Genomic DNA, 57,671 nt, shown 5'->3' with positions numbered 1-57,671 from the left:
TTACGGATAATGGAAAAGGTCTAGAAAAGAATAAACTTAACTTGATTTTTGAAGAATTTTACAGGGAAGATGATACACGTCAACAAGTAGAAGGACATGGTTTAGGTTTAGCTATCGTAAAAAACATTATTGAGAGATTGGGTGGTCGTGTGTCTGTTGAGGCAACTCCGGGGCTTCGATTTACCTTTAGACTACCGAGAAAGGATATGACATGACACGGATTTTAATTGCGGAAGATGATCTAGAAATTGCTTATTTGGAGCGAGATTATCTGGAAATGCAGGGCTATCAAGTGGACTTGGTCCATGATGGAGGACTTGTTGAGGAACAACTCAAAAAAGAGGACTATGCTCTGCTGATGCTAGATGTCATGCTTCCAAACAAAACTGGCTATGATTTATGTCGAGATTTACGGGATAAGGTAGATTTTCCTATCTTGATGGTCACGTCTAAACAAGAAACCATGGATGTGGTGAGAGGCTTGGGCTTGGGAGCGGATGATTATATCAGCAAACCCTTTGATCCTATGGAGCTGGTGGCGCGTGTCAAGGCCCACTTGGCTCGCTATCAACGTTTCCAAAAGGATGATAGCAGTAATGAATTGATGGTTGGAAATATGACTATTTTCTTGGATAATTGGAAGGTGACTTTGGATAATCAGGAAATCAAATTACCCAACCGAGAATTTGAGTTGCTTGTTTATCTGGCAAAGCATCCCAATCGTGTCTTCTCTAAAGACCATCTGTTTGAAACCATTTGGGGCTATGATTATGTTGGAGATAGTGCCACAGTGGCTGTCCATATCAATCGTCTGCGAGATAAGCTGGGAGCCGATTTAATTGAAACGGTATGGGGAGCAGGCTACCGACTTAACGCTTAATTTAAAAGTGTTTAAGATTTGTTTAGAAAGTTTCCCTAAAGTGTTCAAGATTGTCCTCTATAATAGACTTATCAGCAGGAGCTGAGAAATAAATTGAATCAGAGGAATACCAAATGGAAAACAAACATCAACAACAAGAAATTATTGAAGTGACAGAAAATAAGAAAACAGGTGCATGGGAATCTGTGAAAAATAAGGTTGCAGGCATGAGCAAGAAATCGATTATCTTATTATCAGTTGGTGCCTTGGCACTTACTACGATTGGCTTTGTCGCTGCAGAGGTGTATGAAAACAAACTTGAGGCTTTGGAAAACCAAATTGAGCAACAGGTTGGAATAGTTGATTATGATGACGATAACCAGCAAGTAGTAGCAACCGCAAGCTCATCATCTACAGTAAGTTCATCAACAGCTACAACAAACGCTGCGACAGCTGTAACAAATGCAGCTTCAGCAAGTCAACTTGCGTCAAGTTACGGTGTAAAGTTGGTTGACACTTCTGAATTAGATGGCACTTATACAGCAATATCTGGCAATGATACCTACACATTGACTGTAAAAGGAAACCAAGCTACATTGACAGAAGTTGACAATGATGGGGACCAGGATATTGAACAAGTGATTTTCGACTTAGATAAAAAACTTGCCTATATTGACGGGGAAGCAGATACATATGCCCTGAATGGTACTACTCTAACCTTGACAGAAATTGATGCCAATGATACAACTCTAGATAAACTCACTTTCACCAAACAATAAGAAAAGGACCAGACGGTCCTTTTCGTTTACAACCTTGTCAATTTTCACCGAAGATTTCTTGTGCCAGTCGGCGACCAGTTGGTGTGGCAGCTAGGCCTCCTTCGGCAGTTTCACGGAAGGCGGTTGGTAGGGCAGAACCCACTTGGTACATGGCATTGATGACTTCATCTACAGGGATTTTGGATTCAATTCCTGCCAGTGCCATATCAGCAGCTACCATGGCATAGCTTGCTCCCATTGCATTACGTTTGACACATGGGACTTCTACCAGACCTGCAACGGGATCACAGATGAGGCCTAACATATTTTTGATGACAAAGCAGATAGCTTGACTAGCCTGGTAGGGACTTCCTCCAGCAGCAAGGGTCAATGCCGCTGCGGACATAGCAGAGGCAGAGCCGACTTCTGCTTGACAACCTCCTTCTGCTCCAGAGATGGAGGCATTGTTGGCAATGACTAGACCAAAGGCCCCAGCTGTAAAGAGGAAGTCAAGTTGCTGTTCTTCTGTCAAGTTTAACTTGTCAATAGCAACACCGAGAACGGCAGGCAAGCAGCCAGCAGAGCCAGCAGTTGGGGTGGCACAGACCAAGCCCATTTTGGCGTTCAATTCGTTGACTGCCATGGCATTTCTTGCTGCGGATAGGATAGAGGAATCAGACAGTGTCTTGCCCTTTTTCAAATAAGCATCTAACTTGGCAGCATCACCACCTGTCAAACCTGACACTGATTTACTTTCTGTCAAGCCGTCGACAATCGACGCTTTCATAACTGTCAAGTTTCTTGACATGATTGTCAATATTTCTTCGCGGCTACGACCGGTCAACTCAATTTCAGTCGCAATCATGAGTTCAGCTACATTGCCAGAAAACTGTTCGGCTTGCTGAACTAATTCTTCGATAGTATAAAACATGTCTTTCTCTTTCTAGTTGAAGAAGGTAACATTGTGCAGATGGGGAATTTTTTCGATTTCTGCAATAGAATTTTCACACTGGCGAGCATCCACTTCGATAATCATAATAGCTTTTTCGCCAGCTTGTTCACGTGTCACGTTCATTTGGGCAATGTTGATATTGTATTTTGATAAGATGTCAGTTACCTTGGCAATCATACCTGGAACATCTTGGTGAACAATAATAATGGTCGGCGTGTTCATATTGAGGTTGACAGAAAAGCCGTTGAGCTCCGTTACTTGAATATTGCCTCCACCAATCGAAACGCCCGTTGCTGAGATGGACTTTTTGTCATTTTTAATGATGATTCGGGTAGTATTGGGATGGGGGGTATTGCTGTCCTTGTTGACACGCCAGTAAACCTTAATACCTCGTTCTCTTGCAATATCAAGAGAGTCAGGAATACGTGGGTCGTCTGTATCCATGCCTAAAATGCCTGCTACCAAGGCCACATCCGTACCGTGTCCACGATAGGTCTTGGCAAAAGAGTTGTAAAGTTGGAATTCGACCTCGGTTGGTTCATCACCAAAGATGGAAGAAACTATTTTCCCAATGCGGACTGCCCCAGCTGTATGGCTGGAAGAAGGTCCAATCATAACAGGCCCGATAATATCAAAGACCGATTGAAATTTTAAATTTGTCATAATTATCCTCACGTTTTTCTTAATACTATTATATCAAATTTTTGATTTGGATAGAATGCCTAGATGAATGGGGTTTCATGTCAAATTCCTGTTGCTTCTCCCTTTTGTGTGGTATAATACAAGTTGTTCAAAATCGACCTTCAAATCGTTTTTTGAAAAAATTTTTGGAATACGACCTTCAAATCGTTATTTCAACGAAAAGATGGGAGAAGATGATGTCAATAGACAATTCGAAAACCCGTGTTGTTGTCGGTATGAGTGGCGGTGTGGATTCATCGGTTACGGCTCTCTTGCTCAAGGAGCAGGGCTACGATGTGATCGGCATCTTCATGAAAAACTGGGATGACACGGATGAAAATGGTTTCTGTACAGCAACAGAAGATTACAAGGATGTGGCTGCGGTGGCAGACCAAATCGGCATTCCTTACTACTCTGTCAACTTTGAAAAAGAGTATTGGGATCGCGTATTTGAGTACTTCCTAGCAGAGTATCGGGCAGGACGCACACCCAATCCAGATGTCATGTGTAACAAGGAAATCAAGTTCAAGGCTTTCTTGGATTACGCTATGAATTTGGGTGCGGACTATGTGGCGACAGGGCACTACGCTCAGGTGTCACGCGACGAGGACGGCACTGTCCATATGCTACGTGGGGCAGACAATGGCAAGGACCAGACCTACTTCCTCAGCCAACTATCACAGGAACAGTTGCAGAAAACCATGTTTCCGCTCGGCCATTTACAAAAGCCTCAGGTTAGGGAAATAGCAGAGCGAGCAGGCTTGGCGACAGCTAAAAAGAAAGATTCGACAGGTATCTGCTTTATCGGTGAAAAGAACTTCAAAGAATTTTTAGGGCAGTATTTGCCAGCCCAGCCCGGTCGGATGATGACCGTTGACGGTCGTGACATGGGAGAACACACAGGCCTCATGTACTATACTATTGGTCAGCGGGGCGGGCTTGGTATCGGCGGACAAATTGGTGGGGACAATGAGCCTTGGTTTGTTGTCGGAAAAGACCTGTCTCAAAATATCCTTTATGTCGGTCAAGGCTTCTATCATGAGTCCTTGATGTCAACTTCTTTACAGGCTAGTCAAGTCCACTTTACACGGGATATGCCTGAAGAATTCACACTTGAGTGTACAGCTAAGTTCCGCTACCGTCAACCAGACAGTCAAGTAACTGTCAAGGTGAGAGGTGACAAGGCAGAAGTCATCTTTGCAGAGCCACAGCGAGCCATCACACCAGGACAAGCCGTTGTTTTCTACGATGGACAAGAATGCTTGGGCGGCGGTATGATTGACATGGCCTATAAAGACGGAGAGGCTTGTCAGTATATTTAGAACGAAAGGATTTTGCTTTTATGTCAGTAGAGGAAAAGTATAAAGTTTATAATAATTTAGCTAGTAAGTTTTATAATGAAGTATTTGAAATAATTAATAAAGAATTTCAGCAAGAAAAGTTTGATAAACATTCTAAGTCTTATTTTATTTTATCTTTTATAGCTATAATTCCATTCCTAGTTATTGTGGCTCAATTTCAAAAGTTTGTTTATGGTTCTATTACAAATACTTCACGACAACTCCCATTTTTTGATGGCTGGAAGAACGTTATTCCTATCGTATTTCTATTGGTAATTATATACATTATAAAAAGATTTACCCTAGATCCTTTGTGGAATATTCAAGATAGTAAATATAGTAAATTAGAGTACAAAAGGCATCTGTACAAAATTAAACGAAATATTTCGCAATGCGTTTATCCAGCAGATGTTCACCTACGATTGGAAAATTTACTCTGTGAAATCAATAGTAATGACGATGACTTTCACAAAAAAAGACAATTTGTTCTTTCTGGAATAATACAGGTAAATACAGTAGCAGTCTTATCTCCATTTTTTGCTATTATTTCAAGAGATGATATAAATATAGATAGTATTATTACAATAACTTCTTTAATTATCACCATCACTACGATAATATCTATAATTTCATACTATAGGTATTTTTTTAAAAATGTTGAACCGATGTTCGGAAAATCTTTGGGTGAAATCGAAACTAAAAATATTGTTCGAGATATTTTATATTATCGTGATGGACTTGATGATTATGCTAATGAAGCATCTCAAGAATTTAATAGTGAAGAAATGCTGACCATATTAAATACAATAAATCAACAAACTGAAAAATTTAAATTAAATTGAAGTTAATAAGAAGATTATGCTAGGCTAACTGGTCGCGTTATCATGATGGTCAAAGCTCATGGGAATTGTAGGCTTTTTTGTCCTACAATTTTCGAGAGTTTTGGCTGTTTTTTGTGAGATTAGGAGGAACCATGCCTGTCAAACTGATTGCCCATGTTTTACTGACTGTTGCAGACAGTTACTTGATCATTCAGCGTTCGCAAATTGAGCGTGGAGAACCGAACGTATTTCCGCAGCATTGGGATATTCTAGCGATTCTCCCTCTTCATATTAACTAGTATTCCTATCTCTATTATACTACTTTACATATGAAAAAGCCGTTAGAAATACAATTCTAACGACTTTGTCTTCAGTCTGAGCTTAGCACCCTCGTGCTGAGCTTTTTATCTTATCCCCAGAAAGCATCTTCGGCTTTTTGGTCGGCTGAGAAGAGCCAAACTTCCTTGATTTTGCCCTCTTCCATACGGAAAAGATCGATACCATTCATGTTTAGTTCTTCACCATCTGTTCGAGTACCGAGGAATGTTACATTAGCGGCAACAAGAGTATCATTATCTGACACCCAGTTTGTCACTACTTTGAAAGTTCCATTTGTTTTTTCGGCGAAAGTTGCTAGATGTGCTCCGAGTACTTCTTTACCAATTTTAGCACCAGATGTTGAATGATTTCCGGGTTGATGCCAGATAATGTCGTCAGCCATTGTTTCAAAAAGAGCTGCAAAATCACCAGCGATGAGAGCATTGTTATAGGCATTAAAAATTTCCAAGTTTGTTGACATTTGATGTCCTCCAATTTTTTTGATATAGTACAATTATAGTCCAATCAATCAATTATGCAAGTAGGTACTTTTGCATTTGTTGGTATCAAAAGTGATACTATTGTGATAAATAAAGGAGAAGTTTTTTGAAAAAAGTTAGTGAATATGGTATTTGCCCTTTTGCAACAACGCAAAAAGTCTTGACTGGTAAGTGGGGATTGGTGATTATCTACCAACTCAGTACAGGAACGAAACGCTTCAATGAATTACAGCGACTAATTCCAGGTATTACTCAAACCATGTTAACAAGGCACCTTAGACAATTGGAGGAGGATCGCATTATTAGTCGTACGGTCTATGCAGAAGTACCCCCTCGTGTAGAGTACAGTTTGACTGAAATGGGTGAAAAATTTCGGTCGGTGCTGGATGCTGTTGAGGCTTGGGGCTTAGAATATATTGAAACGTTAGCGTAACACCAGATTTGAAATTCTACAAATCTTTTGCTAAAATAAGAGTAACAATCATCATGATGGTCAAAGCTCATGGGAATTGTAGGCTTTTTTGTCCTGCAATTTTCGAGAGTTTTGGCTATTTTTTGCGATTGGGGAGAGAAGATGACCTTTTTGATATTACAAAAATTTCAGAATCAGAACTGAGTCAGTTTCCTAATCTAAAAGCGATTGATGGAACAGTGTTATTGATGACAGATGATGTAAAACTGTTCTTGAAATCGAAAGGTCTTCGATTTTTGATTAAGGAGTAGCTTGTCAATCTAATTGACAGATGTGTAAAGGAGGGGAAAATGCGTATTGTAGTTATTCAAGCTAGTACAAGAACTGAGATCAACCAGCTCTTGTTTGACACAGTTTGTGAGGTAGTGGACGGACACCATGATGTTGTTAATCTAGGCGTGTTTCCAGAAGAAATAGAAAACTACACCTATGTGGAAGTAGCTGTTATGATTAGTCTGTTGATTGAAACAAATACAGCTGATTTTATTGTAACGGGGTGTTCTTCTGGACAAGGAATGATGATGGCTTGCAATAGTTTGCCAGGTTTACGTTGTGGCTTTGTGCAAACCCCTCAGGATGCCTATCTATTTGGTCGGATTAACAACGGCAATGTGGTTTCTTTACCACTAGGCTTAAATTTTGGTTGGTCTGGCGAGTTGAATTTGCGTTATACCTTAGAAAAACTATTTGAAGGAGAATTTAATACAGGCTATCCAGTTCAAGATGCTGAACGTAAAAAGAAGGAAGCAACTGAATTAGTGCATCTTCATCAGTTGACAACACGCTCTTTTTTGGAAATTTTACCAAACTTTAATGAATATCTATTGACTAAAATTTTAAGAAGAAAAACGTTTGTCGATTATATTTATCAAAACGGGACGAATAAACTCCTTTTAGAAAAGTTAACGGCTTATAAGGTTTGAACTTTAGAAGCAGATTTGATACAATATTCCTAACAAGAACTATGATGGTCAAAGCTCATGGGAATTGTAGGCTTTTTTGTCCTGCAATTTTCGAGAGTTTTGGCTATTTTTTGTGAGATTAGGAGGAAACCATGCCTGTTAAATTGATTGCCCATGTCTTACTGACTGTTGAAGATAGCCATTTGATTATTCAGCGTTCGCAGATTAAGCGTGGCAAACTCAATGTCTTTCCTCGATATTGGGACATTTCAGGCGGTCGTGTTGAGGAGAATGAGTTGCCCCGTGATGCTGCAGTGAGAGAGTGTTTTGAAGAAACTGGCATTTTGATAACCAAGGAAAATCTGACCATTATCCATGAAGATAGTCAGTTTGATGAAGAGAAACAGACGGTATTTACGAGGCTAGTCTATGAAGTGAAACTTACTGAACAACCGAAAACCATTTTTCTTGACCCAGAAGAGCATACAGATTTTCTATGGTTAGCTCCTAGCGATAAAAATAAGAAAAACTTAGTTCCATATCTCGAAGAAATTTTAGAAAAGAGAAGGAAGAATGGATTTTAGGACCAGAATTGACAATCAGATTTTCGGTGTTCGGGCCACTGCATTGATTATAAAAGATGGGAAAATATTTCTCACGAAGGACTCTAAGGGCCGTTATTATACCATTGGCGGTGCGGTTGAGGTCAATGAGGTAGCAGCAGATGCGGCTGTTCGAGAAGTCAAAGAAGAATTAGGGATTGACAGCCGTGTCAATCAATTGGCTTTTGTTGTTGAAAATCAATTTACACATGAAGGTATAGACTTTCACAATATCGAGCTTCATTTTATCGTGGAGCCTATTGGAGAAATATCTGAGGAGATGATTGAAGGGAAGTTGAAGCAACCTTGTGAATGGATTGCACTTGACAACCTTGTCAACCTAGATGTCGTACCAGCTTTTCTGGCAGAGGAATTACCAAACTGGAGTGGACAAGTTAAACACATTATGAACATGAAGGAGAATACAACATGACACACACATTTGCAGAAAATTACGATGTCATCGTGATTGGAGCGGGGCACGCGGGTGTAGAAGCAGGCTTGGCAGCCAGTCGGATGGGCTGTAAGACCTTGCTTGCAACTATTAACTTGGATATGGTGGCCTTTATGCCTTGTAATCCCTCCATTGGTGGATCTGCCAAGGGGATTGTGGTAAGAGAAATTGATGCCCTGGGTGGCGAAATGGGCCGCAACATTGACAAGACCTACATTCAGATGAAAATGCTCAATATGGGCAAGGGGCCAGCTGTTCGTGCCTTGCGGGCTCAGGCAGATAAGGCAGAGTATGCAGCAGAGATGAAGCGGACGGTGGAGCGTCAGGAAAATCTGACCCTGCGTCAAACCATGATTGATGAGATTTTGGTGGAGGATGGCAAGGTGATTGGTGTCCGTACGGCTACCAACCAGAAATTCTCAGCCAAGACAGTTGTGGTGACGACGGGTACAGCCTTGCGTGGTGAGATTATCATCGGTGACCTCAAGTATTCGTCAGGGCCTAACAATAGCCTAGCTTCTATCACGCTGGCGGATAACCTAAAAGAATTGGGGCTTGAAATCGGTCGGTTCAAGACAGGAACGCCACCGCGTGTCAATGCCCGCACTATTAACTACGACGAAACCGAGATTCAACCAGGCGATGAAAAGCCAAATCACTTTTCATTCTTGTCCAAGGATGAGGATTATTTGCAGGATCAAATTCCTTGCTGGTTGACCTATACCAATGCGACCAGCCATGAGATTATCAACAGCAATCTTCACCGAGCACCCATGTTTTCAGGCATTGTCAAAGGGATTGGTCCCCGTTATTGTCCGTCCATTGAGGATAAGATTGTTCGTTTTGCGGATAAGGAACGCCACCAGCTTTTCCTAGAGCCAGAAGGTCGCAACACCGATGAAATTTATGTTCAAGGGCTGTCAACCAGTCTGCCAGAAGACGTGCAGCAGGACTTGATTCACTCCATTAAAGGCTTGGAAAATGCTCAGATGATGCGGACGGGTTATGCCATTGAGTACGATATGGTCATGCCGCACCAGTTGCGGGCGACGCTTGAAACCAAGAAGATTTCAGGGCTCTTTACTGCAGGTCAGACCAACGGAACATCAGGTTATGAAGAAGCAGCAGGTCAGGGAATTATCGCTGGTATCAATGCCGCCCTCAAGGTGCAGGGCAAGCCTGAGCTGATTTTGAAACGAAGTGACGGCTACATTGGTGTTATGATTGATGACCTGGTGACCAAGGGAACGGTGGAGCCTTACCGCCTCTTGACCAGTCGGGCAGAATACCGCTTGATTCTGCGTCATGACAATGCTGATATGCGACTGACGGAAATCGGTCGTCAGGTCGGCTTGGTGGATGATGAACGCTGGCAGGTCTTCCAGATTCACAAAAACCAGTTTGACAATGAAATGAAGCGCTTGGAGTCTATTAAACTCAAGCCAATCAAGGAAACCAACGAAAAAGTCGTAGCTATGGGCTTTAAGCCTCTGACGGATGCCCTTACCGCTAAGGAATTCATGCGTCGTCCAGATGTGACTTACGCAGATGCGGTAGCCTTTATCGGTCCAGCGGCAGAGGACTTGGATACCAAAACCATTGAATTGATTGAAACAGAGGTCAAGTACGAAGGTTACATTGCCAAGGCCTTGGACCAAGTAGAGAAGATGAAACGCATGGAAGAAAAACGTATTCCAGCCGACATTGACTGGGATGACATTGACTCCATTGCGACCGAGGCTCGTCAGAAATTCAAGCTGATTTCACCAGAAACCATCGGCCAGGCTAGTCGGATTTCCGGTGTCAATCCAGCAGATATCTCCATTCTCATGGTCTATTTGGAAGGACGCAGTCGTTCCATTTCTAAAAACAAATCAAAGGACAGTCACTAAGGCTGTTCTTTTCTTGTGCATGCTAGCGAAAACTAGCAATTTCTAATGGTTTGTGGTAAAATGGCAGGCAGAGGTTAGTGATGAAAAAATTTCGGTTTTCGACAATTCATTTTGTCATGATAGGCGTTATCTTGTTTGGATTGGTGGCACTGATCCATCAATTTTCTCCAACAAGAGCCTTTACTATCTTTGCTCTGTTAGTGAGCTTAAGCGTATTGGTTGCCTTATTTATCTATCAAAAACATTCTTACGAATTTAGTGAGTTAGAACAAATTGAATATCTCAATCATCAGGCCAATTCGGGCTTGATGATGCTTCTGGATAAGATGCCGGTCGGAGTGATTAAGGTTCGGCCAGATAGCAATCAAGTGGAGTGGTTTAATCCCTTTGCAGAGCTTATTTTTGCTCAGGAAAATGGTGAGTTTGACCAGAAGAAGCTGCGTGAAATTATTGATGTGGGTCTGGATGAGGATCGTGTCTATGCCAATTTTTCTGGGAAAAGATACCTGGTTAACGTTGATTTTGATCATGGTTTGTTTTATTTCTTTGATGCTTCATCAGAGTATTCAGCGACAAATAGCTTAATCGGTAGTCGACCGGTTATCGGAATTATTTCTGTTGATAATTATGATGAACTCGAGGATACGGTGACGGATTCCCAGATTAGTCAGGTCAATTCATTTTTGGCTCAGTTTGTTTCTGATTTTTGCCACGACTATGGTATTTACTACCGCCGTGGTACCATGGATCGTTTCTACTTTTTCACGGATTATGCAGTCTTGGAGATGCTGATTGAAAATAAGTTCTCCGTCATTGATAAGTTCCGTGAAGAAGCTAAAAAATTGGAGTTGGGTTTAACGCTTAGTATGGGTCTGGCCTACGGTGATGGCAACCATTATCAGATTGGTCAGGTGGCCCTTCAAAATCTCAACATGGCTGAGGTTCGTGGAGGAGATCAGGTGGTTGTCAAGGAAAATGATGAGAGCAAGCAACCGCTTTTCTTTGGAGGTGGCTCAGCTTCGTCAGTAAAACGTACTCGTACTCGAACGCGTGCTATGATGACAGCCGTATCTGATAAGCTAAAATCGGTGGATACGGTCTTTGTTGTTGGCCACCGTAATTTGGATATGGATGCTCTAGGTTCATCAGTCGGTATGCAATATTTTGCTCAAAATATCATGAACAATGCCTACACAGTTTATAATCCTGATGAGATGGCACCAGATATTGCACGGGCCATTAAAAAGTTGAGTGATGAAAATTGTTCGAATCTGATTACTGTTGAGGAAGCCAAGAAAATGGTCACTTTCCAATCCTTGTTAATCATGGTTGACCATTCCAAGATTGGTTTGACCTTGGACAAGGAACTCTATGAGCAATTCAGTCAGGTTGTGATTGTGGACCATCATCGTAGGGACACAGATTTTCCAAGCAATGCTGTGCTGACTTATATCGAAAGTGGGGCTAGCTCAGCCAGCGAATTGGTGACGGAGTTGGTTCAATTCCAAAACGATAAGCGTCATAAGCTCAATCGTTTGCAATCCAGTTTGTTGATGGCTGGGATTATGCTGGATACCAAGAATTTCACTTCTCGGGTAACCAGTCGGACCTTCGATGTGGCTAGCTATTTGCGTACGCGTGGCAGTGATAGTCTTGAAATTCAGCAGATTTCAGCGACAGATTTTGATGCCTATCGTCAAATCAATGAGTTGATTTTACGTGGGGAGAAATTAGAGCCACATATTGTGATAGCTTGTGGTGAGGAAAACTTGGAGTATGACACGATCGTTCCTAGTAAGGCAGCCAATACCATATTGGATATGGCTGGCATTGAGGCAGTTTTTGTAGTTACCAAAAATGCCAAAGGTTACATAGCTATTTCCGCAAGAAGTCACAGCAAGGTCAATGTCCAACGGATTATGGAAGAAATGGGGGGCGGAGGTCACTTTAATCTGGCTGCAGCCCAGGTCTACGACCAAACCCTTGAACAAGTTAAGGAAAACCTCATCAGTAAAATTTATGAGGAAATAAAAGAAAGTTAGGTGAAGCAGATGAAAGTTATCTTTTTGGCAGATGTAAAAGGTCAGGGAAAAAAAGGTGAAATCAAGGAAGTTCCAACAGGTTATGCCCAAAACTTCTTGATTAAGAAAAATTTAGCTAAGGAAGCTACAACACAAGCAATCAGCGCTCTTCGTGGTCAAGAAAAGTCTAAAGCTAAGGCTCATGCGGAAATGATTGCAGAAGCAGAGGCTATCAAGGCCAAGTTGGCAGAAGAGGCTACTTTGGTGAAATTTGTTGAAAAAGTTGGTCCAGATGGTCGTACATTTGGTTCGATTACCAGCAAGAAGATTGCTGAAGAATTGGAAAAACAATTTGGTATTAAGATTGACAAACGTCATATCCAATTGGACCACCCAATTCGTGCCCTTGGTTTGATTGATGTTCCTGTCAAAATCTATCAAGATGTGACAGGTGTTATCAATTTGAGTATTAAAGAAGCTTAGAAGAGTTATTATTATCAGTAAGGAGGTGAAATCTTGGCAGACTTAGATGAATTGCGGGTGCAACCGCAGGATATTTTGGCTGAACAGTCGGTCTTGGGAGCTATTTTCCTTGATGAAGGCAAGTTGGTCTTTGTCCGTGAATACATTGAGGCAGAGGATTTTTTCAAGCATGCCCATAAGCTGATTTTCAAGGCCATGATTGCCCTTTCTGATAAGAATGAGGCTATTGATGCGACCACCATGCGCAACTACCTGGTCAATCATGGTGATTTGGAGAATATCGGTGGTCTGGCTTACTTGGCTGAAATCATTAGTTCCGTACCGACGGCGGCCAATGCGGAATTCTATGCCAAGATTGTCGCTGAAAAGTCTAATCTCCGTAAGCTGATTGCTCGTTTGACGGATGCAGTTAATCAGGCTTATGAGGGGGCAGATGGTTCAGATGACATTATCGCCAATGCTGAAAAAGCCCTAATTGATGTCAGTGAAGGTGCCAGTCGAAGTGGTTTCAAGCGGATTGATGATGTTTTGAATATCAACTTTGACAATCTTGAAACCCGTGCCAAGCAGACATCGGACATTACAGGTATTGCGACTGGCTATCCTGCCCTTGATGCCATGACAACGGGTCTGCATGAGGAAGAGCTGATTATTCTTGCGGCTCGTCCTGCGGTTGGTAAGACGGCCTTTGCTCTCAATATTGCTCAGAATATTGGTACAAAATTAGGTTTGACCGTAGCCATCTTTTCTTTGGAGATGGGTGCGGAGAGCTTGGTGGACCGTATGTTGGCTTCTGAGGGTGTTATTAACTCGCGTTCCATTCGTACGGGTCATTTGACGCAGGAAGAGTGGAATAAGTATATGGTGGCTCAAGCTAATTTGGCACGGGCTAGCATTTACATTGATGATACGCCAGGTATCAAGATTACGGAAATCCGTTCGCGGTCACGTAAGTTGGCTCAGGAGACAGGCAATCTGGGCTTGATTTTGATTGACTATCTTCAGTTGATTACTGGAACGGGGCGGGAAAACCGTCAACAAGAGGTTTCGGAAATTTCCCGTCAGTTGAAGATTTTGGCCAAGGAATTAAAAGTTCCCGTTATTGCCCTCAGTCAGCTGTCCCGTGGAGTTGAACAGCGTCAGGACAAGCGTCCTGTTTTGTCTGATATTCGTGAATCGGGCTCTATCGAGCAGGATGCGGATATCGTTGCCTTCTTGTATCGTGATGATTACTATGAGCGCGGTGAGCAAGAAGATGGTGGCATTCCAAATAACACGGTTGAAGTGATTATCGAGAAAAACCGTTCCGGTGCGCGTGGTACGGTGGAATTGATGTTCCAAAAAGAATACAACAAATTTGCAAGTATTTCCAAGAGAGAGGATGGATAGAGAATGAGTGATGCATTTACAGATGTTGCTAAGATGAAGCAGATCAAACAAGATATTAAAGACCACGAGGGCCAGATTGTCGAGTTGACCCTTGAAAATGGTCGTAAGCGTGAGAAGAATAAGCAAGGTCGGATTACAGAAGTTTATCAGTCTTTGTTTATCGTTGAGTTTGAAGATCCAAACAATACGTTTGTGGAATCGTATACTTACTCGGATGTTTTGACGGAAAAGATTTTAATTCATTACTTGGATTAGGAATGGGAGCCTGTGATTGCAGGCTTTTTTGTATGATTTAACAAAACGATATATTGACTAAGATAAAGTAGTGTGTTATAATATTAGCACATAAAACGCTTTCAAAATTATTTTTATACTGGATAGAAAGGAGTTTATATGGAATTTCAATGGTTTACAGTTCTGGCTCTGTTTGCAGAAGGGCTCTTGTCTTTCTTATCACCCTGTGTACTGCCGATTTTACCCATCTATGTTGGTTTATTAGCAGGTGGAGCTGAGGGGAAAGAGGGAGAGAAGAAGGTTCTCGTCAATACGCTAAGTTTTGTAGTTGGGATTGCTCTGACCTTCTTCTTATTGGGATTTGCCTCTAGTTTGCTGAGTAGGGTCTTACAAGCAAATGCTCAAGTCTTGCAGATTATCAGTGGTCTATTGATTGTGCTGATGGGAATTTTGCAGTTGGGTTGGTTCAATATTCCTATGTTAGAGCGTGAATTTTCTGCTAAAAATAAGGTGTACCAAGCGGGAAAACAGGTCACTCCATTTTTAGCTTTCCTGATGGGTTTTACCTTTAGTTTTTCTTGGACTCCATGTATTGGACCTATTCTGGCATCTGTTTTTATTTATGCTAGCAGTCAGCAGGGTTGGTTGAGCGGTATCTTGCTGTTGGTCTATTGTCTTGGCTTTATTCTTCCCTTTATTTTGGTTGCCTTCTTTTCTCAGAAAATGTTGGCTTTCTTCAAGAACAATCGGCACTATTTGGCTTGGACCAAGCGTATTTCAGGCTATTTATTGCTCTTGATAGGCTTGAGTATTTTAACAGGTTTCTTCCAGCAATTTGTGCGTTTTTTCCACTAGGATAGAAAGGATTTGTTTATGAAAAAGTTGGTATCGATTGTCGTTTGCTTACTTGTTTCTTGCTTTGTTTTGACTGCCTGCTCCCTTTTACCATTGGTCAGTCCATCTTCTACTGAGTCGACTTTACAGGCAAATCAACCAGTCACGCTAGATTTTTCCCTAAAGGATAAGGATGGGAAGGATGTCAATCTAGCAGATTACAAGGGGAAAAAGATTTACATCAATGTTTGGGCAACCTATTGTGGTCCTTGTCAGAGGGAAATTCCTGAATTGGAGGAAGTTTACCAAGAGTACAAGGATAAGGAAGATTATGTTTTCTTGTCTATCACGTCACCTAAGGATGCCGAGTTTGCGAATACCAATCCATCCGATGTGAGCAAGGATGAGATCTTGGAGAAGGCTAGTGAGTTAGGAGCGACCTATCCAGTCTTATTTGATACCAAGGATCAGGCTATGACACATTTTGGTATTGCTGCTTTTCCGACACATATCCTTATCAATAGTGATGGAACCCTCAAGGTTTCTTTTGTAGGACAGGTTCAAAAGGATAAGCTGGTTGAATTATTGGAAGAAATGCAATAAGAACGATGAAAAAGGCTTTACAGAGCCTTTTTTTTGTGCTATACTAACCTTTGTGCGAAATAACAGCAGGGCAAAATGAAGCTCGTCAACAGAAGGTCAGCAAGAAGAGTAATCGTTGCTGTTTCGATGAAGGCCTCCTGCACGAATCAGGTTTGCTTAAAACGTTATTTCCTACAAATAATTTTTATATTTTATTTTTAGGAGGACATAACACATGTCACGTTATACAGGACCATCTTGGAAACAAGCTCGTCGTCTTGGCTTGTCATTGACAGGTACAGGTAAAGAATTGGCACGTCGTAACTACGTACCAGGTCAACACGGACCAAACAACCGTTCTAAATTGTCAGAATACGGTTTGCAATTGGCTGAGAAACAAAAATTGCGTTTCTCTTACGGTTTGGGTGAAAAACAATTCCGTAACTTGTTCGTACAAGCTACTAAAATCAAACAAGGTACTCTTGGTTTCAACTTCATGCTTCTTTTGGAGCGTCGTTTGGACAACGTTGTTTACCGTCTTGGTTTGGCAACTACTCGTCGTCAAGCACGTCAATTCGTAAACCACGGTCACATCCTTGTTGATGGCAAACGCGTTGATATCCCATCATTCCGCGTTGAAGTTGGTCAAGTTATCTCAGTTCGTGAGAAGTCAATCAAAGTTCCAGCTATCCTTGAAGCTGTTGAAGCAACTCTTGGCCGTCCAGCTTTCGTATCATTCGATGCTGAAAAGCTTGAAGGTTCATTGACTCGCTTGCCAGAACGCGACGAAATCAACCCAGAAATCAACGAAGCTCTTGTCGTAGAATTCTACAACAAAATGCTCTAAGATAAGACTTTATATCGTAAGAAGCCTACAGCAGTGGGCTTTTTGCTTTGTCTTAAAATGTTGATTTCTGGGTTTGCTCCCCTTTTTGTCGCCTCTGAGGAGATAGTGGAATAATCTAAGTAATGTCAGTTGGACAAAAATGTCCTGTATAAAGAACTCCCTTTTCGATAAACTTAAACCATCAAACAAAGGAGATAGGATGATGGAATTTGAAAAGGTGTATGATAGCGTAAAAGGGATTGTCAACAAGGCTCGTAAAGAGTTTTATATCAAACTGTGGGACAGAGATGATTGGGAACAAGAAGGCATGATGACTTTGTTCGAACTATTGGAAGAGCAGCCTTGGTTGATTGGGGAAAGAGTTCAGCTGTATTGTTATTTCAAGGTTAAATTCCGAAATCGGGTTAAGGACCGAGTTCGCAGACAGGAAAGTCAGAAGCGCAAGTTTGACCGTTTGCCTCATGAAGATATTCACGACCTATCACATCTCATCCAATCACCTGGTTTGGTTAATGACGAGCTATTGATGTTGAGAGGTGCCTTGAGAGATTATCGGAAAAATTTGTCTATGGACCAATTGGAAAATTACGAAAAACTCATCAGTGGTCAGAGTTTCAATGGTCGCAAGAATATGCTTCGGGATTTGCAAGAACACTTAAAGGATTTTTGTTGAAGAAGATACGATGATAGGAGGTTACAAAAGTTATCCACAGAACATTCTAGAAATCCACAACTTATCCACAGGTTGTGAATAAGTTTGCCTTGAAAAATAATTATGCTCTGCAACTTTCCTGAAAATGTGATAAAATAGTAACAAATTGTGTCAAATGGAGAGAAAGATGACCTTACTAAGCATTGCCATACCGAGTTATAATTCGGAGGCCTACCTTCATTACTGTGTTCATTCCCTTGTAATGGGTGGGGACAAGGTTGAGATTCTGATTATTAACGATGGTTCAACAGACCGAACTCAGGAAATCGCAGAGGAACTTGCCAATCAATTTTCAAATGTGCGAGCTATCTATCAAGAGAATAAGGGCCATGGCGGAGCTGTAAATACAGGGATACGTGAGGCCAAGGGTAAGTACTTTAAAGTCGTGGATTCAGATGACTGGGTCGATACCAGAGCCTATTTGAAGATTTTGGAAAGTTTACAGGCTTTGGAAGAAGCAAATACACCTGTTGATGCCTTCATTTCCAACTTTGTTTACGAAAAAGAAGGGCAATCTCGGAAGAAATCCATGTCCTATCAGGATGTCTTACCCGAAAATCGTATTTTCGGCTGGGAGGATGTAGGTGCCTTTTCCAAGGGTCAGTACATGATGATGCATTCCCTGATTTACAGGACTGATTTATTGCGTGAGGTTGGTCTCGTTCTACCAGAGCATACTTTCTATGTGGATAATATTTTCGTATTTACTCCTTTGCAGGCTGTGAAAACGATGTTCTATCTTCCAGTAGATTTTTATCGTTACTTTATTGGGCGAAATGACCAGTCTGTCAATGAATCCGTCATGATTAAGCGCATTGACCAGCAGTTGAAAGTCAATCGAATCTTGGTAGATAATTTAGACTTGGAGGCGGTTGACAATCCTGATTTACGAAGTTATTTGCTCAATCATGTGGAGATTACGACCATTATCTCCTGTGCCCTTCTCAATCGTGCTGGAACAGCTGAACATATGATGAAAAAGCAGGAATTATGGCACTATATTCGGGATAACAATCCCGCCCTTTTCAAGATTGTCCGCAATGGCTTGTTGGGGCAGTTGACCAATCTCTACGGTTACCCTGGTCGAAAAATTTCTAATGCTGTCTATAAAATCGCGAAAAGAATTTATGGTTTCAACTAAAACTCAGTTTCGGCTGAGTTTTTTCTTATCGGTCTTCTAGTTAGCAGTAGCTACTAAAAAAATAAGTAGGATAGTTGACATTTATAAACGACAAGTGTAGAATATTAGAGAAAGAAGAGAGGAATTCGAGTATGAATGAATTAAAACGTCTACCAGATACAGAATTTTCTGTACTAAGAACCATTTGGCACCTGCCAAATCCAGTGACCTCTGCTCAAATCATTAGTCATTTGGGTGAAGATAATCACTGGAAACCCCAAACCTTATTGACTATTCTTGCGCGCTTGACGGAAAAAGGTTTTTTGAAGAGTGAGCGAAATGGTCGGGAACGTCGTTATACAGCTATTGTGTCTGAAGAAGAATACATGGCGGTTGAAACATCAAATTTTTTAGACCGTTACCAAGGGAATTCCCTTGGTGGTTTGGTCAAAACCCTCTTCTCCTCCAATGCTTTGTCAGCCGATGAACTGGATGAGTTAAGGAGCTTGTTAAATAAATAATATATAGTTGGAGATTTGAAATGTCATCACTCATCTTACGCTTTTTCTTAATGAGCCTCTACAAATCGGCCTTGATATTAGTGGTTAGCGGCTTGTTTATCTTATTAAAAAACAGGGTTTCAGCTAGGGTTCGGTACTTGACCTGGTTGGCCTTGTTAGCCAGTCTGATTTTTCCTTTCAGACCTCGCTTTGGTTCGGGCTTGGTAACCATTGAACATAGTCCAAAAGCAGTATCAACTGTTGTTGAATCGACAGGCACCGTAGCTAGTTCGGCAACCAACAGCCAACCAAACTTATTGGATCTTTTCCTTGGTTTACCTTGGTTGCAGATTTTCTTGTTTGTCTGGTTCATAGGTTTTGTGGTGGTGATTGGACGTTCAATCTTTGCCTATATAAAATTCAGTAATCTTTTGAAGAGATGGGGGACGCCTATTTCTGATTTGAGAATTTTAGAAACTTTTTATATCATCAAAGAAGAGTTTGGAATCAAAAAGGATATTCGTCTGTTCCACTATCCACAGGTTTCTAGTCCCATGATTTTTGGACTGCGTCATCCCATTGTGCTTTTACCAGCGACAGACTATACAGATGAGGAACTGGATCTTATTTTTGAACATGAACTGACCCACTATAAGCATAGGGATATTTATGCCAATTTATTGGTTCTACTTGTGAAGGCCGCCCACTGGTTTAATCCAATTGTGGCCTTTGCCTGCAAGGAAGTACAGGAAGCTGCTGAGAGTTACTGTGACCATAGTGTTCTCAATCAGCGTGATCAAGCCTATCGTTCTTTTTATGGTGAAACTATTATCACCATGATCCATAAGAGCCAGCAGCCAGTTCTGCTTTCAAGCTGTTTCTATTCAAATAAGTTTAATCTCAAGCGTCGTATTATTGCGATTATGGATAATCGACTTCCTATGCGTTCACTTGGTTTATTGGTCACAACCTTTATGACCATGGCCTTGGTCTTTTCAGGTTCAATTTTCGTTGTGGCGATGACGGAAGATCAAGTCAATCAGGTCATTCAAGAGGAAGGTTTGACCGACAAGCAGGCCTTAGAAGCGGCACTAAAAGATCAAAAACTTAAGCAGACAGATGTCAAGGATGTGAAAGTGACAGAGGCATCGGATTACTGTTTGGTTGAATTTTCTAAGGGGGAAACACGTTACCATATCCAAGTCGATAAGTTGACCAAACAGGTAAGAAAAGTGGAAAAAGAAACTCTTGTGCCGCAGTCTTCTTCAATGACTACGAAAGCATCATCAACTTCTTCATCAGCTACGGTAACCAGCACAGTAAGTTCCGAAACAGCAACGACTACTACAGCTATAAATACTGGTAATGCAGGAGAAACTTCAAATGGTTCTGTAACTACTGATGTTCAAGCTCCAGCATCAAATGTAGCGGAAACACCAGTAGTGACGGAAACTCCGGCAACAAGTTATACCCCGGCTGAAACTAGCTACACCCCTCCAGCAACTTATACACCACCAGCAACGACCTACACACCTCCTGTTGATACAAGTGACGATGTAGACGACGATACGGATGATGTTGATACCAGTGATGATACAGATGATTCTGATGACTAATATCAAGCACCTCTGATAAAGAGGTGTTTTTTGATAGAATAGTACAGTGAAATTATTATGATAGTGAAATTGGATAAGCTATCATGGAAGTTTTTCACTCTCAGAAACCAGTCTTCAAAAAAAATTTTATTTTTTTGAGTTTTTAGGCTTGACAATTTAAAACGACAAGTGTAGAATATAATTATACTACAACTGTAGAAGAATGAGTGGGCGCCCACTCTATTCTAAAAATCAAAAAACTACAAATGTAGAAAAAACAATCATGGAGTTTATTATGAAACAGTTAAAAACATTGACATTTACAGCACTAGTAGCCGCTACTCTTGGTTTGCAACAAACAGCATCGGCTAGTCAAATCAAAACAATGGATGCAGCAAAATCAATCGTATTAAAAGATCTTGGTTTGAATGCTAGTCAAGTACGATTCAAGGATCTTGATTTTGAAAAAGGGATCTATGAAATTGATCTAGTTGCCAACAATGTGGAGTACGACTACGATGTCCAAGCTAGCACAGGAAAGATTATTAAGAAAAAGTCTAAAACTCTAGCACCTAAAAAGACTACTGTTAAACCAACTCAACCAACGAAACCGGCTGTAACAGTAAGGTTTTCAATGGAGCAGGCAAAAACAATTGCCCTGAAGGATGCAGGTTTGACAGCTAATAAGGTTCGCTTCAAAGAAGTAGATCTTGAGAAGGGTGTTTATGAAGTGGATTTTGTGGCAAATAACCTTGAATATGAATATGATATCAATGGTTTAACGGGCAAGATTATCAAGAAAAAGACAAAAGTAGTCGCTGTAAAACCAGCAACTCCGCAGAAAAAACCAGTTGTAGTCACACAGCCTAAGAAAGTGGCAGTAGTGCCAACACTTTCAGTAGAACAAGTGAAGACTATTGTCTTGAAAGATTTAGGCTTGGCAGCAGCTAAAGTTCGCTTTAAAGAGATTGACCTTGAGAAAGGCATCTATGAGGTTGAAGCCCTTGCCAACAACTCTGAATATGACTACAAGATTAATGGAACAACAGGTCAAATTATTAAGAAAAAAGTAGAAGCAAAGAAAAGCTGGTAATAGATAGGGAGAGTGGGAAGTGAGCCACTCTTCTCTTATCACTCAAAACGACAATTGTAGAAAAAGGGAATAAGATGAAAGAAACAGTACAGACCAAATTTAAACGAATCGAAACAAAATATATCCTTGATCGCCATCAACTAGCAGCGGTTATGGCAGAGCTTCAGGCTCATGTAGTCAAAGATGATTACCCAACTTCAACCATTACCAATATATATTTTGATACAAATGAATATCGAATGATTCAAGATTCTGCGGAGCGTCTGTGGAAGCGTGAGAAAATCCGTATGCGGACCTACGATGCTCATCCACATGCAGATAGCCAGGTCTTTTTAGAAATCAAGAAAAAAGAAAATGGCGTTGGCTTGAAGGATCGCTTGACCTCAAAGCCAGCATCGGTCTTGAAATTTATGAGCCATAACCTAGTTGATGAAAGCATTAGCAATCCAGTGCTTTTGGAAACAATGGCAGAGCTTCGAGAGCGTTACGGCAAGATTGAGCCGATGATGTACATTTACTATGATCGTTTTTCAATGAAAGGGATTGAGGATAAGAAGGTTCGCATCACTATTGACCAAAATATCCTTTATCGTCATTACGATGTGGATTTGTTTGCAGGAAAATATGGTTATCCTTTGCTAGAGGATGATCAAGTCATTATGGAAATCAAGGTGCCTGAAACCTACCCTGAATGGCTTCAAGCCATTATTGATCAGTATGGTCTGGAGCGCGTGTCATTTTCTAAATATGGGACAGCCCACCGTAAGTTAGTAGAAAGTCAAGAAGAGGATAGTATCTTTGAAAGAGCAATTGTTTAAAAGTATCTTTGAAAGCAATACAGGGCCTGCAGAGCCTTCTATGCTGGCAACCAGTTTAGTGGTCAGCTTGGTTCTAGGTCTGATTATTGCCGTAGTTTATAAATACAAAACCCTTTATTCTAAGGAATTTGTGATTACCTTGACGGTTCTCCCAGTTCTCATGACCATGATTATTTTTATGGTCAATGGAAACTTGGGAACCAGTGTGGCGATTGCAGGGACCTTTGGGATGATTCGTTTTCGTTCGGCAGCAGGTGGAGCTAAGGAACTCTTGATGGTCTTTATTGCAACAGGTATTGGCCTGGCCTGCGGTATGGGATTTATCATCCTAGCAACGATTTTTACGCTCTTTGTTTGCCTAGTCTTGCTATTCTTGGAAAATTCTTCCTTTGCGGCAGTTAGTCAAACCAGACGGAATATCACTATTCGAGTTCCAAGGGAGTTGGATTATGAACTGCTGTTTGAAGCTACTTTTATCAATGCTTGTAAGTATGTAGAATTGGTCAGCATTAAGAATATTAAAAAAAGCAATAGTCTGGAATTAGTCTACAATGTTGATTTGGATTCGAATTTGTCCGACAAACAGGTGATTGATACCTTGCTCAGTATCAATGATTCGATTGAGATTAGCATTAGCAAGTTGGCACAAAAGAAGAAAACCTTATGAGAGGGTGAGAGATTGGCGACAATCTCTTTTTTCGTATATAATGAAGTCAGAAGAGGAGGCAAGTATATGCAAAGATTAGGACAAACTGGACTGGAAGTATCGCGAATTGGTCTTGGCTGTATGCGAATGGCAAGTTTGAGCGAGAAGGAAACAGCCCAGGTCTTGAAAACAGTCCTTGAACAAGGAATTAACTTTTTCGATCATGCGGATATTTATGGTCAGGGAGAATCTGAAATTCGTTTTGCCCAGGGTGCAAAACTGGCAGGCCTCAAGCGTGAGGACATGATTCTCCAGTCCAAATGTGGTATTCGTAAGGGCTATTTTGATTTTTCAAAGGACTATATCTTGGAGTCTGTGGACGGCATTCTCAAGCGTTTAGATACAGATTATCTGGATGTTTTGGCTCTTCACCGTCCAGATGCTCTGATGGAAGCAGAGGAGGTGGCAGAAGCCTTTTATCTCTTGAAAAAAGCAGGGAAGGTTCATCATTTCGGCGTCAGCAACCAGAATATCTACCAAATGGAATTACTTCAGTCCTATCTGGACCAGCCCCTAGCGGTCAATCAGCTCCAACTTTCGCCAGCTCATACTCCTTTGATAGATGCAGGACTCCATGTCAATATGAAAGACGATGCTGCAACCATGCGGGATGGAGGTTTGATTGATTATTGCCAGCTCAAAAAAATCACTATTCAGGCTTGGTCACCTTTTCTGATTGATTTGCAACGAGGTATTTTCGCCAACCATCCCGACTATGCTCTTTTAAATCAGACCATTGGGGAAATAGCAGAGCGGTACCATGTTTCACATGAAACCATTGTCGTTGCTTGGATATTGCGCCATCCAGCGAAAATTCAAACCATTGTAGGTTCCATGAATTCAGATCGCCTGACCAAGATTGCTCAAGCTAGCCAGATTACTTTAACTAGACAAGAATGGTACGAGATTTACAGAAGTGCAGGCAACATTTTGCCATAGGAGGAATGTATGAAGTGGGAAATTAAAGAATTTGACCAACTTAGTTTACAGGAACTTTACACTATCTTGACACTTCGGACCAATGTATCAGTCATTTAGTTTTTCTTTTATTACTTCGACGGACGAGGAAACTCCGTTTCCTTATTTCCAACTTCAAACACTCCACTGGAGTGTTTGAACTCACTTTACCGTACTTTGTAGAAGTAACTTGCTTCGCAAGTGCTATCTCCAACCTTGTACAGTCACTCGACTGTACAAGCAGCTTGCAGCTCGTTGCCTCGTACTAAAAGTAAACTAAAAGACTTAATTTGTGCTTGAACAAGCCTGTCCCTATCCTGAAGTTGCTGGAAAGGATCCAAACTGTCTTCATCTTTTAGGTATAGACAATGGGGAGTTGGTGGCTTATTTGAGAATATTGCCGGCTGGTCTAAGTTATGATGAAGTTTCCATCGGTCGTGTGGTCATCAAGCCAAGTCATCGTGGTAAAGGATTGGGTCGGCCAATGATGGAACAAGCTATCCATTACATTACAAATGAATGGAAAGAAAGTCAGATTAAAATTGGGGCCCAAGCCTATTTGGAAAAATTCTATCAATCGCTTGGCTTTAAGCCAGTTTCTGAAGTATATTTGGAGGATGATATTCCGCATTTGGATATGCTATACAGCAAACCAGTCAACTAGGGCTGGTTTTTCGATTTTTTCTCGGCAATTTCTCCCAAAAATCAGCTATTTTATGGTAGAATGAATAGGTATAAAATCAGTAAAAGAGGAAGAAAATGAAACGTTCTATGTATGCTGGACGTGTTCGTAAGGAGCATGTCGGACAGGAAATTACTTTGAAAGGTTGGGTTGGCCGCCGTCGTGACTTGGGTGGCTTGATTTTCATCGACTTGCGTGACCGCGAAGGTATTATGCAATTGGTCATCAATCCAGAACTTGTAGACCAAGATCTCATGGCAACTGCTGAAAGCCTCCGCAGTGAGTTTGTTATCGAAGTAACAGGAACGGTTGTGGAGCGTGAGCAAGCCAACGACAATATTCCAACAGGAGCGGTTGAACTGCAAGTAACCAGCTTGACAGTGCTTAATACAGCTAAGACAACGCCATTTGAAATCAAGGATGGTATTGAAGCCAGTGACGATACACGTTTGCGCTATCGCTATTTGGACCTTCGTCGTCCAGAAATGCTTAACAACTTCAAATTGCGTGCAGCTGTAACCCACAGCATTCGTAACTACCTAGACGAGCTTGAATTTATCGATGTGGAAACGCCAATGTTGACCAAGTCAACGCCAGAAGGTGCGCGTGACTACTTGGTACCTTCTCGTGTGTCAAAAGGTCACTTCTATGCCCTTCCACAAAGCCCACAGATTACTAAGCAGCTATTGATGAATGCTGGTTTTGACCGTTATTACCAAATCGTTAAGTGTTTCCGCGACGAAGATTTGCGTGGGGACCGTCAACCTGAGTTTACACAGGTTGACTTGGAAACTTCATTCTTGACTGAAGTTGAAATCCAAGACATCGTAGAAGGCTTGATTGCTAAGGTCTTGAAAGATACCAAAGGAATCGATGTGACCTTGCCATTCCCACGTATGTCCTATGACCATGCTATGAACTTCTATGGTTCAGACAAGCCAGATACTCGTTTTGAGATGCTTTTGCAAGACTTGACAGATACTGTCAAGGAAGTTGACTTCAAAGTCTTCTCAGAAGCACCTGTTGTAAAGGCTATTGTGGTCAAAGGTGCGGCGGATAGCTACTCACGTAAAGACATTGATAAATTAACAGAATACGCCAAACAATTTGGTGCTAAGGGACTTGCTTGGGTTAAAGTAGACAAGGGAGAATTAACTGGTCCAGTTGCCAAGTTCTTGACAGACATTACAGCAAACTTGACAGCAAGTTTACAGTTAGAAGACAAGGATTTAGTCCTCTTTGTGGCAGATGAATTGGAAGTAGCCAATAATACCTTGGGTGCCTTGCGCAACCGTTTGGCCAAGGAACAAGGATTGATTGACGAAAGTAAGTTCAACTTCCTTTGGATTGTGGATTGGCCGATGTTTGAGTGGTCTGAAGAAGAAGGTCGTTACATGAGTGCCCACCACCCATTCACCTTGCCAACGGAAGAAACAGCTCATCATTTGGATGGTGATTTGGCACAAGTACGTGCGGTTGCCTATGACATTGTTCTAAACGGTTATGAGCTTGGTGGCGGTAGCCTTCGTATCAACCAGAAAGAGATGCAGGAGCAGATGTTCAAGGCACTTGGCTTCTCTGCAGAGGATGCCCATGAGCAGTTTGGTTTCTTGCTAGAAGCTATGGACTATGGTTTCCCACCACATGGTGGATTGGCTATCGGTTTGGACCGTTTTGTCATGCTCTTGGCTGGTGAGGACAACATCCGTGAAGTGATCGCCTTTCCAAAGAATAACAAGGCATCTGATCCGATGACACAGGCACCAAGTACGGTTGCATCAGCTCAATTAGAGGAATTGGCTTTAGACATTACACTTGAAAATGAATAAATTTTTCAGAAAACAGCGTGTACGCTTTCTACGTTTGGCTAAGAAGAATAAATTTTGGTCAGTTATTTCGGGAATTTCTCGAGAAAAATATGCAGAACGGATATCGGGGTCCATTATTTATGGGCTCCTATCTAGTATTGCGGTGAATTTTTTCTTTCGACCAGGGAATGTCTATTCATCAGGAGTAACTGGTATAGCTCAGATAGTTTCTGCCTTAGCTGCTTCTTATGCGGGTTGGGATTTACCAATCGCTGTGGTATATTATGCCCTCAATATTCCCTTGCTCGTTATAGCCTGGTATAAAATTGGCTACAAATTTACTATTTTTACCTTTATCACTGTATCTCTTAGCTCCTTGTTTATTCAGTTTATGCCTCCGGTCACACTGACAACTGATCCTCTGGTCAATGCGATTTTCGGTGGGCTTATGCTCGGTACAGGAATTGGTTTTGCCCTTAGGAATAATGTATCTAGTGGTGGAACTGATATTGTTTCCATTCTTATTCGAAAGAAAACAGGGCGACAGGTTGGCTCCATTTCTCTGATTGTCAATATTATGATTATGCTGATAGCGGGGATGACATTTGGCTGGAAGTATGCCCTGTATTCCATGGTGGCACTTTTTATCTCTAGTCGGATGACAGATGCTATTTTTGTCAAGCAAAAGCGGATGCAGGCTATGATTATTACCAATCAACCAGACCGAGTTATTAAACAAATTCACAAGAAACTCAATCGCGGTGTGACTATCATCAATGGTGCGGAGGGTGCCTACAATCATGAGCAAAAGACTGTTTTGATTACCATTATCACTCGTGCGGAGTTTAGTGAATTTAAGCAAATTATGAAAAAAGCAGACCCAAGAGCTTTTGTATCTGTCGCGGACAATGTCAATATTATCGGGTATTTTGTGGAGAGTGAGTAGGATGAAGAAAAAAATCTATCTGGTATATATCAGTTTGAGTGGCAATACGGAAAGTTTTGTAAAACGTTTGAAGTCCTTTTTTCAATTTCAAACTGATTGGGACCTTGAACTGGTTCATGTCAAAGACCTGGTTAAGCAGGATATTCCTTTTTATCAACTCGACGCGCCTTTTGTGGCTTTTCTACCAACGTATTTAGAAGGTGGGAATGGAGTGGATAATGGAGATGTGGAGATTTTGACCAATCCTTTAGGTGATTTTATTGCTTTTGAGAACAATGCGGAGCTCTGTTTGGGTGTTGTTGGTTCAGGCAATCGAAATTTCAACAACCAGTATTGTCTGACTGCCAAGCAGTATTCTGAGCGCTTTGGATTCCCTGTTATTGATACCTTTGAACTTCGTGGTATGCAGAATGATATTGAACGCATTGGTCGGAAAATCATAGAATTGATGTGAAATCTTCAACCCAGTCAAACGCTGGGTTGTTTTTTGGTACACAAAAAACTCACCAGCAAAACTGGTGAGTTTTAAGGAGATTTATGAAAAATATTTAGGAGTGACTATAGTATAGCCTATATTTCTTTCGCTAACATCCGTCTTAGGTCCTATTTATCTTCCAAAATACAAATACTTTGTCCAGCAAGGGTAATTTGCTGGGCTTTTTTATCGTCAACTGGTGGGAAGTTGAAGCGAATGGTTTGCTCTTTTTCGTTTTCGAAAACAAAATCGCTGTCAGCAAAGTTGATAATGAACTGGATAGTCTTGTCGCCATTTGTGACTTGATAGCGGAGGACATACTCGGTCAGCCAGTAGAAATCACAGGTTTCTTGAATGGTTTCATAGCTGTCCTGACTTAGAATTGGATTGTTCTTACGGAAGGCAATCAATTCTTGGATAAACTCGATATGTTCCTTATAGTGAACAGCCCGTGTCCAGTCTAGTCGATTGATTCTATCCGGAATATTGTAAGTATTATCAATCTCATCTTTGGTACGGAAGAATTCTTGTCCGCTATGGATAAAGGCCATTCCTTGAGAAATGAGGACCAATTGTAGCCCAAAGCTAGCAGCTCGTTTTTGTTGCTGAGGTGTCCAGTCTGGATGTTCAATATGGAAGTAGTCAAAGGCTGTCGCATTGTCATGACACTCGATGTAGTTAAGTGACTGTTGCGGTGTGATGAAGTGGCTGTAGCGACTTCCAGTCAGGAGATGTTGCACTTTTTCGTGTAGTTGTTTGTCAACTAGACGGGTAGGGTTGAGCAAGAGTTTCTTAAAGGTATCACGATAGTCATCGTTGAAGAAACTTACTTCTGGAAGCTGGTCTGCATTGTACTGGTGGGCTAGTTTTTCATAGTCTAGACCAGTTGCCATCTTCCAACCTTCGCCATAGAGATAGATATTTGGATGAATGGCTGACAATTCCTCTTGGATTTGGTTGATGGTTTGGCTGTCCAAAATCCCCATCAAGTCGAAACGGAAGCCATCAAAACCATAGATACTGGTCCATTGGCGGAGGGATTGCTTGATGTAGTTACGGACCATGCTGCGTTCGCTAGCGACATCGTTGCCGCAAAAGGTTCCATCCGTCCGCATACCATGCTCGTTGTAACGGTAGAAATAACCAGGGACAATTAGCTCGAATGCGTATTTCTCAGCATGATAAACATGGTTGTAAACAACGTCCATATTGACGGAAATATCTGCATCGTGATAGGCTTGAATGGCTTCCTGGAGTTCTAAAATACGAGCATAGGGGTCGTTTGGTAGGCTGGAGAAGGAGCCTTCTGGCAGGTTGTACTGCATAGGGTCGTAGCCCCAGTTATAAACAGCCTGGGGTTTGTTTTCATCCACACTACCAAAATCATAAACAGGAAGAAGCTGAATATGGGTAACGCCCAGATTTTTGATATAGTCCATTCCTAGTTTCATACCGTCCAAGACAGGTGATTCGGTCAGACCGAGGAATTGACTACGGTGTTTGAAGCCAGCTTCTGTCTGCCAAGAGAAGTCGCGGACACTCATTTCATAGACAATAGCTTGAGAAATCGGTCGTTGGGTCTTGGCGCGACGAACCTTATGAAGTTTATTTGGGTTGATGACATAGCTATCGCCAGAGTTTGCCTTGGATGAAAGGGCGTAGGGGTCATGAACAGAAGTCCACTCGCCATTGACTTTGTGGAGATAGTGGTAGCTTTGACTGTCCAAATCTCCCTCTACTGTGACCTGCCAGACACCTTTTGAACCCTTTGTCATAGCATATGGTGTCCCTTCAAGGACTAAAAATACCTGCTTGGAGATAGGTGCCCAGAGTTTGAAACTTGTGGACTGAGGGCTATAAGTTGCCCCCAAATCACTGCCATCATAGGTATAGTTTTGTTCGAAAATAGCAGAGCGGACAATATGACCATAGCCTAGTTCCGTTTTATTGCGGTCTTGATCGTAAATGGCATAGTCCTTGTCCAAATTTAAGGCGTGTAGGCTGGTCAGATAGTAGAGAACCAGGTTTTCTACCTCTAGACAGGAATGAATGAAAAGTTGAGATGTGGCATCGTCGGACTCGAGGGAAAAACTCATGTGCTCGGTATCAAATCGTTTTTCCATAACCAAGCGAATAGTAGCTACATCATCTAGAAATGCTTGAAATTGTCGTAATGCCATGAGCCGAACGGCTCCTTTCTAAGTTAAAGTTCAGTAATGGTATGTGGAATGACACGGCGGTAGCAAACCTGCTTGTCATCCTTGTTGTCACTGATGATTTGGTGAAGGGTGTTGAAGGCTACGCGTCCTAGCTTGATGGCGTGGACATCGACATAGGCTTCAATATCTAATTTTGGTTTGACAGAGTCAAAGGAGATGATAGGGAGTTTTGTACCGACTTCGTTGAGGTATTTGACAATCCCTTCTGCCACCATGGTATCGGTTGTGACGATAGCATCAATCTCTTGTTTGAGTAATTTTTTGGAAATCTTGTAGGAACTGTCTTCCAATAGGAAGCCTGAAACAAACTTGACCTTGTTTTCGTCAAGAGGGATATTATGAGATTTGAGGGCGTTTTTATAGCCTGAATAACGGTCTTGGGAAACGACCAGTTCCTTGTTACCAGCGACAAAGGCAATATTCTTGTAGCCCTTATTGATAAAGTAATTGGTCGCTTCAAATCCAGCCTGGATATTGTCATTATCGACTAGGGAGATAAATGGAGAATCTGCCTTACCGAGAATGAGGAAGGGAAACTTATGCTGAATGGCTAGCTGGACCAGTGGGTCATCTGGCTTGGAATAAAGGAAAATTAAACCATCAACCCGTTTTCCATAGACCATCTGAGAAATAGCTTCCAATCGTTGTTCTTCATTTTTTCCCGTAGAAATCTGGATTGCATAATTGTGGTCAGCAGCCACCTGTGAAATACCACGCAGGGCTGTCGGGAAGAAAGGGTTTTGGTAGAAGACATCAGAATCTTCAGGAAGTACCAAGCCAATCACCTGAGTGTAGCTGGAAACCAGACTACGAGCATTGAGATTGGGGTGGTAGTTGAGGTCAGCCATAGCCTTTCTAACTAGGTCTTTGGTTTTTTGACTAATAGCAGAGCTGTTTTGAATGACTCGGGTAACGGTAGAAGGTGAAACACCTGCTAACTTAGCGACGTCTTTAATGGTAGCACGCATAGGAACCTCCTAAATCCCATCTCTGAATTTGGTTTTGAAAAATACCCAAATCAATACTATCACAAAGAGGATATTTTGAACAGTCAAAACAGTTGTAACAGGCTGCCCAAAAATCCCAATCAGGCAGGCTAAAATGGTTGGTAGTCCCAAGCAATGCAGGGAGAAATTGAAACATTCTTTAAAGGTATGAAAATGGAAGAAACGGGATTTTTTAGTCAGGTAGAGAAAGCCACTTGCACCCAGCAGAATAAAGAGGAGATTGGTGGCCAAAATCATGGTCGATACCAAGGTAATGCTCAGACCAACTATTGCCCGATTGGCTTGGTACCAATTCTTTGAAAGGGCGGTGGTCAATCGTTCCCTACTTGAAAAATCAGCATTTGTCAGTCCATCGTAGCTGAGCTGGGTTAGGATATCCTGTCCTTTTCGAATGGTCAGACTTTGTTGGCCAAACTGGTAGGAGAAATCAGAGCTTGTAGGCACTGTTTCGCCAAAGGTAACCTGCTCCCAGCTACTATTTCCTGTATAGGTGAATTGTCCATTTTCAATAGCTACATGTTGGCTAAGGTCATTCATGACATCCTCATTGAGCGGTTGATACACCCCTTCCACAAAATTTTCCAGAGGGTAGGTTTCCAAGCTGACTGTTTGAAGAGAACTGGGAATGACTAGGAGGGACACTAAAAAGAGCGTAGTAAATAGACCTTGCCAGACTTTCATCCATCTGCGGTTGGCAAACATTTTTCTAGGAGAAAAAATACTGGAAAAATAAGAGAATGGGTAGGGAATCATGTGTTGTACCTTTCATAAAAATTTTGGCTCTGTCTAAAAAGGGAAAAGGTGGGACAGGGTTATCCCTTGTCACCACCACTTGTTAAACCAGATACAAAGTTCTTTTGTAGGAAGAAGAATAGGATACTGATTGGGAGGGCGATGAGGATAGCACCTGCCGCGAAGTAGGCAATCTTCAAGTTTTTCACATCAGAGATGAAGGTTTGAAGACCGACTGCTACAGTATAAAATTCTTTTTCACGAAGCAAGAATTTGGATAGGATGTAATCTCCAAAAGGTCCCATGAAGGCCCAGAGTGCCTGTACAGCAATCATTGGACGAACAAGTGGAAGAACGATTTGCCAGAAACGTCTGAAGTGACCAGCACCGTCTAGTTTTGCAGATTCATCGAGAGAAATTGGCACTGTATCGAAATAACCTTTCATGAGCCATGCATTCATTGGGATACCACCACCCACATAAAGGAAGATGAGGAACCAACTCTGGTTGAGGGCATTGAGCATGAGGGCCATAACGAAGAAGGCTGTAAGGGCAGCCATTGTTGGCACCATTTGAATAATCAAGAAGAAAACCAAACTCTGTTTACGAGCGATGAAGTTATAACGGCTATAAGCATAACCAGCTAATACCACTATACTGGTTTGGATAAGCATTGTCAAGATTGCGATAATGAGCGTGTTGAGGTACCAGGTACCGTAGAGCGTTTCGCTAAATAGTCCTTTGAAATTGTCCAAAGTAAACTGGATTGGTTCCAGCTTGAAAGCTACCACGTTGCCTGATTTAAAGGCTGTCATGATGGTAATCAATAGAGGGTAGATAATGATGATAGACAGGGCAATCAGATAGAGATAGGTAAAAGTCTGATTGAGTATGCGTCTAGTTTTCACAGATACTTTCATCTTATACATCCTCCATTTCAAAGGCATTTAATTTCTTGAAGGCAATCATAGAGATACTTATGACAATCATAGAGATAATCAAGGTAACTGCAGCTGCCATTGAATACTGAGGAGCAGTACCAGTTGTCAATTTGTAGATCCATGAAATCAAGATGTCAGTCGAACCAGCACCACCACCGACGCTACCAGGTCCACCGTTATTGAAGAGGTAGATGATAGAGAAGTTGTTGAAGTTGAAGGTGTACTGACTGATCAGAGTAGGAGCAGCTACCGCCAAGATCATTGGTAAGGTGATGCTACGGAATTTTTGAATGGCACTTGCACCATCAATGTAGGCAGCCTCGTACAAATCGTTTGGAATAGATTGCAAAATACCCAAGGTCAAGACATAGATATAAGGGAAACCAAGCCAAGCCTGCATCATGATAAGGGCAACCTTAGTCCAGAATGGATCTGTTTTCCATGGAATAAGGAAGTTATCGATAAATGGCAAGAATTTGCTCAAGAATGGTAATACTTGTGTGTTAATAGCACCGACACTATCGTTGAACATGTTACTAAAAGTCAAGATAGTCACGAAGGCTGGAACAGCCCATGGGAGCAAGAAGATAACACCGAAGATGCGTTTGCCCTTGATAAATGGCTGGTTAGCAATGATGGCTGTCAGGATACCGATAACAATCTGTGCAGTTGAGGCAGCCAAGGCCCAGATGATTGTCCAGCCTAAGACAGAACCAAAGGCTGCACGGAAGGTGCTGAGTTTCCAGATATTGGTAAAGTTAGTAAAGCCAATCCAATCTAGAAGAGCGCCAGGAGGTAGGTGTTGGAAATCGTAGTTGGTAAAGGCGATGAAGAGAGTCACCACAACCGGGAAAATTATGGCAAAGGTCATGGCAATATATGAAGGAATTATCAAGAGATAAGGGAAGCCATTCTCATACACACCTTTAACCATTTCATTTAAAGTTGTCGGTACAGGATAACCGTTATTCCATCGTTGGGCAGTATCTTTGGCATCCTTTAGGTTTAAGGCGTAGAAAGCAAGATAGACAACCGTAATGATGAGGTGGAAGGAACCACGGATCAACATGAAGAGGGAGTTGTCACGGCCACGTTGGCTACCAAGGGTAATCAAGTTTCCAATTTCTCCACCTGCGATTGCAATGAAGTAGACTAGGAAAGCCAGTGTTACGCCAAGGAAGATATAGCCTTTTGCTTTTTGCTTGTTGTAGATTTGCCCTAGACCAGGAAGTAGGGACAAGAGGAGTGCCTTACTTGGATTTTGTTTCATAGTGTAATCTCCTTTAGGTCAGTCCTAAATATCAATATATATTTCAGTTGGTAGTAACAAAGTAGACTGGGAGGAAATCCCAGTCTGACTTAAAAATGACTAGTTGCCATATTTTTGAGCGATTGTATCTTCAATCAATTTCACAGCGTCAGTAGCAGCAGTCTTAGGATCTTTTTTACCACTTACAGCTTCGAAGAGCATGTTAGCAGCTGGTTCCCAAACTGTGCTCATTTCTGAGATGTTTGGCATTGGTTGAGCAGAAGCAAACTGGTTGATAACGGCAGTTGTCAATTCATCGTTCTTGCTGACTGCATATTCACGTGCTTCAGTGTTAGCTGGAACTTCGTTTGTAGCATCGTAGAATGCTTTTTGTTGTTCAGTTGAAGTCAAGTGGTCAACAAATTTTTGTGCCAAGTCTGGGTTCTTAGAACCTGCAGGGATAACCCAAGCCTTACCACCACCGAATGCTGAGTATGCTTTGCCGTCAGCAAGTGTAGGGATAGTAGCTACGCCGTAGTTGACACCTGCATCTTTCAAAGCAGAAGCTTTCCATGGACCATCGATGATAACAGCTGTTTTGCCTTCAGTAAATTGAGTTTGGATCAAGTTACCAGCAGCAGATGCATCTTGAAGACCTTGAGGCCATTTTTCATACCAAGTTTTAGCATACTCGATAGCCTTGATTGCTCCATCGTTAGCAAGACCGATGTCTTTTGGATCTGTACCATTTTCACCGAATACATAGCCACCGTAACCAGAAAGAAGTCCGTATGCATAGTAGAAGTTTGTCCAGTCAGCTAGGAAGGCTGAAGTTTTACCTTCTTCACCAGCAAATGCGTACTTGCTATCTTTAGCCAACTCTTCCAATTCAGCAAAAGTTTTTGGTGCTGCAGAAACAAGGTCTTTGTTGTAGTAAGCAACAAGTGTTTCGATAACAGCAGGTGAACCGTAGACTTTACCACCAGAAGTTACCAAGGTTTCAGTCGTTTCATCTGTCTTGCTTGTTTCAGCGAGTTTCACTTCTGAAAGTTGACCTTCAGAACCAAGGCTACCTACGCGGTCGTATGGAGCCATCATAACGTCTGGAGCTGAACCTGATTGGTTATCAAGTGACAAGTTGTCCAAACCTGTAAGAGCGTCACCAGTTTTAACGGTAACAGTCACGCCTTCATTTTCTTTTTCAAAGGCAGCTTTTGCTTCGTTGATGTATGCTTCGTACTGACCATCAACGTAAATAGTCAACTCTTGACCAGCTTCAGCAGAAGAGCTTGAAGTTGATGATGAGTTTGAGCAAGCAGCCAATACAGCAGTAGATGCAGCTAGAAGAGCAACGCTCTTAAGAAGTTTGTGTTTCATATTCTTCCCTCCAAGAATAAATGGTTTATTGTGAAATGCTTGCTAACGCAAACGTTTTCCTAAGTTGAATTCATTATACACCATTATGAATCCGTTTGCAAGCGTTTTTATAAAAAAATTTAAAAAATTTTTTTAGCTTAATATAAAATAGCGAAATTTTTTTGGATATATAAATGAAGAAACTTGTAAGGATGTTTGAAATTTCTTGATAGATATGTGAAAAGACTTGATTTGTTACCGTTTTCATTATATAATAGAGACAAAGCAATCGTTTGCGTTTGTTAACAGACTATTTAGAAAGATATAGGGAAGTATTATGAAAGAACGCCAAAGTGGTGTGCTCATGCACATCTCATCTCTACCTGGTCAATACGGCATTGGTTCTATGGGACAGGCTGCCTATGATTTTGTTGATTTTTTGGAAAGAACCAAGCAACGTTACTGGCAGATTTTACCTCTAGGAACAACCAGTTACGGGGATTCACCTTATCAATCTTTCTCTGCCTTTGCCGGAAATACCCACTTTATTGACCTTGATTTCTTGATTGAAAAGGGTTGGTTAACTGAGGCTGACTTAGCTGGGATTGACTTTGGCGACAAGGATACAGAAGTAGATTATGCCAAGGTCTTTTATGGTCGTCGTCCAATCTTAGAGAAGGCTGTGAAAGCGATAAAGGCAGAGGGCTTGCCAGAGGATTACTGGTCTTTTGCAGAGGAAAATGGTTTTTGGTTGCATACCTTTGCGGAGTACATGGCGATCAAGGAGCATTTTGACCTCAAGCCATGGACGGAGTGGGAGGACCAGGGGGCTCGTCTGCGTTACCACGATACTTTAGAATATTACCGTCATCTCTTGGCGGATCAGATGGATTATCACCGCATTACCCAGTATTTGTTCTTCAGCCAGTGGCATGCTTTGAAGGCTTACGCTAATGCCAAAGGGATCGAGTTTGTTGGGGATATGCCGATTTATATCGCAGCTGATTCTGCGGATATGTGGGCCAATCCACACTTCTTCAAGACGGATGAAGAAGGCAAGCCAAGTGTGGTTGCAGGTTGTCCACCTGATGCCTTTTCAGAAATCGGTCAGCTCTGGGGCAATCCAATCTATGACTGGGAAGCGATGAAACATGATGGTTTTACTTGGTGGGTAGCTCGCTTGCGTGAATCTTTCAAGATTTATGACATGGTACGGATCGACCACTTTATCGGCTTTGCTTCTTTCTGGGAAATTCCAGCAGGGGAAGAAACAGCGGTCAATGGCTACCGTGTGGAAGCACCAGGTTTCGAACTCTTTGAAACCATCAAGTACCACTTGGGTGACTTGAATATTATCGCGGAAGATTTGGGAACTGTGACAGATAAGGTCATTCAATTGCGTGAAAGGACTGGTTTCCCAGGCATGAAAGTCTTGCAGTTTGCCTTTGACCCTGAGGGTGACAGCATTGAAATGCCGCACAACCACCGCAACAATGTCGTAGCCTATACTGGCACCCATGATAATGATACCATTCTGGGTTGGTATGAGAGCGAACTGTCTGACGAGGGCAAGGAATTCTTAGACAAGTACAGCAATCGCCGTGAGGATGAAAGGGTTAGCCATGCCATGTTCCGTTTGCTTTTCGGTTCGCCAGCCTTTATGGCTGTGGCTACCATGCAGGACTTGCTCGGCTTGGATGGGTCAGCTCGTATGAACCTGCCAAACACCCTTGGTGGCAACTGGACTTGGAGGATGACTGCTGACCAGCTCACGCCTGCCATTGAGGCGGACTTGCTTGATTTGACAGTGACCTACCGCCGTGAGAATGCCATTGTCAAAGCGAAAGAACAAGAAAAGACAGAAACATCAGCCTAGGCTGGTGTTTTTTGTAAAGGCTTGCAAGATATGGTATACTGTTTAGGTAAGGATAAATAGGTGCAGTGGGGGGACTGGTATGGATTTAGGGCAAAAAATCGAACGCTTACGATTAGAAAAGGGGCTGAGCCGTCCAGATTTTTGTGGAGATGAATCCGAGTTGACGGTACGGCAATTAGCTCGGATAGAAAGTGGTCAATCGCAGCCCTCTATACCTAAGTTAGAGTACATTGCCCAGCGTTTAGGCATTCCAGCCTATAGCCTAATGCCAGACTATAAGGAATTGCCACAGGGCTATCTGGAACTCAAGTACAAGTTGCTGCGGGAGCCGATATATAATAAGGTGGAGGTGTTGGATAAAAAGGAGCTACAGTTAGAAGACCTTTATAATCGTTATTACGAAGAGCTACCTTTAGATGAACAGCGAGTGTATAGCGTTCTGCAAGCAACGATAGATACGACAAGTAGTAGAAATCCAGAATTTGCTAGTGCTATACTAGATGAGTATCTACCGAGCTTGGAAACTAAAACAGTCTATACTATTAATGAAATCTTGTTAATTCGTCTCTTTTTCTTTCAGTTGCTAGAAAGAAAGGACATCTATCAGTACGGACAAAAGATAGATTTATTTATGTTACGGCTTGTTGAGCAGTTTAAAATTACTCGTCAAGAAGATTATTTTATTGTGCGTGATGTACTCTTTTCAGGTCTATGCTGCCTTGAAATGATTGAGCACTATGATTATTTTGATACCTATCTGGAGTGTTTGCAGGATGTTATGGAAGCGACGGAGGATTATCAGAAAAAACCACTTGTATTGATGCTCATTTGGAAGCAACTATTGAGAAAGACACAAGATTTTTCAGCTGCTGAACCGATGTTCCAATCAGCTAAAACTTTTGCCAAAATCATCGGAAATGACCATCTGGCGCAGAAATTGATAGAAGAGTGGCAAGAAGATTTGAAAAAATATTTGTAGGAGGAGGGGGGACATGACTTTAGGGCAAAAAATCGAGCAACTGAGGCTAGAAAAGGGACTGAGCCGTCCAGATTTTTGTGGAGATGAATCCGAGTTGACGGTACGCCAATTAGCTCGGATAGAAAGTGGACAATCGCAACCCTCTATTCCAAAGCTAGAGTACATTTCCCAGCGTTTAGGCATTCCAGCCTATAGCCTGATGCCAGACTATAAGGAACTGCCACAGGGCTATTTGGAACTCAAGTACAAGTTGTTGCGGGAGCCGATATATAATAAGGTGGAGGTGTTGGATAAAAAGGAACAATACCTTGATGAAATAGAAGAACTGTATTGTGAACAATTACCACCAGAGGAAACGGTGTGGGTTGAAACGTCAAGAGCGATTTTGGATGTTATTCGTACACAACATCCAGAATATGCGGTAGCCTTATTAGAAACGTATTTACCTGAACTTGAGGAGAAAGAAGTCTTTTCGTTGAAGGATTTAGAACTGATTAGTCTGTATTTCGTCAGTGTATTTGCACATATAAAAAACAAGAAAAATCAGTTATCAGAAGTTGGTAAGTTGCAATCGTTCTTATTGCGTTTAATAAAGCATGTCAATCTTGTTCAGCCAGAGCAATTATTTCTTCTGAGTAATGTTATTTTTTCAGGTCTGGCTTGTTTGGATATGCTGGAGTCTTATGAATTTTTTGACATTTATATTGCTTGTCTTCAAGAAATAATGGAGAAAACACAGGATTTTCAAAAGAAACCTATTTTACTTATGTTGCATTGGAAACATGCTCTTGTTGTGGAGAATAAGTATAGTTTGGCAGAAGGGTTCTATCAAAAAGCAAAACTATTTGCTGATATGATTGAAGATGCACATTTGGTAACCATGTTAGAAAAGCAATGGCAAGAAGATTTGAAAAAATATTTGTAACTATAATTTATCGGTGACATGAATGTCATCGCTGAAAGACCTAAAAGATGAGATTGTTCGTCTTTTAGGTCTTTTTCTATCTCTTTATTACTTTTTAGGGTTTGAAGAGTATTTTTTGATGACATTGCTGTCATTGGTGATTTTGTAGAAACTAGATATACTCATAATGTAAATAAAATTAAAGGAGTTAAGAAAGTATGTTTGGCTATTTCAAAATTTTGGATATTTCAGGTTGGTGGATAAAGAGAGGATAGAAAATGAGATGTATTTTTGAAAAGGTCTATATTCCATGAAAGGAAGTTATACCTAAAAAGTAAACAATAAAACAGAAAAACAAAAGGAGAAAATTAAAATGAAAAAGACACTTAAAAAATTTGCACTCATCGCGGGACTTGCAGCAACAATTGGCGGAACAGCAGTGGCTTCAGCGGCTGTACAGTATCCTGGCGGTGGAGTTTGGACGTACGGAGCAGCAAATGGTGGCGCCTATTCAAACTATTATCACAGCAGTCGCTACCATAGTTCAACTGTCGTAAGTAGATGGACCGGAGCCTCAAGTAAAGGGTATGCACAGGCAGGACAGACCTCTCGTGCATGGATTAGTACAAAACGGGGAGAGAAAGCAGCTTTCTATTACAACTATTAACACAGTACATTTTGCTTGGGACTACTTTCTGTAGTTTCCAAGCAATTCTTTGGAGGAGACGATGAAACGTTTATTTATTCTAGTATCGACCGTATTGGTAGCAATTTACCTGGGGATTGCTTTGGCTGGTCAGGTTAGTCTTGTAGAGTTTGGTTCTTATCAGGCAGTGGATGTCATCGGGAAAGATACCAATAGACAGACAGCCAATCGTGACCAGGTGACAGAGGTCTTGACAGATTTGGCAGATGAACATAAGAGTGTGATTGCTAGACGGATTGTCGAGCCTAATGCTTCTGGGGAAACCAGTTTTACCTATGCCATCTATGGTAGCGGACAGGTTCCAGAAGGTTTGACCGTTTCCTCCAAGGAAAGTGCTGAAACCAGCGACTTGGTTAGTTCTTATCTGATTGTTTCAGGAGATTTGGACAACCAAGTCTTGAAAGAAAGTTTGGAATCACTGGGTTACAGTGGCATGGTCCATCATGGCTATTCTCTTTTTAGCATCTTCCTATCCACAGTCGTTTCAGAAGTAGCCATGCTGAGTTTCTTTGTCTTTCTCTTGACCTTCATGGCTCTCACCTTAATCTATCGGATTAAGACCTTACGATTTGCAGGAATTCGTCTGATTTCAGGTGAAAGTTTCTTACAGGTGGTGGCTCGACCTTTATGGGAGGATATTCGTCAGATTGCGATGGCTACATCGGTGGGGGCTATAATCGGACTTCTTATTCTCTATCTTCAAGCTGGATTTTTACTATCCATCTTGCAGGTCTTTTTCCTGGGGCTTTTTCTCTATGCACTGGCTCTTGCTAGTATTTCTGTCCTACTTAGCCTAGTGTATTTCCTGGGGTTGAGGCAAAATAGCTTGGTTGATTTGCTCAAGGGAAAACTTCCTCTCAAACGGATGTTGGCTATGATGATGGTTGGGCAACTTCTGGCTATTTTGGTAGTAGGTTTTAGCTCTAGCCGTCTATTGCAGGGCTATCAGGAAATCCGCTTGCTTGAACAGGCACAGGAAGAATGGGCATTGAGAGATGACTATTACAAATCTGTTTTTAGTTACAGCTCTGCTATGATGTCTGAAGAGGAAGTCGCCCAGCAGAATAAAAAGTGGCGGGAGTTTGCCAAGGGACAGCTAGAAGCTGGGTCGGCTCTATTTGTCAAAAGCAATGTAGACCAGTATCTCTTTGGTAGCGAGGTGGACCCAGAGGGCAATCGCCTGACGGATTATAGCCCTCGTGGCAATGTCCTCTATGTAACGCCAGCATATCTGACCGAGCAGAAGGTGGCAGTGGACACCGCATTCTTGGAGAAGATGAATCACTTGACTTTAGGGGAATATGGCTTGATTTTGCCAGAGAGCTTGCGACATCAAGCGAAGCAAGTAGAGGAGATGTTTCAGGCAGAATTAGAAGGATTTTCTCGTGAAAGCTTGGAAATAAGTAGCCAGCAGTTATTTGAAACCAAGGTCAGTCTGGCCTATACAGATAGCGGTCACCAGCGCTTCCTCTATAATGATGGTGAGCGTAGCCAGCTTCAGTATCTGACAGATCCGATTATAGTTGTCTTGACTCCCGAGTCCACAGGTGCAACACCGATTTCAGATATGTTCTGGGGAACCAGTGTTGATGTGGGGATGAAGTTTAAGGATTATCAGGCTACGATTGAAGCCATGAAGGAACAAGGTGTGTATAACTGGGTGTCATATCTGGTCAATCATCGCTTGACTTTTGTCGGTGTCTTGAACACCAAGCGGACAGAGTTTTATTCGTTACTCATTGGCACTGTCTTGACTTTAGCAACGGCTATTTTGCTCTTTGATGCCATGAACTTACTCTATTTTGAGCAATTCAGACGGGAAATCTTTATCAAGCGCTTGGCAGGAATGACCTTCCGTGAGCTTCATGGACAGTATCTCTTGGGACAACTAGGGGTATTCCTAGTAGGCTTGCTTGCATCAGTTTGGTTGACAAGCAATCTTGTTATGAGCAGTTTGGCAGTGGGGTTGCTTGCTGTCAATGCCATGGTGATATTGAAACTGCAAGATAAAAAAGAACAAACTGCCAATGTCGCAGTATTGAAAGGACAATAAGATGATTGAGATTCAGGGATTGAAAAAGAGTTTTGAACAACGGGTGATTTTTTCGGATTTGAATATGAAACTTGAAAAAGGGAAAATATATGCCTTGATTGGTAAAAGTGGTAGTGGCAAGACGACCTTGTTGAATATGCTGGCCAAGCTGGAAGCTGCTGATGGTGGGCGGATTATGTATCAGGGGCAGGATTTGTCCACCTTATCTTCGCAGGTTTTCTTTCGGCAGGAGATGGGCTACCTGTTTCAACATTTTGGCTTGTTGGAAAATCAGTCCATCAGAGAGAATTTGGACTTGGGATTTGTTGGGCAGAAGCTGTCAAAAGCTGAGCGCCTGCAAAGGCAGTTGGTGGCTATGGAACAGGTCAATCTGGGCTATTTAGATATGAATAAACCTGTCTATACCCTATCAGGTGGAGAGGCGCAGAGGGTTGCCCTAGCCAAATTGATTTTAAAAAATCCTCCCTTGATTTTAGCGGATGAACCAACCGCTGCACTTGATCCTAAAAATTCTGAAGAGGTCATGCAGCTCTTGACAGAATTAAAAAATGACAAGCGTGTGATTGTCATAGCGACCCACAATCCTGCTATTTGGGAAAAGGCAGATATGGTAATTGATATGAAGGAGATTGGACATGGATAAAAAATTTCACTACTATAGAGTTCCGGAATATACGATCGGACGTAGAAAGATGGATATGTTGGTCATTGAAAATTTAACGGATAAGTTGATGTTGTATCAAGTTCGGGTAAATGGTTACTTGCTGGACTTTGTCAGTGCGGAGGGGCGCGTAATCAGACGTTATAGACTGAAGGATTTGCCCTTGGATGTCGAATTAACCGTGGCAGATGTGGAAGACGATGTGGATTTGACCTTACCGGAAAATCTGACCTACCGCCAATTTGACTTTTTCCAAAATCTTGCTTCTAAATAAAAATCATCTCCTCTAGGTTGAACTTAGAGGAGATTGTTTTTATTTCTTCTGTTTACGGACATAGAGCCAGTAGGAAATCCAGTAGTAGATGGTGTAGAGCAGGGAGGCAACAAGGCTCCAAAAACCGATAGCCGCTAGGATATCAGTGAGGTCAGGGAAGAGTAATTTTGCAAATTGATAGAAGAGCAGATACAGGAAACAGTATTGCCAGTAGTATTTTTTGAAATGTTTCATCACTTTTCCTCCTTGCTATTTTCCTTTATTATAGCATTTTAATATATACATCTCAACTTATTCACAAAATCACATTGACAAAGCATGTTTTTTGGAGTAGAATAAGACTAAAATTAGGAGGTGTTTATATGAAAAGACCAATTCATCTGTATATTTTTGTGATACTGTCCAGTATTGCCAGTATTTTAAGGCTGTTCAGTGCCTTTGTTAAGACATTTAACGAGGAGCAACTTCGCACAGCTATGCAGGGAGCTGTTGGGATTGATGTGGAAGAGTTAATTCTTGTTTCGCGCGAAACAGCCAATCTTCAGAATAGTATTCTTCAAAAGATTGCAGCCCTAGTCCTGTTTGGTCTATTGATTGCGGTCATTGTTTTCCTATTCATGAAGAAAAATGAGTTGGCTTCCTATCTTTACATTGGCTATCTATTTTCAACCTTGTTGCTGAATACCTATAACTACCTAGCAAGTAAAGGGATTGCCAACCTCTACTCAGATGCAGGCTTGCGTGATGTGACAGCAGCAGGTATGCTATGGGCTTACATCCTCAACATTGTCCTATTTGCCATTTACTTTGGTGTGACCATTTTCTTCCATCTGCGTAAGCCAAAAGAGAAACCAAGTACAGCTATCAATTCTACCGATATTTAAAAATCCAAAAAACTGCATGGTGCATAGTGCCCCTGCAGTTTCTTTTGTTTTTATGGAATGGCAATGTAGCGACGGGCTCCAGAAAAGCTGACATAGCTAATCCATTGACGGCCTTCGGCTGTGACAACCCGGTCATAGCGGACAGAAGAACCAGCACCGTAGTAGGTGATTTCACTTGCGGACTGGCTAGGGCGATTGCGGACAATGGTTTTGCTCTTGAAATAATAGGTACCCGATGCTGGTAAATTACTGTTTGTTTGATTGGTTTGTTGAGATATTGCTGTTAGTTGAGTTGTAGTTCCAGTAATGAATTCGAGTTTGTTTGAGGAATCTGTGTAATAGACATGGATGTGGTAGAGTCCTCGGTCATTTTTATGTTTACTTGCTTGAACATTTACCTTGTAGCTGCCATCGTTTTGTCGCTGAGCAGGATACCAGATGATATCATCTTGCCCATTATTATCTGACCAAATTGGAATAGATACTGATTTGATAGTTTTGGGAGATTTTACATTGGTGATGATAACTTCAAAACTACCCTCTGCTTGATTGATATTTGTAATGTGGATTGTTCCTTGAGGTTTTGTAGGAGTTGATACAATTGGCTGCTGTGGTGCAGGGGAGGACTGTACTTGTTTGATAGGAATGTAGCGTCTTTGTCCACTGTAGCTGAGGTAGCTAAGCCACTGGTAGCCGTCAGCTGTTAGAACCCTGTCGTAGCGAACGCTTTCGCCAGCATAATAGTAATCTAAGGTTGTACTAGATTGCTTGGCTTGAGCCTTGATTGGTGCTTGCTGGGTAAAGGTATAGGTACCGCTGTTTGCTAAGCTAGATGTGTGCGTCTGAGTAGCTGCAGGACTGGTCTGACTGACAGGCGAGCCAGCTAGGTCCTTGAAGTGAATATAGCCACTGACAGAGTTCTTATGGATCATTCGACGACCGTAGGTATAGCGAGCACCGTAGTTGTATTCTTCAATTTCGACCATGTCACCTTGGATGCTAGATACCCAGGCAACGTGCATAGGAGAGGTCCACCAAGCCACTGCTCCTATGGCAGGGTTCATATCCACTCGGTAACCCTCTCGTCGAGCTCTATGTCCCCAAGCATCTGCATTACCGTAAGCTGGTGGGATTTCAAAACCGTTGACTTTACTGAGGCGAAAGGCTACAAAAGAAGTACATTGACGGGTGTAGAGCCTCCAGGGGTCAATAGCGTCCACCGCTGTATAAGGATAATCATCCCCCAAGGCACTGGTGGAGCTGGAACGTGTGCTGGCAGTACGAGTTTGGGTAGTCGGTCGAGTTCTGGTGGTGTTGGTTTGTGTTTGGGTGTTTGTTTTTTGGGAAATGGCAGAGCTACTTGTTGATGGCGTACTTGTCCGGGGATGGCTACTGCTTGTTGGAGTAGTCTGTGTCTGGTTGTCCCTAGTTGTAGGTGTTGTTTGTGGGGAACTTGTTTGGGAACTTGCTGTCTTAGCTTGATTAGTTTCGGGAATAGTCAGCTGTGTTTGTTGATCGGCTGATATGCTTGTTCCTGTTTTAATCTTTTCCTGAGAAGTTTGGCCGGTTTGCCCAGAGTTGCTTGGGCTAGTTGTAGTGCTTGTGGTTGTTTGTTCAGTTCCTGTTTGTGGGGTAGTTGGCTGAGTGATTTGTGTAGGTATTTCCTGTCCTGTAGAACTACTTGTTGAGGTCTGGACGGTCCTTAAGTTTGTACTTGTATTGGTGTTTGTGTCTGTGTTGGCATGGGCTACTGGTCCAGCTGCTAGACAGGCATAGGCTAGTAGGACAGAAGCGGCACCGAGAGAATAAGTGCGGATAGAAAAGCGTGGTTGGTTTGCTGTAAGTGATGTTTTTGTCATTCAGACTCCTTTGATGATTTTTTTGTAGGGGGTTATTCCCCCTCGCTACATCTATTCGCACTTGTCTGATAATTTTTGAGAATTTTTTTGTCGCTGATGATAAAAAATCCTCAACCAATAGGATTGAGGATAGTTTAGTATTACATTTTCTCTGGAGCTTTTACGCCAAGAAGACGAAGGGCTTCTTTTAGGACGACACCAGTTGCGTAGGCAAGTGCCAAGCGGCTGTCACGCTCTGGGCTTTCATCCAAGATACGCGTGTGGGCGTAGTATTTGTTGAAGGCTTGAGCTAGGTTGATAGCGTATTTGGCGATAAGTGATGGGTCAAATTTATCACCGGCACGTTCTACAAGATTTGAGAAGTTTTGGATGTGCTTGATGATTTCCCAGCTTTCTGCGTCAGCTAGTTTGTAGTCATTTTCTGCGTTTGGTACAAAGTTTGCCTTGCGTAGGATAGACTGGATGCGGGCGTATGCGTATTGTACATAAGGACCCGTTTCACCCTCGAAGGAAACCATAGCTTCCAAGTCGAAGTCGTAGCCGTTGTCACGGTCGGTTTTGAGGTCGTAGAACTTAACAGCGCCGACACCAACTGCGTGCGCCACTTCTTCCTTGTTTTCAAGGTCAGGGTTTTTAGCTTCGATTTGAGTAAGGGCGCGTGAAATAGCTTCGTCAAGTGTTGGCTCGAGCAGGATGATGTTTCCTTTACGAGTAGAGAGCTTTTTCTTGTCCTTGGTAACCAGACCGAAGGTGATATGGGTCATATCGTCGCTCCAGTCGAAATCCATTTCCTTCAAAACGGCCTTGAGTTGCTTGAAGTGGTTGATTTGCTCCTGACCAACGACATAGATGCTTTTCACGAAGTCATAGGTGCGCTTGCGGTACATAGCTGTTGCCATATCGCGCGTGATGTAGAGGGTAGCGCCATCTGTCTTCATGATAAGGGCTGGTGGAAGATTGTAGCTTTCAAGGTCAACGATTTTGGCACCTTTAGACTCTTGAAGAAGTCCTTTTTCTTCTAAGATTTGGATACCTTCGTCCATCTTATCGTTGTAGAAGGCTTCGCCGTTATAGCTGTCGAATGTTACATCAAGTTTGTCGTAGATGCGGTTAAATTCGACCAAGCTCTCATCACGGAACCATTGCCACAATTCATGCGCTTCTGGGTCGCCATCTTCCAATTTTTTGAACCATTGACGTGCTTCTTCGTCCAACTCAGGCTTTTCTTCCGCTTCAGCGTTGATACGGACATAGAGTTTAAGAAGTTCTGAGATTGGGTCAGCTTCGACCGCAGCCTTGTCACCCCAAAGTTTGTAGGCAACAATCAACATACCAAATTGTTTACCCCAGTCACCCAAGTGGTTGATGCGGATAGGTTTGTAGCCAAGCTTTTCGTGGATGTTAGCAAGGGCATCACCGATAACGGTTGAACGCAAATGTCCAACTGAGAATGGTTTAGCAATGTTTGGGCTAGACATGTCGATGGTTACATTGCGTCCTTGACCGATGTTGAGTTTACCGTATTGGTCTTTTTCAGTAATAACATCTGTCAAGACTTGGTGGGAGATAGCAGCCTTGTCCAAGAAGAAGTTGACGTAAGGGCCGGTAGCTACAACCTTTTCAAAGCCAGTAGTGTCTAGTTTTTCAACGATGTCTGCGGCGATAGCCTGTGGAGCCTTTCGTTCTACTTTGGCAAGTGAGAAGGCAGGGAAGGCGATGTCACCCATTTCTGATGATTTCGGTTTTTCTAGCAGATTGTAGATAGCTTCTACTTCCAAACTCGGAAGGATGGCAGCTAGTCTTTCTGCAATCACTTGTTTTTGATTCATATAGGATTTCCTCCAAAGTTATTGATTCTATTTTATCACATTTCTAGGCCAATAGCGGTGAAAAGTGTTATAATATTTTTATAAATATACATTCTGAGGTAAGATGATGAATAAAGCAGGGCGACATGAATTGATAAAAAACATGATTCATCAGGAGAAGATTGGACGCCAAACGGATATTCAGAAAAGGCTTGAGGGTCAGGGGATTATTGTAACTCAGACAACCTTGTCTCGTGATTTGCGTGAATTGGGTGTCATCAAAATTCATGAGAATGGTCGTTCCTTCTATTCTCTAGCGATTGAAGAAGAGGGAGTGAATTTCGTTGAATTATTGGCCCAATATGCTTATAAGGTTGAGCGGGCGAGTTTTATTTTGGTTCTTCATTCTGACTTGGGTGAAGCGGCCTTGATGGCTAATATTATTGATGCAGAGAAGCCGTCGTCTATTTTGGGAACCTTGGCTGGTGCAGATACGCTGTTGGTTATCTGTCGTGATGAAGAGGCAGCCCAGCAGGTCGAAGCTGAGATCAATCATTATTTGGAGTAGAATTGAGAGGAAGAATGGCAGTAGAGAAAATTTCTCCAGGCATGCAGCAGTATCTGGATATCAAAGCAAACTATCCAGATGCTTTTTTGCTCTTTCGCATGGGTGACTTTTATGAATTGTTTTACGAGGATGCAGTAGAGGCTGCACAGATTTTGGAACTATCCTTGACCAGTCGGAATAAAAATGCGGAAAATCCCATTCCTATGGCAGGTGTTCCCTATCATGCAGCCCAGCAGTATATTGATACCCTTGTTGAGTTGGGGCACAAGGTAGCCATTGCTGAGCAGATGGAGGATCCCAAGCAGGCAGTCGGTGTGGTCAAGCGGGAAGTAGTGCAGGTCATCACCCCTGGTACAGTTACGGATTCCTCTAAAATGGGAGCTGACAGCAACTACCTGGTCACCATTGACCATCAGGGAGTGCAGTTCGCACTTTCTTATATGGATGTGTCAACCGGTCAGTTTTTTGTGACTAGTTTGGATGATTTTACCAGTCTTTGCGGTGAAATCCGTAACTTGCGGGCGCGGGAATTGGTCATTGGCTATGCTCTGTCTGAGGAAGAGGAGCAGGTCTTTTCGAACCAGATGAACCTCCTACTCTCTTTTGAGGATGAGGTGACGGAAGATGTCCAGCTGATTGACAACTCCCTGACAGACTTGGAAAAGGCTGCGGCTGGCAAACTGCTCAGCTACCTACATCGGACACAGATGCGGGACTTGAGCCACTTGCAAAAGGTGGTCCACTATGAAATCAAGGACTATCTGCAAATGGACTATGCTACCAAGTCCAGTTTGGACTTACTTGAAAATGGACGGACAGGCAAGAAGCACGGTAGTTTGTACTGGTTGTTAGACGAAACCAAGACAGCTATGGGCATGCGGCTCTTGCGGGCTTGGATTGACAGACCACTGATTGACCTCAAGAGGATTGAAAGCAGGCAGGCTGTGGTGCAGGTTTTTCTGGATTACTTCTTTGAGCGGAGCGATTTGGTGGAGGCTCTAAAAGGTGTCTATGACATCGAGCGCTTGGCCAGTCGGGTGTCTTTCGGAAAAACCATGCCCAAGGACCTCTTGCAGCTCTCCCAGACCCTTGGAAATGTCCCTGCTATCAAGAATATCTTGCTACAAATGGACCAGCCTGCCTTGACTAGCTTGGTGGCAGGTCTGGATCCAATCCCAGAACTACACGCCCTTATCAGCTCTGCTATTGACCCAGAAGCCCAAGGGGCTATTACAGATGGAAATATCATCCGTACGGGCTTTGACGAAACGCTGGATCAGTACCGTCTGGTCATGCGTGAGGGGGCGGGCTGGATTGCGGAGATTGAGGCCAAGGAGCGTGAAGCGTCTGGTATCAACAATCTCAAGATTGATTACAATAAAAAAGACGGGTACTACTTCCATGTGACCAATTCTAATCTGGGCAATGTGCCTGACCATTTCTTCCGCAAGGCGACCTTGAAAAACTCGGAGCGCTATGGGACGGAGGAGTTGGCTAAAATCGAAGGGCAGATGTTGGAAGCGCGTGATAAGTCGTCTAACTTGGAGTACGAGATTTTCATGCGGATTCGCCAAGAGGTTGAAAAATATATCAGTCGCTTGCAGAAGTTGGCTCGGACCATTGCAACCATCGATGTCTTGCAGGCCTTTGCAGTTGTGGCGGAGCAGCAGCACTGGGTCTGCCCAAGTTTCAATGCGGATAAGCTGTTGGACATTGAGCGTGGTCGTCACGCGGTGGTGGAGAAGGTCATGGGCAAGCAGACCTATATTCCCAACTCCATTCAGTTGGACCAGGCGACGACCATGCAGCTGATTACAGGACCTAATATGAGTGGTAAATCGACCTACATGCGTCAGCTGGCGGTCATCGTCATTCTGGCGCAGATGGGTTCCTATGTACCAGCAGATCAGGCAACTCTACCAGTCTTTGATGCTATTTTCACCCGTATCGGGGCGGCAGATGACCTGGTCAGCGGTCAATCGACCTTTATGGTGGAGATGATGGAGGCCAACAAGGCAGTCCGTCTGGCGACAGACCAGTCGCTCATTCTCTTTGATGAGCTGGGGCGGGGGACAGCCACCTACGACGGCATGGCGCTAGCCCAGTCTATCATCGAGTACATCCACGACAAGATTGGTGCCAAAACCCTCTTTGCCACCCACTACCACGAGCTGACCGAGCTCAGCCAGACCCTGTCAGGACTTGAAAATGTTCATGTATCGACCTGGGAGGAGGACGGCCAAGTGATCTTCCTCCACAAGATTGCCCAAGGCCCAGCCGACAAGTCCTACGGAATTCATGTGGCTAAGATTGCGGGAATGCCAGAGGAGTTACTAGAGCGGGCGGATAGGATTTTGCAGACGCTTGAAAATCAAGCCCCTACTGCACCAGCTAACCCAGCTCCGACAGTTGTGGAAGAGCCGTCAGGTCAACTTGACCTCTTCGCAGACACGCCTTCTCACCCAGTCCTCGATGAACTGGCAAAACTGGACATCTACAATATGACCCCTATGGAAGTCATGATGGCAGTGGCGGAGTTGAAGAAGAAATTATAAGATGATTGAAGAGGCTTGGACAAAAGTCCTGGCCTCCTTGTTTTTTCAATAGTTAAACTTGACGCAGTGGTTGAGTGGGCTCTAATTAGCTGATTTTATCAGCTTTTACAGCCCTACTCAACTGTGCGGGGGTGGGCTAACGACTCATCGAACCCTGCGGGTTACCGATTTTTGTCCCACTCCCTTTTTTGCCGTTTAGTGCTGGAAAATGACCACATAGTAAAAAGCCCTTGAAACCAGTAAAGAAATGGTGTTTAATAGGGTCAGAAAGAGAAAGGAGAGAAGATGAAAGTAAAATTAGCTATTTCACCAGAAATTTTGGAAGATTTGGTGACTATTGAAGCACAGGCTATGTCTGAGCAGGTTAGTCACTTGATGACCTATATTCAAAACTTAGACAAGCAGACATCTAGGCTGACAGTCAAAAAAGGAGAGCAGGTTTATCTTGTGGAACATGATGAGATTGTCAGGCTATATCTAGAAGATAGGCTCTTGCAAGTGGAAACCGTAGAAAATGTCTATACTTCCAACCTACGCTTGTATCAGGTTAAGGAGGACTTGCCGGCAAACTTCTTACAAATCTCCCAGTCGGAAATCATTCACATCAAGCAACTGGACCACCTCAAACTGACTGCCAACGGTCTGGTCAAACTGGTCATGAAGAATGGCTCGGTCACCTACTCATCCCGTCGCTATCTAAAAGTTATCAAAGAAAGGTTAGGACTATGAAAAAATACATCTTATCAGCCAGTTTAGGCATTGCCATCGGAACCATTATCTCCATTATCACATCAGCCGTCTTCGGACAGGGAACCTATTTTCCTCTCAATCCCTTTTCAACCATGGGGGCTTACTATGTAGAGCATTTTAATCAGCCTACCGTCATGTTGATTTGTGTAGCCATTTGGGCGGCAATCGGTATCTTATTTCAGCTGGCAGACAAAATTTTTGAACAGGACTGGAGCCTTCTACGAATGACGGCAACGCATTTTGGCATCACTGTTTTAGGCTTCACACCGCTGGGTGTCTTGGCTGGTTGGTTTCCTGTGAAACTTGGGGCTCTTCTCTTTTTCTGGTTTATCTTTGTCTTGATCTACGCTTCTCTCTTTTTCCTAAACCATCGGAAAATGGAGCGGCAAATCAAGGACATCAACGGTCGTTTGTAGTATAATAGCACTATCATTTTGTTGGAGTGTTTTATGAAAATTATTTTGACGATTGTCTATAGCTTGGGAGTGGTGTGGAATATCCTCTTTCTTGCGGTGAATGTTGGCAGAATTCCTGTCATCAACTTGCTTTGGCCTGCTGTGATTTTAGTGGCCTGTGCCATCAATTTGTACTTCTTATGGACCAGAAAACAAGAGTCAGATTAGGCTCTTGTTTTCATTTGTTTTTCAGAAACGAAGTCTATATTTAGTGCAAATTTGTCATTTTTATATTTTTTGACACAAGATATTGATTTTTGATTTGTGAAATGTTACACTAATAGCAGTGAAAAAATGGAGGCCAGTCAGATGAATGTGCGAGAAAATGATGTCGAAAAACTGAGTTTAGTCGTCTTGAAACGGGACGGTCGGATTGTGCCCTTTGATGAGCAAAAGATTTTTTCTGCTCTTTCGCGGGCCAATCAGGAATTGGAACACCCAGTGTCAGAGGCTGGTCTGCAACTGGTCTTGGAAGCGACCTTGCAAGAGATTGGCCGCCGTTTTATAGATGACATTCAGATTTATGAAATCCAGACTATTGTGGAGCAAGAGTTGCTCAAGGCTCATTTGTATGAGCTGGCAGAGCGCTATATCCAGTACCGGACCCAGCGGGATTTTCGGCGTCATCAGGCGACGGACATTAACTTTGAAATCCACAAGTTGCTGAGCAAGGATCAGGCTTTGGTTAATGAAAATGCCAACAAGGATGCGGATGTTTTCAACACCCAGCGGGATTTGACAGCGGGTATTGTCGGAAAATCTATCGGGCTCAAGCTCTTGCCAGCCCATGTGGCCAATGCCCACCAAAAAGGTGACATTCATTACCACGACTTGGATTACAACCCTTATACCCCCATGACCAACTGTTGCTTGATTGATTTCAAGGGGATGTTGGCTCAGGGCTTTAAGATTGGGAATGCGGATGTGGAAAGTCCCAAGTCGATTCAGACGGCTACGGCACAGATTTCGCAGATTATTGCCAATGTGTCCTCTAGTCAGTACGGGGGCTGCTCGGCAGACCGCATCGATGAGGTGTTGGCTCCCTATGCGGAACTCAATTATCAGAAGCATTTGAAGGAAGCGAAAGAATGGGTTTTGCCAGACAAGCAGGAAGACTATGCCCTTGCCAAAACGCAAAAGGATATCTACGATGCCATGCAGTCCTTGGAGTATGAGATTAACACCCTTTTTACTTCTAATGGTCAAACGCCTTTTACATCGCTGGGCTTTGGTCTGGGAACTTCCTGGTTTGAACGGGAAATTCAAAAGGCCATTTTGAACATTCGTATCAAGGGTCTGGGACGCGAAGGTCGGACGGCCATTTTTCCCAAGCTGATTTTCACAGTTAAGCGAGGCTTGAACTTGGAGCCGGATTCCCCTAACTACGACATCAAGCAGCTGGCGGTGGAATGTGCAACCAAGCGGATGTATCCAGATATGCTGTCTTATGACAAGATTGTTGAGTTGACGGGTTCCTTCAAAGTGCCAATGGGTTGCCGTTCCTTCTTACAAGGTTGGCAGGATGAAAACGGTCAGGATGTGACATCTGGGCGGATGAACTTGGGTGTCGTGACCGTCAATCTGCCACGGATTGCCCTTGAAAGTGGTGGCAGTCAGGAAAAATTCTGGGAAATCTTTGCAGAACGCATGGCTATTGCCAAGGATGCCCTGGTCTACCGTGTGGAGCGGGTCAAGGAGGCGACACCGGCCAATGCACCGATTTTGTATCAGTACGGGGCTTTTGGCAAACGGCTTGCCAAGACCGATGCGGTGGATGAGGTCTTTAAAAATCGCAGAGCGACCATTTCGCTGGGTTATATCGGACTTTATGAAGTAGCAGCAGTTTTCTACGGTGGTCACTGGGAGGCCAATCCAGAAGCCAAGGAGTTCACGATTGCTATTATCAAACGGATGAAGGAATTGACAGAGGCTTGGTCTGACCAATATGGCTATCATTTCTCTGTTTATTCAACCCCCTCTGAAAGCCTGACGGACCGCTTCTGTCGAATGGATACGGACAAGTTTGGCTTGGTGGAAAATATCACCGACAAGCAGTATTACACCAATTCCTTCCACTACGATGTGCGGAAAAATCCCACTCCTTTTGAAAAACTGGATTTTGAAAAGGTCTATGTGGAGGCGGGTGCCAGCGGTGGATTTATCCACTACTGCGAATATCCTGTTTTGCAACAAAATCCCAAGGCCTTGGAGGCTGTTTGGGACTATGCCTATGACCGTGTCGGTTATCTGGGGACCAATACCCCGATCGACCATTGCTATGCCTGTGATTTTGAGGGGGATTTTGAGCCAACGGAGCGTGGCTTCAAGTGTCCAAACTGTGGCAATAGCGACCCAAAAACAGTTGATGTTGTCAAGCGGACCTGTGGTTACCTAGGCAATCCGCAGGCCAGACCCATGGTCAATGGCCGCCACAAGGAAATTATTTCCCGTGTCAAACACATGAATGGGTCTAGTTTATAAAGAAGGACATGAGGACTTCCGTGGTTTTGAAGAACTACGGAAGTTTGTTATAATAGAGAGAAAATGTAATAGCTCTGCTATTTCATCGTCATCCAGTTTATCTTTTATTACGTCGACGTATGAGGAAACTTCGTTTCCTTATTTCCAACTTCAAATAATCCACGATTATTTGAACTCGCTTTGCCGTACGCCAGTACTGCCTACAGCTTTTGAGGCGAACGCAGTTCGCCCTATTTCCAGTCTTCAAAGGTTCCCCAAACCTTTGAAGCGAGTACTAAAAGTAAACTGAACGACTACATAAAAAGGAGAAAATCAATGGGAAAATACCAACTAGACGACAAGGGCAAGGCCTTGGTGGCACGCTATCACGAGAAGAATTCCAATGTGAAGCAGGACAAGAAGGCGCGTGTGCAGGAATTGCTCAAGCAAGCCAAGAATAAGAAAAAATAGTATGAATTTTACAGATATCAGCATTCTCCATACTAATGATATGCATTCTTACATGGAGAATTTTCCAAAGAAAGCCCAGCTGATTGCGGATATTCGGGCTAGGAATGAAAAAGAGGGAGTACCGACCTTTGTCTTTGACAGTGGGGATCTGTTTTCGGGCAATATCTTTTTCAATATGTACCGTGGAATCAAGGAAATCGAGTTGATGAACCGAATCGGTTGCCAGGCCATGACCTTGGGCAATCATGAATTTGACCACGGAGATGAATTGCTCAGTCGCTTGGATGACTTTGCCCAGTTTCCAATTGTGTCCTCCAATCTTCGTTACCGTGACGAGGAGGCGGCGGATGAATTGGTGCCGCTGGAGGATGTCCTCGAGTTTGATATGAATGGAAAGCCTCTCTATGTTCTCGGTTTGACTACCTTGGAAACCCAGGAGGTTGCCTCGCCGTCAGACAAGGTGCTCTTTGAGGATCCTCGGAAGGCTCTACGACGTCTGGTGGACCAGATTATGAAGGCCAATCCTCAGGCTCATCTGGTTTTACTCAGTCATCTAGGATACGATGAAGATCTTGCCTTGGCCAAGGACTTTCCAGAAGTCAATGTCATCTTGGGCGGACACACCCACACGATTTTGAGAGAACCCAGTCAGGTAGGCGGCGTCAGCATTTGCCAGGCTGGTCAATACGGTCGCTTTGTCGGACATCTGTCCCTGCGGTGTTTTGCAGATGGACGGCACGAGGTCCTGGCTTATGACTTGATTGAGGTGGAGCAACTGACCCAAGAAGACAGGGCGGTTAAGGCCATTATCGATCAGATGAGGTCGGAACGGGACGCAGCTTTTTCCCAACCGATAGCGGTTCTGCCACAGGCACTAGACGGGGAGCGAGAGAGCATTCGTCAAGGCGTGTCCAGTCTAGCTCCTGTCATCTGTCAGGCTCTCTTTGAGCGGGCTGGCCAGCTGGGCTTGCAGGCGGACGGTGCGGTCATCAACGGCTTCGGCATTCGGGCTTCCTTGTCGGCGGGACCGATTTACTATTCGGACTTGGTCAAGGTCCTGCCCTTTTCTAAGCATGTGCTCTTGGTTGCTATCAGGGGCAGCGATTTGGTGGCTAGCCTCAAGACAGGCCTCCACCCTCAGATGTGGGGCATTGTCCCAGACGGTGAGGATCTTTTGGTCAATGGCAGAGCTGTCGAGCCAGATAGGGTTTATCAGATTGTGACCAATTCTTTTGTTTGGAGCGGCAAGGACAACTATGACGATTTCCACAAGGCAGAAATTGTGCAGGACTTGGGACTGGATATAGACATCATCAGCGAATTTTTCAAAAGACAATATGGAGGCTAGAATGGAATTAAGAAGACCGACTATAGCGGATAAGGAAACGGTTTTGGGTATGCTAGCGGAGTTTGAAACGGCAGGATCTGCTATGGACGGAGGGTTTATCTCCAAAGATGTGGACTTTGCAGACTGGATTTTGAGAAACCAAGACTATGAGGCAGGCATCAACCTGCCAGAAGGTTTTGTTCCCTCTATTCAATATGTGTCATTTGACCAGACTGGTCGAGCCCTTGGTTTTCTCAGTCTACGCCTACGGCTCAACGATTTCCTGCTCAATAAAGGCGGTCATATCGGATATTCCATTCGCCCAACCGAGCGAGGAAAGGGCTATGCCAAGGGCCAGCTGCGACTTGGTTTGCAGGAGGCGGCTAGTAAAAATATCACCAAGGTTCTCGTGACCTGCTCGACAGACAATGAGGCTAGTCGCAAAACGATTGTAGCATGTGGTGGTAGCTTAGAAGATATCAGAGAAGGAGTAGAGCGTTACTGGATTGACTAAGAGAAGGAGGCAGCTATGACGGAACAGACTTGGAACAATCCCAAGCCAGGCGAGTGGAAGAGTGAAGAACTCAGTCAGGGACGGATTATGGACTACAAGGCCTTTAATTTTGTGGATGGCGAAGGCGTGCGGTGCTCCCTCTATGTCAGCGGCTGCCTCTTTCACTGTCCTGGTTGTTACAACGTCGCCACCTGGTCCTTCAAGGCCGGCATTCCCTATACCAAGGAGCTGGAAGACCGCATCTTAGCAGACTTGTCCCAACCCTATGTGCAGGGGCTGACCCTCTTGGGCGGAGAGCCCTTTCTCAATACAGGGACCGTCCTCCCTCTCGTCAAGCGGGTTCGGACGGAATTGCCAGACAAGGACATTTGGTCCTGGACAGGCTACACATGGGAAGAATTGATGCTGGAAACGTCAGACAAGCTGGAGTTGCTCAGCCAGTTGGACATTCTCGTAGACGGTCGCTATGACAAAAGCAAACGCAATCTTATGTTGCAGTTTCGAGGCTCTTCCAACCAACGCATTATTGATGTCCAGCAGTCATTGCAGGAAAATCGAGTAATTTTATGGGATAAATTACAAAAATGACCCGCACAGTTCTCGTGTACGGGCCTATTTTTTGACCAAATTCTCTCTAAAAACAAGAAAAAGCCTTGATAAATCAAGACTTTCCTCATATCAACCAATCCTCCCTGTAGGGATCGAACCTA

General features: G+C 42.9%; 59 protein-coding genes, 1 tRNA gene and 2 pseudogenes (2 of these 62 cut by a window edge). 49 read left to right on the top strand and 13 right to left on the bottom strand.

The genetic code is table 11. From position 1 onward, the window contains the following. The 3 genes from PW252_RS11085 to PW252_RS11075 all read left to right on the top strand — a co-directional run. A protein-coding gene (locus PW252_RS11085; protein WP_248049133.1) for a HAMP domain-containing sensor histidine kinase crosses the window boundary here: on the top strand, positions 1-215 show its 3' portion. It extends 1,168 nt beyond the left edge of the window; 215 of the gene's 1,383 nt are visible here — the last part of the coding sequence; its start codon lies beyond the left edge, outside the window; its stop codon occupies positions 213-215. Further along, on the top strand, positions 212-880 hold the full coding sequence (locus PW252_RS11080) for a response regulator transcription factor (protein WP_248049135.1): 669 nt from the start codon (positions 212-214) through the stop codon (positions 878-880). The genes PW252_RS11085 and PW252_RS11080 overlap by 4 nt, the downstream gene beginning before the upstream one ends. A gap of 113 nt (positions 881-993) precedes the next feature. Next, positions 994-1,638 carry a hypothetical protein gene (locus PW252_RS11075; RefSeq protein ID WP_248049137.1) on the top strand — a complete coding sequence of 215 codons (645 nt, stop codon included), beginning with the start codon at positions 994-996 and terminating at the stop codon, positions 1,636-1,638. A gap of 37 nt (positions 1,639-1,675) precedes the next feature. Here the strand turns inward: PW252_RS11075 and sdaAA are convergent, their stop codons facing one another. Together sdaAA and sdaAB are read right to left on the bottom strand one after the other, a co-directional pair. Beyond that, entirely contained in the window at positions 1,676-2,548 is an 873-nt protein-coding gene (gene sdaAA / locus PW252_RS11070) for an L-serine ammonia-lyase, iron-sulfur-dependent, subunit alpha (protein WP_248049139.1), read from the bottom strand. Positions 2,549-2,560: 12 nt separating this feature from the next. Further along, on the bottom strand, positions 2,561-3,232 hold the full coding sequence (gene sdaAB / locus PW252_RS11065; RefSeq protein ID WP_024379555.1) for an L-serine ammonia-lyase, iron-sulfur-dependent subunit beta: 672 nt from the start codon (positions 3,230-3,232) through the stop codon (positions 2,561-2,563). Between the two features lie 215 nt (positions 3,233-3,447). Here sdaAB and mnmA point away from each other — a divergent pair, with 215 nt between their 5' ends. From mnmA to PW252_RS11050, 3 genes and pseudogenes are all read left to right on the top strand, one after another. Next, complete coding sequence (gene mnmA, locus PW252_RS11060) at positions 3,448-4,572, top strand: tRNA 2-thiouridine(34) synthase MnmA (RefSeq protein WP_248049141.1); 1,125 nt, start codon at positions 3,448-3,450, stop codon at positions 4,570-4,572. 20 nt (positions 4,573-4,592) lie between these two features. After that, positions 4,593-5,432 (top strand): hypothetical protein, encoded by an 840-nt coding sequence (locus tag PW252_RS11055; protein ID WP_153048226.1) that lies wholly within the window; start codon positions 4,593-4,595, stop codon positions 5,430-5,432. A 131-nt stretch (positions 5,433-5,563) separates the two neighbouring features. Then, positions 5,564-5,680 (top strand): annotated as a pseudogene (locus tag PW252_RS11050) (NUDIX hydrolase); the annotation flags it as partial. A gap of 140 nt (positions 5,681-5,820) precedes the next feature. Here PW252_RS11050 and PW252_RS11045 read toward each other — a convergent pair. Beyond that, on the bottom strand, positions 5,821-6,210 hold the full coding sequence (locus tag PW252_RS11045) for a nuclear transport factor 2 family protein (RefSeq protein WP_018375151.1): 390 nt from the start codon (positions 6,208-6,210) through the stop codon (positions 5,821-5,823). Between the two features lie 125 nt (positions 6,211-6,335). Between PW252_RS11045 and PW252_RS11040 the strand changes: the two genes are divergently transcribed. The 25 genes and pseudogenes from PW252_RS11040 (at position 6,336) to nrdI (ending at position 28,332) form a co-directional block, all read left to right on the top strand. After that, positions 6,336-6,662, top strand: coding sequence for a winged helix-turn-helix transcriptional regulator (locus tag PW252_RS11040; RefSeq protein WP_014638837.1), 327 nt, complete (start codon positions 6,336-6,338; stop codon positions 6,660-6,662). Between the two features lie 53 nt (positions 6,663-6,715). Then, on the top strand, positions 6,716-6,952 hold the full coding sequence (locus PW252_RS11035; RefSeq protein WP_248049142.1) for a hypothetical protein: 237 nt from the start codon (positions 6,716-6,718) through the stop codon (positions 6,950-6,952). A 39-nt stretch (positions 6,953-6,991) separates the two neighbouring features. Then, positions 6,992-7,624, top strand: coding sequence for an RpiB/LacA/LacB family sugar-phosphate isomerase (locus tag PW252_RS11030; RefSeq protein ID WP_248049144.1), 633 nt, complete (start codon positions 6,992-6,994; stop codon positions 7,622-7,624). A 131-nt stretch (positions 7,625-7,755) separates the two neighbouring features. Further along, positions 7,756-8,187 (top strand): NUDIX hydrolase, encoded by a 432-nt coding sequence (locus PW252_RS11025; protein ID WP_248049146.1) that lies wholly within the window; start codon positions 7,756-7,758, stop codon positions 8,185-8,187. Next, positions 8,177-8,638 (top strand): NUDIX hydrolase, encoded by a 462-nt coding sequence (locus PW252_RS11020; RefSeq protein ID WP_248049148.1) that lies wholly within the window; start codon positions 8,177-8,179, stop codon positions 8,636-8,638. Before PW252_RS11025 ends, PW252_RS11020 begins: the two co-directional genes overlap by 11 nt. Continuing rightward, complete coding sequence (mnmG, locus tag PW252_RS11015; protein ID WP_248049150.1) at positions 8,635-10,551, top strand: tRNA uridine-5-carboxymethylaminomethyl(34) synthesis enzyme MnmG; 1,917 nt, start codon at positions 8,635-8,637, stop codon at positions 10,549-10,551. Before PW252_RS11020 ends, mnmG begins: the two co-directional genes overlap by 4 nt. Before the next feature lie 80 nt (positions 10,552-10,631). Beyond that, positions 10,632-12,593 (top strand): GGDEF domain-containing protein, encoded by a 1,962-nt coding sequence (locus PW252_RS11010; protein ID WP_248049153.1) that lies wholly within the window; start codon positions 10,632-10,634, stop codon positions 12,591-12,593. Positions 12,594-12,602: 9 nt separating this feature from the next. Beyond that, on the top strand, positions 12,603-13,055 hold the full coding sequence (rplI, locus tag PW252_RS11005) for a 50S ribosomal protein L9 (RefSeq protein WP_105125009.1): 453 nt from the start codon (positions 12,603-12,605) through the stop codon (positions 13,053-13,055). Positions 13,056-13,088: 33 nt separating this feature from the next. Next, positions 13,089-14,444, top strand: a complete 1,356-nt coding sequence (gene dnaB / locus PW252_RS11000; protein ID WP_105144111.1) for a replicative DNA helicase — start codon at positions 13,089-13,091, stop codon at positions 14,442-14,444. A gap of 3 nt (positions 14,445-14,447) precedes the next feature. After that, positions 14,448-14,699 (top strand): Veg family protein, encoded by a 252-nt coding sequence (locus tag PW252_RS10995; protein WP_105114079.1) that lies wholly within the window; start codon positions 14,448-14,450, stop codon positions 14,697-14,699. 138 nt (positions 14,700-14,837) lie between these two features. Beyond that, the gene (locus PW252_RS10990; protein WP_248049156.1) at positions 14,838-15,533 is read left to right on the top strand and encodes a cytochrome c biogenesis CcdA family protein; all 696 of its coding nucleotides are present in this window, start codon (positions 14,838-14,840) and stop codon (positions 15,531-15,533) included. Between the two features lie 18 nt (positions 15,534-15,551). Further along, positions 15,552-16,115, top strand: a complete 564-nt coding sequence (locus tag PW252_RS10985; RefSeq protein ID WP_248049159.1) for a TlpA family protein disulfide reductase — start codon at positions 15,552-15,554, stop codon at positions 16,113-16,115. A gap of 214 nt (positions 16,116-16,329) precedes the next feature. Continuing rightward, positions 16,330-16,941, top strand: a complete 612-nt coding sequence (gene rpsD, locus PW252_RS10980) for a 30S ribosomal protein S4 (protein WP_024407736.1) — start codon at positions 16,330-16,332, stop codon at positions 16,939-16,941. Positions 16,942-17,143: 202 nt separating this feature from the next. Further along, complete coding sequence (locus PW252_RS10975) at positions 17,144-17,614, top strand: sigma-70 RNA polymerase sigma factor region 4 domain-containing protein (protein WP_316716864.1); 471 nt, start codon at positions 17,144-17,146, stop codon at positions 17,612-17,614. 166 nt (positions 17,615-17,780) lie between these two features. After that, complete coding sequence (locus tag PW252_RS10970; RefSeq protein WP_248049166.1) at positions 17,781-18,794, top strand: glycosyltransferase family 2 protein; 1,014 nt, start codon at positions 17,781-17,783, stop codon at positions 18,792-18,794. A 131-nt stretch (positions 18,795-18,925) separates the two neighbouring features. Further along, a complete protein-coding gene (locus PW252_RS10965; RefSeq protein ID WP_248049169.1) occupies positions 18,926-19,294 on the top strand; it encodes a BlaI/MecI/CopY family transcriptional regulator in 369 nt (122 codons plus the stop codon). 20 nt (positions 19,295-19,314) lie between these two features. Next, positions 19,315-20,889, top strand: coding sequence for a M56 family metallopeptidase (locus PW252_RS10960; protein ID WP_248049172.1), 1,575 nt, complete (start codon positions 19,315-19,317; stop codon positions 20,887-20,889). A gap of 274 nt (positions 20,890-21,163) precedes the next feature. Continuing rightward, positions 21,164-21,961 (top strand): PepSY domain-containing protein, encoded by a 798-nt coding sequence (locus PW252_RS10955; RefSeq protein ID WP_248049174.1) that lies wholly within the window; start codon positions 21,164-21,166, stop codon positions 21,959-21,961. 74 nt (positions 21,962-22,035) lie between these two features. Next, a complete protein-coding gene (locus tag PW252_RS10950) occupies positions 22,036-22,779 on the top strand; it encodes a polyphosphate polymerase domain-containing protein (protein WP_248049178.1) in 744 nt (247 codons plus the stop codon). Then, positions 22,760-23,446 carry a DUF4956 domain-containing protein gene (locus PW252_RS10945; RefSeq protein WP_248033146.1) on the top strand — a complete coding sequence of 229 codons (687 nt, stop codon included), beginning with the start codon at positions 22,760-22,762 and terminating at the stop codon, positions 23,444-23,446. The genes PW252_RS10950 and PW252_RS10945 overlap by 20 nt, the downstream gene beginning before the upstream one ends. Before the next feature lie 66 nt (positions 23,447-23,512). Beyond that, a complete protein-coding gene (locus PW252_RS10940) occupies positions 23,513-24,424 on the top strand; it encodes an aldo/keto reductase (protein WP_248049182.1) in 912 nt (303 codons plus the stop codon). Positions 24,425-24,731: 307 nt separating this feature from the next. Beyond that, positions 24,732-25,106: pseudogene (locus PW252_RS10930) on the top strand (GNAT family N-acetyltransferase); the annotation flags it as partial. 95 nt (positions 25,107-25,201) lie between these two features. Then, complete coding sequence (aspS, locus tag PW252_RS10925; RefSeq protein WP_248049186.1) at positions 25,202-26,953, top strand: aspartate--tRNA ligase; 1,752 nt, start codon at positions 25,202-25,204, stop codon at positions 26,951-26,953. Beyond that, a complete protein-coding gene (locus PW252_RS10920; RefSeq protein ID WP_398582947.1) occupies positions 26,940-27,878 on the top strand; it encodes a YitT family protein in 939 nt (312 codons plus the stop codon). Before aspS ends, PW252_RS10920 begins: the two co-directional genes overlap by 14 nt. Position 27,879: 1 nt before the next feature. Beyond that, positions 27,880-28,332 (top strand): class Ib ribonucleoside-diphosphate reductase assembly flavoprotein NrdI, encoded by a 453-nt coding sequence (gene nrdI, locus PW252_RS10915; RefSeq protein ID WP_105144101.1) that lies wholly within the window; start codon positions 27,880-27,882, stop codon positions 28,330-28,332. Positions 28,333-28,481: 149 nt separating this feature from the next. On the opposite strand, the gene pulA is transcribed toward nrdI, so the two are convergent. From pulA to PW252_RS10885, 6 genes are all read right to left on the bottom strand, one after another. After that, the gene (gene pulA, locus PW252_RS10910) at positions 28,482-30,533 is read right to left on the bottom strand and encodes a type I pullulanase (RefSeq protein WP_248049190.1); all 2,052 of its coding nucleotides are present in this window, start codon (positions 30,531-30,533) and stop codon (positions 28,482-28,484) included. Positions 30,534-30,556: 23 nt separating this feature from the next. Further along, positions 30,557-31,540, bottom strand: coding sequence for a LacI family DNA-binding transcriptional regulator (locus tag PW252_RS10905; protein ID WP_248049192.1), 984 nt, complete (start codon positions 31,538-31,540; stop codon positions 30,557-30,559). A 9-nt stretch (positions 31,541-31,549) separates the two neighbouring features. Next, a complete protein-coding gene (locus tag PW252_RS10900) occupies positions 31,550-32,332 on the bottom strand; it encodes a DUF1189 family protein (protein ID WP_316716774.1) in 783 nt (260 codons plus the stop codon). Positions 32,333-32,391: 59 nt separating this feature from the next. Next, complete coding sequence (locus PW252_RS10895) at positions 32,392-33,231, bottom strand: sugar ABC transporter permease (protein WP_105118824.1); 840 nt, start codon at positions 33,229-33,231, stop codon at positions 32,392-32,394. 1 nt (position 33,232) lies between these two features. After that, complete coding sequence (locus PW252_RS10890; RefSeq protein ID WP_105118823.1) at positions 33,233-34,522, bottom strand: carbohydrate ABC transporter permease; 1,290 nt, start codon at positions 34,520-34,522, stop codon at positions 33,233-33,235. Between the two features lie 99 nt (positions 34,523-34,621). Continuing rightward, positions 34,622-35,878, bottom strand: coding sequence for an extracellular solute-binding protein (locus PW252_RS10885; RefSeq protein WP_248049195.1), 1,257 nt, complete (start codon positions 35,876-35,878; stop codon positions 34,622-34,624). Positions 35,879-36,194: 316 nt separating this feature from the next. On the opposite strand from PW252_RS10885, the gene malQ reads away from it, so the two are divergent. The 7 genes from malQ (at position 36,195) to PW252_RS10850 (ending at position 43,310) form a co-directional block, all read left to right on the top strand. After that, positions 36,195-37,733 (top strand): 4-alpha-glucanotransferase, encoded by a 1,539-nt coding sequence (gene malQ, locus PW252_RS10880; protein WP_248049197.1) that lies wholly within the window; start codon positions 36,195-36,197, stop codon positions 37,731-37,733. Between the two features lie 79 nt (positions 37,734-37,812). Then, entirely contained in the window at positions 37,813-38,712 is a 900-nt protein-coding gene (locus PW252_RS10875) for a helix-turn-helix domain-containing protein (RefSeq protein ID WP_248049199.1), read from the top strand. Positions 38,713-38,725: 13 nt separating this feature from the next. Further along, a complete protein-coding gene (locus PW252_RS10870; protein WP_248049203.1) occupies positions 38,726-39,637 on the top strand; it encodes a helix-turn-helix domain-containing protein in 912 nt (303 codons plus the stop codon). A 352-nt stretch (positions 39,638-39,989) separates the two neighbouring features. Further along, on the top strand, positions 39,990-40,283 hold the full coding sequence (locus PW252_RS10865; RefSeq protein ID WP_172097854.1) for a lactococcin 972 family bacteriocin: 294 nt from the start codon (positions 39,990-39,992) through the stop codon (positions 40,281-40,283). Between the two features lie 61 nt (positions 40,284-40,344). Further along, positions 40,345-42,375 carry a bacteriocin-associated integral membrane family protein gene (locus PW252_RS10860; RefSeq protein ID WP_248049204.1) on the top strand — a complete coding sequence of 677 codons (2,031 nt, stop codon included), beginning with the start codon at positions 40,345-40,347 and terminating at the stop codon, positions 42,373-42,375. Position 42,376: 1 nt separating this feature from the next. Beyond that, entirely contained in the window at positions 42,377-43,018 is a 642-nt protein-coding gene (locus PW252_RS10855; protein WP_248049205.1) for an ABC transporter ATP-binding protein, read from the top strand. Continuing rightward, complete coding sequence (locus PW252_RS10850; protein ID WP_044777204.1) at positions 43,011-43,310, top strand: hypothetical protein; 300 nt, start codon at positions 43,011-43,013, stop codon at positions 43,308-43,310. Before PW252_RS10855 ends, PW252_RS10850 begins: the two co-directional genes overlap by 8 nt. Before the next feature lie 39 nt (positions 43,311-43,349). Here the strand turns inward: PW252_RS10850 and PW252_RS10845 are convergent, their stop codons facing one another. Further along, the gene (locus PW252_RS10845) at positions 43,350-43,544 is read right to left on the bottom strand and encodes a hypothetical protein (RefSeq protein WP_172080962.1); all 195 of its coding nucleotides are present in this window, start codon (positions 43,542-43,544) and stop codon (positions 43,350-43,352) included. Positions 43,545-43,672: 128 nt separating this feature from the next. Here PW252_RS10845 and PW252_RS10840 point away from each other — a divergent pair, with 128 nt between their 5' ends. Then, positions 43,673-44,194: an ABC transporter permease gene (locus tag PW252_RS10840; RefSeq protein WP_248049206.1), complete on the top strand. Its 522-nt coding sequence runs from the start codon at positions 43,673-43,675 to the stop codon at positions 44,192-44,194. Between the two features lie 50 nt (positions 44,195-44,244). Here PW252_RS10840 and PW252_RS10835 read toward each other — a convergent pair whose 3' ends face one another. Beyond that, positions 44,245-46,053 (bottom strand): SH3 domain-containing protein, encoded by a 1,809-nt coding sequence (locus tag PW252_RS10835; protein ID WP_248049207.1) that lies wholly within the window; start codon positions 46,051-46,053, stop codon positions 44,245-44,247. Between the two features lie 140 nt (positions 46,054-46,193). Then, entirely contained in the window at positions 46,194-47,882 is a 1,689-nt protein-coding gene (argS, locus tag PW252_RS10830) for an arginine--tRNA ligase (RefSeq protein WP_248049208.1), read from the bottom strand. Positions 47,883-47,988: 106 nt separating this feature from the next. On the opposite strand from argS, the gene argR reads away from it, so the two are divergent. The 10 genes from argR to nrdG all read left to right on the top strand — a co-directional run bounded on the left by argR (position 47,989) and on the right by nrdG (position 57,549). After that, the gene (gene argR, locus PW252_RS10825) at positions 47,989-48,429 is read left to right on the top strand and encodes an arginine repressor (RefSeq protein WP_248049306.1); all 441 of its coding nucleotides are present in this window, start codon (positions 47,989-47,991) and stop codon (positions 48,427-48,429) included. Between the two features lie 14 nt (positions 48,430-48,443). Beyond that, positions 48,444-50,984, top strand: coding sequence for a DNA mismatch repair protein MutS (mutS, locus tag PW252_RS10820; protein WP_248049209.1), 2,541 nt, complete (start codon positions 48,444-48,446; stop codon positions 50,982-50,984). 285 nt (positions 50,985-51,269) lie between these two features. Next, positions 51,270-51,713, top strand: a complete 444-nt coding sequence (locus PW252_RS10815) for a LytTR family DNA-binding domain-containing protein (RefSeq protein ID WP_248049210.1) — start codon at positions 51,270-51,272, stop codon at positions 51,711-51,713. Then, positions 51,710-52,150, top strand: a complete 441-nt coding sequence (locus PW252_RS10810; protein WP_248049211.1) for a DUF3021 domain-containing protein — start codon at positions 51,710-51,712, stop codon at positions 52,148-52,150. Before PW252_RS10815 ends, PW252_RS10810 begins: the two co-directional genes overlap by 4 nt. Positions 52,151-52,183: 33 nt before the next feature. After that, complete coding sequence (locus tag PW252_RS10805; RefSeq protein ID WP_029179621.1) at positions 52,184-52,357, top strand: hypothetical protein; 174 nt, start codon at positions 52,184-52,186, stop codon at positions 52,355-52,357. Positions 52,358-52,498: 141 nt separating this feature from the next. Beyond that, entirely contained in the window at positions 52,499-54,670 is a 2,172-nt protein-coding gene (gene nrdD / locus PW252_RS10800; protein ID WP_248049212.1) for an anaerobic ribonucleoside-triphosphate reductase, read from the top strand. A gap of 315 nt (positions 54,671-54,985) precedes the next feature. After that, positions 54,986-55,120, top strand: a complete 135-nt coding sequence (locus PW252_RS10795; protein ID WP_014638808.1) for a hypothetical protein — start codon at positions 54,986-54,988, stop codon at positions 55,118-55,120. Between the two features lies 1 nt (position 55,121). Then, complete coding sequence (locus PW252_RS10790) at positions 55,122-56,468, top strand: bifunctional metallophosphatase/5'-nucleotidase (protein WP_248049213.1); 1,347 nt, start codon at positions 55,122-55,124, stop codon at positions 56,466-56,468. A gap of 1 nt (position 56,469) precedes the next feature. Continuing rightward, positions 56,470-56,961 (top strand): GNAT family N-acetyltransferase, encoded by a 492-nt coding sequence (locus PW252_RS10785; protein WP_248049214.1) that lies wholly within the window; start codon positions 56,470-56,472, stop codon positions 56,959-56,961. A gap of 15 nt (positions 56,962-56,976) precedes the next feature. Further along, positions 56,977-57,549, top strand: a complete 573-nt coding sequence (gene nrdG / locus PW252_RS10780) for an anaerobic ribonucleoside-triphosphate reductase activating protein (protein WP_248049215.1) — start codon at positions 56,977-56,979, stop codon at positions 57,547-57,549. Between the two features lie 98 nt (positions 57,550-57,647). On the opposite strand, the gene PW252_RS10775 is transcribed toward nrdG, so the two are convergent. Next, positions 57,648-57,671 (bottom strand) — tRNA-Lys (locus PW252_RS10775) (it continues 49 nt past the right edge of the window).

The sequence above is a fragment of the Streptococcus sp. 29887 genome, from assembly GCF_032595075.1.
Lineage (GTDB): Bacteria > Bacillota > Bacilli > Lactobacillales > Streptococcaceae > Streptococcus > Streptococcus iners.
Note: the sequence above shows the minus strand (reverse complement) of the source record. Positions and strands in the feature narration are given on the sequence as shown.

Excerpts from the sequence above, each read along its gene's own strand:
- PW252_RS11080 (WP_248049135.1), top strand. The coding sequence starts at position 212 with ATGACACGGATTTTAATTGCGGAAGATGATCTAGAAATTGCTTATTTG.
- PW252_RS11075 (WP_248049137.1), top strand. The coding sequence starts at position 994 with ATGGAAAACAAACATCAACAACAAGAAATTATTGAAGTGACAGAAAAT.
- sdaAA (WP_248049139.1), bottom strand. The coding sequence starts at position 2,548 with ATGTTTTATACTATCGAAGAATTAGTTCAGCAAGCCGAACAGTTTTCT.
- sdaAB (WP_024379555.1), bottom strand. The coding sequence starts at position 3,232 with ATGACAAATTTAAAATTTCAATCGGTCTTTGATATTATCGGGCCTGTT.
- mnmA (WP_248049141.1), top strand. The coding sequence starts at position 3,448 with ATGTCAATAGACAATTCGAAAACCCGTGTTGTTGTCGGTATGAGTGGC.
- PW252_RS11055 (WP_153048226.1), top strand. The coding sequence starts at position 4,593 with ATGTCAGTAGAGGAAAAGTATAAAGTTTATAATAATTTAGCTAGTAAG.
- PW252_RS11045 (WP_018375151.1), bottom strand. The coding sequence starts at position 6,210 with ATGTCAACAAACTTGGAAATTTTTAATGCCTATAACAATGCTCTCATC.
- PW252_RS11035 (WP_248049142.1), top strand. The coding sequence starts at position 6,716 with ATGATGGTCAAAGCTCATGGGAATTGTAGGCTTTTTTGTCCTGCAATT.
- PW252_RS11030 (WP_248049144.1), top strand. The coding sequence starts at position 6,992 with ATGCGTATTGTAGTTATTCAAGCTAGTACAAGAACTGAGATCAACCAG.
- PW252_RS11025 (WP_248049146.1), top strand. The coding sequence starts at position 7,756 with ATGCCTGTTAAATTGATTGCCCATGTCTTACTGACTGTTGAAGATAGC.
- PW252_RS11020 (WP_248049148.1), top strand. The coding sequence starts at position 8,177 with ATGGATTTTAGGACCAGAATTGACAATCAGATTTTCGGTGTTCGGGCC.
- mnmG (WP_248049150.1), top strand. The coding sequence starts at position 8,635 with ATGACACACACATTTGCAGAAAATTACGATGTCATCGTGATTGGAGCG.
- PW252_RS11010 (WP_248049153.1), top strand. The coding sequence starts at position 10,632 with ATGAAAAAATTTCGGTTTTCGACAATTCATTTTGTCATGATAGGCGTT.
- rplI (WP_105125009.1), top strand. The coding sequence starts at position 12,603 with ATGAAAGTTATCTTTTTGGCAGATGTAAAAGGTCAGGGAAAAAAAGGT.
- PW252_RS10995 (WP_105114079.1), top strand. The coding sequence starts at position 14,448 with ATGAGTGATGCATTTACAGATGTTGCTAAGATGAAGCAGATCAAACAA.
- PW252_RS10990 (WP_248049156.1), top strand. The coding sequence starts at position 14,838 with ATGGAATTTCAATGGTTTACAGTTCTGGCTCTGTTTGCAGAAGGGCTC.
- PW252_RS10985 (WP_248049159.1), top strand. The coding sequence starts at position 15,552 with ATGAAAAAGTTGGTATCGATTGTCGTTTGCTTACTTGTTTCTTGCTTT.
- rpsD (WP_024407736.1), top strand. The coding sequence starts at position 16,330 with ATGTCACGTTATACAGGACCATCTTGGAAACAAGCTCGTCGTCTTGGC.
- PW252_RS10975 (WP_316716864.1), top strand. The coding sequence starts at position 17,144 with ATGGAATTTGAAAAGGTGTATGATAGCGTAAAAGGGATTGTCAACAAG.
- PW252_RS10970 (WP_248049166.1), top strand. The coding sequence starts at position 17,781 with ATGACCTTACTAAGCATTGCCATACCGAGTTATAATTCGGAGGCCTAC.
- PW252_RS10965 (WP_248049169.1), top strand. The coding sequence starts at position 18,926 with ATGAATGAATTAAAACGTCTACCAGATACAGAATTTTCTGTACTAAGA.
- PW252_RS10960 (WP_248049172.1), top strand. The coding sequence starts at position 19,315 with ATGTCATCACTCATCTTACGCTTTTTCTTAATGAGCCTCTACAAATCG.
- PW252_RS10955 (WP_248049174.1), top strand. The coding sequence starts at position 21,164 with ATGAAACAGTTAAAAACATTGACATTTACAGCACTAGTAGCCGCTACT.
- PW252_RS10950 (WP_248049178.1), top strand. The coding sequence starts at position 22,036 with ATGAAAGAAACAGTACAGACCAAATTTAAACGAATCGAAACAAAATAT.
- PW252_RS10940 (WP_248049182.1), top strand. The coding sequence starts at position 23,513 with ATGCAAAGATTAGGACAAACTGGACTGGAAGTATCGCGAATTGGTCTT.
- aspS (WP_248049186.1), top strand. The coding sequence starts at position 25,202 with ATGAAACGTTCTATGTATGCTGGACGTGTTCGTAAGGAGCATGTCGGA.
- nrdI (WP_105144101.1), top strand. The coding sequence starts at position 27,880 with ATGAAGAAAAAAATCTATCTGGTATATATCAGTTTGAGTGGCAATACG.
- pulA (WP_248049190.1), bottom strand. The coding sequence starts at position 30,533 with ATGGCATTACGACAATTTCAAGCATTTCTAGATGATGTAGCTACTATT.
- PW252_RS10905 (WP_248049192.1), bottom strand. The coding sequence starts at position 31,540 with ATGCGTGCTACCATTAAAGACGTCGCTAAGTTAGCAGGTGTTTCACCT.
- PW252_RS10900 (WP_316716774.1), bottom strand. The coding sequence starts at position 32,332 with ATGATTCCCTACCCATTCTCTTATTTTTCCAGTATTTTTTCTCCTAGA.
- PW252_RS10895 (WP_105118824.1), bottom strand. The coding sequence starts at position 33,231 with ATGAAAGTATCTGTGAAAACTAGACGCATACTCAATCAGACTTTTACC.
- PW252_RS10890 (WP_105118823.1), bottom strand. The coding sequence starts at position 34,522 with ATGAAACAAAATCCAAGTAAGGCACTCCTCTTGTCCCTACTTCCTGGT.
- PW252_RS10885 (WP_248049195.1), bottom strand. The coding sequence starts at position 35,878 with ATGAAACACAAACTTCTTAAGAGCGTTGCTCTTCTAGCTGCATCTACT.
- malQ (WP_248049197.1), top strand. The coding sequence starts at position 36,195 with ATGAAAGAACGCCAAAGTGGTGTGCTCATGCACATCTCATCTCTACCT.
- PW252_RS10875 (WP_248049199.1), top strand. The coding sequence starts at position 37,813 with ATGGATTTAGGGCAAAAAATCGAACGCTTACGATTAGAAAAGGGGCTG.
- PW252_RS10870 (WP_248049203.1), top strand. The coding sequence starts at position 38,726 with ATGACTTTAGGGCAAAAAATCGAGCAACTGAGGCTAGAAAAGGGACTG.
- PW252_RS10865 (WP_172097854.1), top strand. The coding sequence starts at position 39,990 with ATGAAAAAGACACTTAAAAAATTTGCACTCATCGCGGGACTTGCAGCA.
- PW252_RS10860 (WP_248049204.1), top strand. The coding sequence starts at position 40,345 with ATGAAACGTTTATTTATTCTAGTATCGACCGTATTGGTAGCAATTTAC.
- PW252_RS10855 (WP_248049205.1), top strand. The coding sequence starts at position 42,377 with ATGATTGAGATTCAGGGATTGAAAAAGAGTTTTGAACAACGGGTGATT.
- PW252_RS10850 (WP_044777204.1), top strand. The coding sequence starts at position 43,011 with ATGGATAAAAAATTTCACTACTATAGAGTTCCGGAATATACGATCGGA.
- PW252_RS10845 (WP_172080962.1), bottom strand. The coding sequence starts at position 43,544 with ATGAAACATTTCAAAAAATACTACTGGCAATACTGTTTCCTGTATCTG.
- PW252_RS10840 (WP_248049206.1), top strand. The coding sequence starts at position 43,673 with ATGAAAAGACCAATTCATCTGTATATTTTTGTGATACTGTCCAGTATT.
- PW252_RS10835 (WP_248049207.1), bottom strand. The coding sequence starts at position 46,053 with ATGACAAAAACATCACTTACAGCAAACCAACCACGCTTTTCTATCCGC.
- argS (WP_248049208.1), bottom strand. The coding sequence starts at position 47,882 with ATGAATCAAAAACAAGTGATTGCAGAAAGACTAGCTGCCATCCTTCCG.
- argR (WP_248049306.1), top strand. The coding sequence starts at position 47,989 with ATGAATAAAGCAGGGCGACATGAATTGATAAAAAACATGATTCATCAG.
- mutS (WP_248049209.1), top strand. The coding sequence starts at position 48,444 with ATGGCAGTAGAGAAAATTTCTCCAGGCATGCAGCAGTATCTGGATATC.
- PW252_RS10815 (WP_248049210.1), top strand. The coding sequence starts at position 51,270 with ATGAAAGTAAAATTAGCTATTTCACCAGAAATTTTGGAAGATTTGGTG.
- PW252_RS10810 (WP_248049211.1), top strand. The coding sequence starts at position 51,710 with ATGAAAAAATACATCTTATCAGCCAGTTTAGGCATTGCCATCGGAACC.
- PW252_RS10805 (WP_029179621.1), top strand. The coding sequence starts at position 52,184 with ATGAAAATTATTTTGACGATTGTCTATAGCTTGGGAGTGGTGTGGAAT.
- nrdD (WP_248049212.1), top strand. The coding sequence starts at position 52,499 with ATGAATGTGCGAGAAAATGATGTCGAAAAACTGAGTTTAGTCGTCTTG.
- PW252_RS10795 (WP_014638808.1), top strand. The coding sequence starts at position 54,986 with ATGGGAAAATACCAACTAGACGACAAGGGCAAGGCCTTGGTGGCACGC.
- PW252_RS10790 (WP_248049213.1), top strand. The coding sequence starts at position 55,122 with ATGAATTTTACAGATATCAGCATTCTCCATACTAATGATATGCATTCT.
- PW252_RS10785 (WP_248049214.1), top strand. The coding sequence starts at position 56,470 with ATGGAATTAAGAAGACCGACTATAGCGGATAAGGAAACGGTTTTGGGT.
- nrdG (WP_248049215.1), top strand. The coding sequence starts at position 56,977 with ATGACGGAACAGACTTGGAACAATCCCAAGCCAGGCGAGTGGAAGAGT.